Source organism: Streptomyces sp. YS415, assembly GCF_023544665.1.
In the GTDB taxonomy this organism is placed as follows: Bacteria; Actinomycetota; Actinomycetes; order Streptomycetales; family Streptomycetaceae; genus Streptomyces.
The window spans coordinates 1-57,671 of record NZ_JAMJFL010000012.1; the positions used below are offsets into that span (position 1 = coordinate 1).

40 protein-coding genes (1 of these 40 running past the window's edge) are annotated in these 57,671 nt (G+C 73.3%); 20 read left to right on the forward strand and 20 right to left on the reverse strand.

The features are described from left to right. The 8 genes from M8H82_RS17115 to M8H82_RS17150 all read right to left on the reverse strand — a co-directional run. Window positions 1-652: DUF4360 domain-containing protein (locus M8H82_RS17115; protein ID WP_250074840.1), on the reverse strand; the 652-nt coding region annotated here is incomplete at its 3' end. A gap of 136 nt (window positions 653-788) precedes the next feature. After that, a complete protein-coding gene (locus tag M8H82_RS17120; protein WP_250074842.1) occupies window positions 789-2,033 on the reverse strand; it encodes an exo-alpha-sialidase in 1,245 nt (414 codons plus the stop codon). 99 nt (window positions 2,034-2,132) lie between these two features. Continuing rightward, window positions 2,133-2,591: an Rrf2 family transcriptional regulator gene (locus M8H82_RS17125; RefSeq protein ID WP_250074844.1), complete on the reverse strand. Its 459-nt coding sequence runs from the start codon at window positions 2,589-2,591 to the stop codon at window positions 2,133-2,135. A gap of 35 nt (window positions 2,592-2,626) precedes the next feature. Further along, on the reverse strand, window positions 2,627-4,132 hold the full coding sequence (locus tag M8H82_RS17130) for an alpha-N-arabinofuranosidase (RefSeq protein ID WP_250074846.1): 1,506 nt from the start codon (window positions 4,130-4,132) through the stop codon (window positions 2,627-2,629). A gap of 25 nt (window positions 4,133-4,157) precedes the next feature. Further along, window positions 4,158-5,084 (reverse strand): arabinan endo-1,5-alpha-L-arabinosidase, encoded by a 927-nt coding sequence (locus M8H82_RS17135; protein ID WP_250075257.1) that lies wholly within the window; start codon window positions 5,082-5,084, stop codon window positions 4,158-4,160. A 41-nt stretch (window positions 5,085-5,125) separates the two neighbouring features. Beyond that, window positions 5,126-5,983 (reverse strand): carbohydrate ABC transporter permease, encoded by an 858-nt coding sequence (locus tag M8H82_RS17140; protein WP_250074848.1) that lies wholly within the window; start codon window positions 5,981-5,983, stop codon window positions 5,126-5,128. Continuing rightward, window positions 5,980-6,918 (reverse strand): carbohydrate ABC transporter permease, encoded by a 939-nt coding sequence (locus tag M8H82_RS17145; RefSeq protein WP_250074851.1) that lies wholly within the window; start codon window positions 6,916-6,918, stop codon window positions 5,980-5,982. The genes M8H82_RS17140 and M8H82_RS17145 overlap by 4 nt, the downstream gene beginning before the upstream one ends. Next, complete coding sequence (locus M8H82_RS17150) at window positions 6,918-8,267, reverse strand: extracellular solute-binding protein (RefSeq protein WP_250074853.1); 1,350 nt, start codon at window positions 8,265-8,267, stop codon at window positions 6,918-6,920. The genes M8H82_RS17145 and M8H82_RS17150 overlap by 1 nt, the downstream gene beginning before the upstream one ends. 247 nt (window positions 8,268-8,514) lie before the next feature. Here M8H82_RS17150 and M8H82_RS17155 point away from each other — a divergent pair, with 247 nt between their 5' ends. The 3 genes from M8H82_RS17155 to M8H82_RS17165 all read left to right on the forward strand — a co-directional run bounded on the left by M8H82_RS17155 (window position 8,515) and on the right by M8H82_RS17165 (window position 11,905). Then, complete coding sequence (locus M8H82_RS17155) at window positions 8,515-9,126, forward strand: toxin-antitoxin system, toxin component family protein (RefSeq protein WP_250074855.1); 612 nt, start codon at window positions 8,515-8,517, stop codon at window positions 9,124-9,126. Then, a complete protein-coding gene (locus tag M8H82_RS17160; RefSeq protein ID WP_250074858.1) occupies window positions 9,123-10,352 on the forward strand; it encodes an MAB_1171c family putative transporter in 1,230 nt (409 codons plus the stop codon). Before M8H82_RS17155 ends, M8H82_RS17160 begins: the two co-directional genes overlap by 4 nt. 161 nt (window positions 10,353-10,513) lie before the next feature. Beyond that, entirely contained in the window at window positions 10,514-11,905 is a 1,392-nt protein-coding gene (locus tag M8H82_RS17165; protein ID WP_250074859.1) for an NAD(P)/FAD-dependent oxidoreductase, read from the forward strand. On the opposite strand, the gene M8H82_RS17170 is transcribed toward M8H82_RS17165, so the two are convergent. The 3 genes from M8H82_RS17170 to M8H82_RS17180 form a co-directional block, all read right to left on the reverse strand. Next, window positions 11,906-12,751, reverse strand: coding sequence for an SMP-30/gluconolactonase/LRE family protein (locus tag M8H82_RS17170; RefSeq protein ID WP_250074861.1), 846 nt, complete (start codon window positions 12,749-12,751; stop codon window positions 11,906-11,908). Further along, the gene (locus M8H82_RS17175) at window positions 12,748-13,521 is read right to left on the reverse strand and encodes an IclR family transcriptional regulator (protein WP_250074863.1); all 774 of its coding nucleotides are present in this window, start codon (window positions 13,519-13,521) and stop codon (window positions 12,748-12,750) included. The genes M8H82_RS17170 and M8H82_RS17175 overlap by 4 nt, the downstream gene beginning before the upstream one ends. Before the next feature lie 125 nt (window positions 13,522-13,646). Beyond that, window positions 13,647-14,267, reverse strand: coding sequence for a TetR family transcriptional regulator (locus tag M8H82_RS17180; RefSeq protein ID WP_250074865.1), 621 nt, complete (start codon window positions 14,265-14,267; stop codon window positions 13,647-13,649). Between the two features lie 169 nt (window positions 14,268-14,436). On the opposite strand from M8H82_RS17180, the gene M8H82_RS17185 reads away from it, so the two are divergent. Next, window positions 14,437-17,133, forward strand: a complete 2,697-nt coding sequence (locus M8H82_RS17185) for an MMPL family transporter (RefSeq protein ID WP_250074867.1) — start codon at window positions 14,437-14,439, stop codon at window positions 17,131-17,133. Window positions 17,134-17,173: 40 nt separating this feature from the next. On the opposite strand, the gene M8H82_RS17190 is transcribed toward M8H82_RS17185, so the two are convergent. Next, a complete protein-coding gene (locus M8H82_RS17190; RefSeq protein WP_250074869.1) occupies window positions 17,174-18,427 on the reverse strand; it encodes a helix-turn-helix domain-containing protein in 1,254 nt (417 codons plus the stop codon). 3 nt (window positions 18,428-18,430) lie between these two features. Continuing rightward, window positions 18,431-18,583, reverse strand: coding sequence for a hypothetical protein (locus M8H82_RS17195; RefSeq protein ID WP_250074871.1), 153 nt, complete (start codon window positions 18,581-18,583; stop codon window positions 18,431-18,433). 198 nt (window positions 18,584-18,781) lie between these two features. On the opposite strand from M8H82_RS17195, the gene M8H82_RS17200 reads away from it, so the two are divergent. The 11 genes from M8H82_RS17200 to M8H82_RS17250 all read left to right on the forward strand — a co-directional run bounded on the left by M8H82_RS17200 (window position 18,782) and on the right by M8H82_RS17250 (window position 31,847). After that, window positions 18,782-19,756: a DUF3068 domain-containing protein gene (locus M8H82_RS17200; RefSeq protein ID WP_250074873.1), complete on the forward strand. Its 975-nt coding sequence runs from the start codon at window positions 18,782-18,784 to the stop codon at window positions 19,754-19,756. A gap of 225 nt (window positions 19,757-19,981) precedes the next feature. Beyond that, on the forward strand, window positions 19,982-21,133 hold the full coding sequence (locus tag M8H82_RS17205) for a glycosyltransferase family 4 protein (protein ID WP_250074875.1): 1,152 nt from the start codon (window positions 19,982-19,984) through the stop codon (window positions 21,131-21,133). A 98-nt stretch (window positions 21,134-21,231) separates the two neighbouring features. Next, a complete protein-coding gene (locus M8H82_RS17210) occupies window positions 21,232-21,930 on the forward strand; it encodes a bifunctional 2-polyprenyl-6-hydroxyphenol methylase/3-demethylubiquinol 3-O-methyltransferase UbiG (RefSeq protein WP_250075259.1) in 699 nt (232 codons plus the stop codon). Then, window positions 21,927-26,234 (forward strand): alpha-(1->3)-arabinofuranosyltransferase family protein, encoded by a 4,308-nt coding sequence (locus tag M8H82_RS17215; protein ID WP_250074877.1) that lies wholly within the window; start codon window positions 21,927-21,929, stop codon window positions 26,232-26,234. The genes M8H82_RS17210 and M8H82_RS17215 overlap by 4 nt, the downstream gene beginning before the upstream one ends. Continuing rightward, on the forward strand, window positions 26,231-27,604 hold the full coding sequence (locus M8H82_RS17220; protein WP_250074879.1) for a condensation protein: 1,374 nt from the start codon (window positions 26,231-26,233) through the stop codon (window positions 27,602-27,604). The genes M8H82_RS17215 and M8H82_RS17220 overlap by 4 nt, the downstream gene beginning before the upstream one ends. Beyond that, entirely contained in the window at window positions 27,601-28,344 is a 744-nt protein-coding gene (locus M8H82_RS17225) for a class I SAM-dependent methyltransferase (RefSeq protein ID WP_250074881.1), read from the forward strand. The genes M8H82_RS17220 and M8H82_RS17225 overlap by 4 nt, the downstream gene beginning before the upstream one ends. A 28-nt stretch (window positions 28,345-28,372) precedes the next feature. Beyond that, window positions 28,373-29,284 (forward strand): hypothetical protein, encoded by a 912-nt coding sequence (locus M8H82_RS17230; protein WP_250075260.1) that lies wholly within the window; start codon window positions 28,373-28,375, stop codon window positions 29,282-29,284. Then, window positions 29,281-29,508 carry a Trm112 family protein gene (locus M8H82_RS17235; RefSeq protein ID WP_250074883.1) on the forward strand — a complete coding sequence of 76 codons (228 nt, stop codon included), beginning with the start codon at window positions 29,281-29,283 and terminating at the stop codon, window positions 29,506-29,508. The genes M8H82_RS17230 and M8H82_RS17235 overlap by 4 nt, the downstream gene beginning before the upstream one ends. Next, complete coding sequence (locus M8H82_RS17240) at window positions 29,505-30,311, forward strand: FkbM family methyltransferase (RefSeq protein ID WP_250074885.1); 807 nt, start codon at window positions 29,505-29,507, stop codon at window positions 30,309-30,311. The genes M8H82_RS17235 and M8H82_RS17240 overlap by 4 nt, the downstream gene beginning before the upstream one ends. Then, on the forward strand, window positions 30,298-30,930 hold the full coding sequence (locus M8H82_RS17245; protein WP_250074887.1) for a hypothetical protein: 633 nt from the start codon (window positions 30,298-30,300) through the stop codon (window positions 30,928-30,930). The genes M8H82_RS17240 and M8H82_RS17245 overlap by 14 nt, the downstream gene beginning before the upstream one ends. Window positions 30,931-31,016: 86 nt before the next feature. Further along, window positions 31,017-31,847 carry an MEDS domain-containing protein gene (locus tag M8H82_RS17250; RefSeq protein ID WP_250074889.1) on the forward strand — a complete coding sequence of 277 codons (831 nt, stop codon included), beginning with the start codon at window positions 31,017-31,019 and terminating at the stop codon, window positions 31,845-31,847. A 3-nt stretch (window positions 31,848-31,850) separates the two neighbouring features. On the opposite strand, the gene M8H82_RS17255 is transcribed toward M8H82_RS17250, so the two are convergent. Further along, entirely contained in the window at window positions 31,851-32,897 is a 1,047-nt protein-coding gene (locus M8H82_RS17255; RefSeq protein WP_250074891.1) for a MerR family transcriptional regulator, read from the reverse strand. A 106-nt stretch (window positions 32,898-33,003) separates the two neighbouring features. Between M8H82_RS17255 and M8H82_RS17260 the strand changes: the two genes are divergently transcribed. From M8H82_RS17260 to M8H82_RS17280, 5 genes are all read left to right on the forward strand, one after another. Beyond that, on the forward strand, window positions 33,004-33,885 hold the full coding sequence (locus M8H82_RS17260; protein WP_250074893.1) for a hypothetical protein: 882 nt from the start codon (window positions 33,004-33,006) through the stop codon (window positions 33,883-33,885). A gap of 100 nt (window positions 33,886-33,985) precedes the next feature. Beyond that, window positions 33,986-36,247 carry a LuxR C-terminal-related transcriptional regulator gene (locus M8H82_RS17265; RefSeq protein ID WP_250074896.1) on the forward strand — a complete coding sequence of 754 codons (2,262 nt, stop codon included), beginning with the start codon at window positions 33,986-33,988 and terminating at the stop codon, window positions 36,245-36,247. A 170-nt stretch (window positions 36,248-36,417) separates the two neighbouring features. Then, complete coding sequence (locus tag M8H82_RS17270; protein ID WP_250074898.1) at window positions 36,418-37,863, forward strand: acyl-CoA synthetase; 1,446 nt, start codon at window positions 36,418-36,420, stop codon at window positions 37,861-37,863. Beyond that, window positions 37,856-39,190, forward strand: a complete 1,335-nt coding sequence (locus tag M8H82_RS17275) for a carboxyl transferase domain-containing protein (RefSeq protein ID WP_250074900.1) — start codon at window positions 37,856-37,858, stop codon at window positions 39,188-39,190. The genes M8H82_RS17270 and M8H82_RS17275 overlap by 8 nt, the downstream gene beginning before the upstream one ends. Window positions 39,191-39,371: 181 nt before the next feature. Further along, window positions 39,372-40,409 (forward strand): rod shape-determining protein, encoded by a 1,038-nt coding sequence (locus tag M8H82_RS17280; protein ID WP_250074901.1) that lies wholly within the window; start codon window positions 39,372-39,374, stop codon window positions 40,407-40,409. 29 nt (window positions 40,410-40,438) lie between these two features. On the opposite strand, the gene M8H82_RS17285 is transcribed toward M8H82_RS17280, so the two are convergent. From M8H82_RS17285 to M8H82_RS17310, 6 genes are all read right to left on the reverse strand, one after another. Then, window positions 40,439-50,821, reverse strand: a complete 10,383-nt coding sequence (locus M8H82_RS17285; protein WP_250074903.1) for a non-ribosomal peptide synthetase/type I polyketide synthase — start codon at window positions 50,819-50,821, stop codon at window positions 40,439-40,441. After that, window positions 50,781-52,079: an MFS transporter gene (locus M8H82_RS17290; RefSeq protein WP_250074905.1), complete on the reverse strand. Its 1,299-nt coding sequence runs from the start codon at window positions 52,077-52,079 to the stop codon at window positions 50,781-50,783. The genes M8H82_RS17285 and M8H82_RS17290 overlap by 41 nt, the downstream gene beginning before the upstream one ends. Before the next feature lie 80 nt (window positions 52,080-52,159). Beyond that, a complete protein-coding gene (locus tag M8H82_RS17295) occupies window positions 52,160-53,740 on the reverse strand; it encodes a long-chain fatty acid--CoA ligase (RefSeq protein WP_250074907.1) in 1,581 nt (526 codons plus the stop codon). Window positions 53,741-53,777: 37 nt separating this feature from the next. Continuing rightward, window positions 53,778-55,484: an aldehyde dehydrogenase family protein gene (locus M8H82_RS17300; protein WP_250074909.1), complete on the reverse strand. Its 1,707-nt coding sequence runs from the start codon at window positions 55,482-55,484 to the stop codon at window positions 53,778-53,780. A 55-nt stretch (window positions 55,485-55,539) separates the two neighbouring features. Then, complete coding sequence (locus tag M8H82_RS17305; protein WP_250074911.1) at window positions 55,540-56,856, reverse strand: MFS transporter; 1,317 nt, start codon at window positions 56,854-56,856, stop codon at window positions 55,540-55,542. Window positions 56,857-56,903: 47 nt separating this feature from the next. Next, window positions 56,904-57,671, reverse strand: the 3' portion of a protein-coding gene (locus M8H82_RS17310) for a TauD/TfdA family dioxygenase (RefSeq protein WP_250074913.1). 156 nt of this gene lie beyond the right edge of the window; 768 of the gene's 924 nt are visible here — the last part of the coding sequence; its start codon lies beyond the right edge, outside the window — the gene reads right to left on this strand; it ends in the stop codon at window positions 56,904-56,906.

A 57,671-nucleotide genomic window follows, 5' to 3' on the forward strand; every position in this document is an offset into this window, starting at 1 on the left:
AGGGCTTCTGCGGGCACTCCTTCCACGCCATGTGGTAGACGGTGCTGATGTCACCGTCCGTCGAGTCCATCGTCATGAAGCTCACCTTGTCCGGCGAGGAGGAGCCGGCGCTGACCCGGAGCTCGGTGTTGATGTTGAAGTTGCGCTGGACACCGCAGGGTGCCCAGACGAGTTGCGCCCAGTCGGTGCTGTCGGTGGCCTGCCAGTTGTCGTTGAGCGGGCCGCTGAAGGGGTGGTTGCGGTACGCCGTCTGCGACGAGCCCTGGAAGTAGTACGAGGCTCTCTGCACGGCGCTCGCGCCGGACTGGAGCGAGGCGAACCCCCGGTAGTCGGCGCTGGCGATGGCGTAGGTGAAGCCCTGCGGGACATGCACGACCAGGTTGAGCTGGCAGTTCTTGCGGAAGGCGGTCGGGTCGGAGCCGCCGCCGACCTGGGCGAGGTAGTCGCTGTAGGTCACGGTGAAGGCGGTGTTGTCCTCCGAGACGGCGACGGCGGCCGTGCCCTGGGGGCAGCCGGAGCCGTTCACGGTGGCGACCTTGATGACGATCTTGTCGGGCGGCGGGTCGTCGAAGGCGGAGTCCGCCTCCGCGGGCAGTGCGGCGGCGACGAGAGCGGCAAGAGCGGCGCCGCTCAGCAGAAGTCCACGCGCCATGGCTTCTCCTCGGTTGGGGGGTGGCTGCGCCTCCGACCGTCGACTCACTTTTGGTTCACCTTTGAAGAAAAGGTGAAATTTCCGTGAAGGCCGGAGGCGTAGGCATCGTAGGAAGCCTTGCTTGGCATGGACAGGCCTAACTCAGGCCATTCGCCGGGACTTTCACCCGCCGGAACTCGATCGTCTCGTACGCCGTCCGGACGCCCGTCTCGTACAGGATTCCCACACTCCCGGCACCGGTCTGCACGAGATCCGAGTACCCGGCCTTGCGTGCGGACAGGGTCAGTGCCTTGCCGAAGGACCGCCCCCCGTCCCCGCTCCTCCACAGCGCCATCGCCGCACGGTCGGTGGGCACGGAGGGCGCCGAGAACAGCAGGTCCCCTCCCGCACCGGCCAGTTGCAGCACGCTGCCCTCGACCAGGGGCACGTCGTCCAGCGAACCCTGCCGCGCGTAACCGCCGTCCAGGCTGGCTCCCCCATCGGCGGAGTAGGCGTCCAGGCGGTTCCCCGGGCTCGTGCCCTTCTGGTTGCGGGCGTTGAAGTACAGTCGCCCGTCGGGCAGTTGGGCCGCCGTCGATTCGTTGGCGTTGCGCACACCCTCGTAGGAGTCCTCGACGAAACCGAGGTGCCAGGATGCTCCCCCGTCGTCGCTGTAGATCGCATGTGCCCCGTAGTACTTGGGCTCCTGACCAGTGTCCGGCGACCCCGGTGGCGGCGCGGCGGAGTGGTTGGCCGGGACGACCAGCCGCCCGGCGTGGTCACCCCGGGTCAGCGCGACGGCGTGGCCCGGACCGGTGGCGTACCAGCGCCAGTGCGGCTTCTTCACCGCCGAGGTGATCTCCCGCGGGGTGGAGAAGGAGCGTCCGTCGTCCGTGCTCGTCTGCACGAAGACCCGCCTGCCCCGCTCTCCCCCGGCCTCACCGCGCAGGATCTGCGCTTCGCTCACGTCACCGCTGTGGTACGAGGTGACGAGCACGACGTTCCCCGTCCGGGGATCGACGACCGGCGCCGGATTGCCCCGGGTGCTGCCCTCGCCCGCGGCGACGACCTGCAGCCGCCCCCAGGTGCATCCGCCGTCCCGTGACCTCCTGAGCACGACGTCGATGTCGCCGTGGTCCGCCCTGCCGCCGACCCGGCCTTCGGCGAAGGCGAGCAGGGTCCCGGTACGGGTCCGGACGATCGCGGGGATGCGGTAACTGGCATAGCCTCCCGTGCCCGCGGCGTACGGCACCGAGGAGCGGCACCTCCGTTCCGGTACACCGTCCGTCCTGTCGGCCCGGTCCCCCCAGGGCCGGACGAAGCCCATCAGCACGGCGACACCGGCCACGGCAGCGCCGAGCACAGCCACCCGGCGGCGGCGGCTCGGTAAGGGACGGCTCATTTCTCTCCAGGTCGGCAGGACGGGCCAGCTGAACCCAAAGGGATGGAGGTGACGGAGCAACGCCCTTGAGATGAAAGGGAGATGAAGCGGGGACCGCTACTAAGGGTTTTCCCAGGCGGCCGGTTCCGCGGCCAGCAGCTGGACGTCCTCGGGCAGCGCACCGGTGGCGATGTCCGCGATGGTGACGCCCTCCAGGATCCGGCGGACGTTGGCCCGCAGCGCGATCCACAGCGGCAGCAGCGGCTCGGCCGAACCGGCGTAGGTCAGCCCGGTCGGGCGGACCCCGCGCACGGAGACGATCGGGCCGTCGACGGCCCGGATCACATCGGCGACGGTGATCGCCGACGCGTCCCGGGCCAGCCGGTACCCGCCGTTGCCGCCGCGCCGGCTGTCGACCAGACCGGCGCGGCGGAGGTCGCCGAGGATCCCCTCCAGGAACTTGTGCGGGATGTCCTGCACGGTGGCGATGGCCTCCGCCTTCATCGGGCCGTCGTCCTGGCGCACGGCGAGCTCCAATACCGCTCGTACCGCGTAGTCCGCCCGTGCCGAGATCCTCATACGACCATTGTCACCGCTGTCACAGCTGTCCGGTGTCAGGCCAGCCGGATCACGTTCCAGGACAGCGGTTCCAGTACGGCGGTCAGGACGCCGTCCGTCAGCGCCGTGCCCTCGGCCGGGTGCGGGGCGACCCGCTCCGGCTCGTCGAGCGTGTTGCGGGCGTCCGGGTCGGCGTCGGCGAGCGCGCTGTGCTCGACGACCCGGGTCAGGTCCAGGCCGTTCAGGGCGACCTCGAGCGGCAGCGGCTCGGTGCGGCTGCGGTTCACCGCGAACACGGTGACCGTCCCGTCCTCGGCGCGCACGGCGGTGGCGTGCAGCAGATCGGCCTCGCCGTACTTCTTCGTCTCGTACGTGGGCGAGTCGACCCGCACGTCCAGGACCTGGCCGCGGCCGTACTTCGACGCCTGGGCGAACGGGAAGAACGTCGTCTGCCGCCATGCCGGGCCGCCGGGCTCGGTCATGATCGGGGCGATGACGTTCACGAGCTGCGCGAGGCAGGCGACCGTGACGCGGTCGGCGTGCCGGAGCAGGGCGATGAGCAGCGAGCCGAAGACGACGGCGTCGGTGACGCTGTAGTTGTCCTCCAGCAGCCGGGGCGCCTCCGGCCAGTCCAGGGCGCTGACCTGGGCCTCGGTGCGGGACAGGTACCAGACGTTCCACTCGTCGAAGGAGAGGTCGATCTTCTTCTTCGACTTCAGCCGGGCGCCGATGTGGTCGCAGGTGGCCACCACGTTGTCGATGAAGGACTCCATGTCGACGGCCGAGGCCAGGAAGGAGTCGACGTCGCCGTCGAGCGGCTCGTAGTAGGCGTGCAGGGAGATGTAGTCGACGAGGTCGTACGTCTCCTTCAGGACCGTCGCCTCCCACTCGGCGAAGGTCTCCATGGCCTGGCCGGAGCTGCCGCAGGCGACGAGTTCGACGGACGGGTCGATCTGGCGCATGGCGCGGGCCGTCTCGGCGGCGATCCGGCCGTACTCCTCGGCCGTCTTGTGGCCGGTCTGCCAGGGGCCGTCCATCTCGTTGCCCAGGCACCAGAGCCTGATGCCGAAGGGGTCCTTGTCGCCGTGGCTGCGGCGCAGGTCGGAGAGTGCGGTGCCGGAGGGGTGGTTGGCGTACTCCTGGAGCTCGATGGCCTCGGCGACGCCCCGGGTGCCGAGGTTGACGGCCATCATCGGCTCGGCCTGCGGGCCGATCTTCTTCAGGAAGGCGATGTACTCGGAGAGGCCGAAGCGGTTGGACTCCGTGGTGCGCCAGGCGAGGTCGAGGCGGCGGGGGCGATCCTCGACCGGGCCGACCGAGTCCTCCCACTTGTAGCCGGAGACGAAGTTGCCGCCGGGGTAGCGGATGGCGGTGACGCCGAGTTCCCTGACGAGGTCCAGGACGTCCTGGCGGAGGCCGGCGTCGTCGGCCGTGGGGTGGTCGGGTTCGAAGATGCCGGTGTAGACGCAGCGGCCGAGGTGTTCCACGAAGCTGCCGAAGAGTCGGGGGTTGACCTCACCGACGGTGAACGCGGGGTCGAGGGTGAAGCGGGCGGTGTGCATGGTCGCCTTTCGGGATGGGTGGTTCTCAGCGGACGTTCGGCCAGCCGTTCTTTTGCCAGCTGAGCTTGTTCAGGCCCAGCTTCGGCGTGCCCTCGTCCTCGGCGTCGTAGTAGTGGTATGCCAGCCAGTCCTCGCCTCGGTCCTTGAAGACCGACTGGCCGCCCGTGCCGATGAAGCGGCCGTGGCCCTCCAGGACCAGGTCGCCGCCGCCCTCCAGCATCGGCGTGCCCGTGCTGTCGACGTACGGGCCCTTGATGTCCGTCGAGCGGCCCACCTTGATCTTGTAGGTGGAGTTCACTCCCGAGCAGCAGGCGTCGTAGGAGGCGAAGAGGTAGTAGTGGCGGCCGTGCTTGACGATGTACGGGCCCTCGACGGCGTACGGGACGTCGGGGCGGGTCGCCAGGTGGTGGACCGTGGCTCCGGGGACCGCCTTGCCGGTGCGTTCGTCGAGTTCGACCATGCGGATGCCGGTCCAGTACGAGCCGAAGGACATCCACAGCCTGCCGTCCGCCTTGGTCAGGGCGGGGTCGATGGCGTTCCAGTGGTCGGTCGTCTCGGAGGAGAAGACCTTGCCGTGGTCGGTCCAGGTGCCGGGCAGGCCCGAGGGGGAGGTGGCGACGCCGATCGCGGAGTGGTTGGTGCCCCAGGAGGACACGGCGTAGTACAGCCAGTACCTGCCCGCCCGGTAGGAGATGTCCGGCGCCCAGGGATCACCGGTGTCGTTGTACTCGTACCACCAGCTCGGCGGCTCGGTGAAGGCGTTGCCGGCGTCGTCCCAGTGCCTGCCGTCCTGCGACAGGCGGGCGCCGATGACGCCGCCGGTGGAATAGGCGGCGTAGCCGCCGGACTTGAGGCGGATCACGGTCGGGTCGTGGATGATCTCCTGGCCGGTGACGGGGCGGGGGTCCGGGTAGGTCTCGGCCGCCTGCGCCGCGTTGGGGAGCAGGGCCATGAGGGCCGCCGTGGCCACGGCGGTCAGGGTTATGCGCAGGGTCACTGTCCCGCCAATCCCGTGTGGGCGACGCCCGCCACGATCTGCCGCTGGAAGAAGACGAAGACGACGATCAACGGCAGGCCCGCCATCAGGCCGCCGGCCATGAGCTGCGCCCACTGGATGCCGTAGGAGTTCATGACGGTCGCGATGCCGTTGGGCATGGTCATCAGGTCGGGGTTGTTGGTCACCATGTACGGCCACAGGAAGTTGTTCCAGGAGGCGATGAAGGTGAAGATGCCGACCGCCGCGAGGGAGGGGCGGGCGAGCGGGACGACGATGGTGAAGAAGACCCGCCAGCGGCCCGCCCCGTCGATGAAGGCCGCCTCCTCCAGCTCGCGCGGGATGCCCTGGAAGAACTTGTAGAGGATGTAGACCATCGCGGCGGGCGCGCACTGGGGCAGGATCATGCCCCAGTAGGTGTCGACCATCCCCATCTGCTGGACCGTCGTGAACAGGGGCACGCCGAGCACCGCCGGGGAGACCATCAGGCCCGTCATCACCAGGCCCAGCAGGGCGTTCTTGCCGCGGAACTCGGTGCGGGCGAAACCGTACCCGGCGAGCGCGCTGACGACCAGCACGACGGCCGTGACGCAGACCGAGACGACCAGGGAGTTCAAGAACCAGTTGGTGACGTTGCCGGTCTCCCACAGCGACGACCACGCCTGGCCCGTCCAGACCCCCGGCAGCCAGTGCGGCGGGATCTCGGCCGCCTCGGCCTCGGACTTCAGCGAGGTGAGCAGGGCCGCGACGATCGGCGCCATGAAGACGGCGGAGACGGCGACCCCGGTCAGGGTGAGCACGATCTGGCTGGGTGTCCACGAACTGCGGGGCTTGAGCCGTACCGGCGTGCCGCTCATCGGGTGCCCTCCTCACGGGTGCGCAGCAGCCACATCCGCGTCAGGGCGACGGCTGCGATGAGCACGAAGAAGATGATGGACATCGCGGAGGCGTAGCCCACGCGGTAACTGGTGAAGCCCTGTTCGAGGGTGTACTGGACGAAGGAGCGGGTGGAGAGCTCCGGTCCGGGGCCGAAGTCCATCATCACGACGGCCTGGTCGAAGAGCTGGAGCGAGGCCAGGATCTGCAGCGCGATCACCAGGCCGGTGATGTTGCGCAGCAGCGGCAGCGTGATGTGGACCATGCGGTGCCAGGCGTTGGCGCCGTCCAGCTTGGCGGCCTCGTAGAGGTGGCCGGGGATGCCCTGGAGGGCGGCCAGGTAGAGCAGGAAGGAGAAGCCGACGGTCCACCACAGGGTGGTGATGACGATGGCGAGCATCGCGTACGACTTGTCGGTCAGCCAGGGCGTCTGCAGGCCGAAGGTCTCGTTGACCAGGCCGATGCCCTGGGTGAACAGCCACTGCCACATGTTGGCCGCGACCGTGGAGGGCAGGAGGAAGGGCGCGAAGAAGCACAGCCGCCACAGCCATGTGGCGTGCTCGATGTGGTGGGCGAGCATCGCCAGCAGGAAGGCGAGGACGGTGATGCAGGGCACGACGAGCAGCGTGAAGTAGGCGCTGTGGCCGAGCGCGTCCCACATTGCGGCGTCGTTCAGGGCTTCGCGGTAGTTGTCGAGGCCGACGAAGCTCGCGCCCTCGCCGGAGATGTTGGCGTCGGTGAAGCTCAGGTAGACGCCCCGCAGCAGGGGCCAGATCACGAACAGGGCGAACAGGGCCAGGAAGGGGGCGACGAACCAGCCCCCGTGCTGGAAGCCCTGCTTGCGGCGGACGGTGGCACTCGCGGCGGCGGTCCTGGCCCGCGCGTGTGCGACGACGGTCTGAGCGCTGGTCGCCATCACGCGGCCGCACCTCCCTCGGCGGCGGTCGTGCCGTCCATCGGGTTCTTCGAGGCGAGCAGTCGGGTCAGCCGGTCCTTCATCCGCCGGGCGACGGCGTCGGGCTTGGCGGAGCCCATCGTGGAGGAGACGACGACCGGGCCGAGGTCCTGGGCGAGTACGCCGGTGGAGCCCGCGAACCACACCTTCGGCTCGGTGGCCTGGTGGTCCATGGCGCTCACGTACTCGTTCTGCGGGGTGAGCTTCTGGTACGCGTCGGTGGTGAGCGTCGGTGTGTACGCGGGGATGTGGCCGCCGGCCGCCCACTGCTGGGCGTGCTGGACGACGTACGCCGCCAGTCGGTGCGCGGCCTCGTTCGGGGCGCCGCCGCGGCCCGCCTGGTGGGGCAGGACGAAGGCGTGGGACTCGGCGTGGGTGGCCTGCTTGCCGAAGACGGGCGGCAGCGGGGTGGCGCCGTAGTCGAGTTCGGCACCGGAGAAGACCGGCACCGACCAGTTGCCCTCCCAGGTGAAGGGGGCGCCGTTGACGAACTGCTCGCCGGTGGGGGCGCCGGGGATGACATAGCCGTCGGTGACGTGCTGCCGCAGGAACTCCAGGACCCGGGTGGCCTTGTCGGTGTCGAAGAGGACCTCGGTGCGGGTGTCGTCGAACCACTCGCCGCCGAGCTGGGTGTAGAAGGCGACGAAGAACCACCACTGGAAGTTCTGGTCGTTGGTCCACAGGCCGATGGTCTGCAGGCCCTTCTTCTGGACCGCCTTGGCCCGCTTAAGGACGTCGAACCACTCGTCGGTGGAGCCGACCGGGATCATCCGGCCGTCGTCGCCGAGCAGATCCGCCTTCCTCAGCACGTCCTTGCGGTAGAAGCAGAGCTGGACGTGGATGTCGAGCGGCAGGGCGTAGAGCTTGCCGTCGATGACGCCGCGGCTCCACAGCGCGGGGTTGAAGTCCTGTTCCCGCACGCCGTACTCGGCGAGCAGGCCGATGTCCCACGGGTCCAGGAGGCGGCCCGGGGAGAAGCCGGCGACCCGGCCCACGTGCATGACGCCGAGTTCGGGGGCGCGGTCGCCCGCGGCGGCCATGGCCATCTTGGTGTAGAAGGGGTTGCCCCACTGGAGCGTGGAGTCCTTGACCGCGATGTCCGGGTACTGCGCTCGGAAGGCGTCCAGCATCGCGATCATGTTGGCGCCGTCGCCGCCGCTGAAGAGGTTCCAGTAGCGCACCCGGGTGTCGGCGCCGGAGGCGAGTGCGTCGGCCCCGGTCCCGAGCGCCGCGAAGCCGAAGCTTCCGGCGACCGTCAACCCGCCCATTCCGGCCAGAAGTTGCCTGCGACTCAGGCCAGGTCGTCCCATGCCCTGCCCTAACTGTTCGAGATTTCGAATGTTGCCCGTAACTTCGAACGGGACCGTAGGGTGCAAGCGCTTGCACGTCAATGGTTTGCGCAGGAATCACAAGGTCCTCGGCGGGCCGCGGGCCTCGCCTCGGTGGTTCCGGTTTGAACGACGGCCACCGGACCGCATGACGCGGACCGGGCCGTCCGCGTACTCTCGAACGGCCTGCCGTACGGCACCGGGACGGCGGCGAGACGAAGGGGGACGGATGGACATCGCGGGCGCGCGCGAAAGGGCGGCCCGGGTCGCGGCAGCGCTGCGGCGACGCCCACGCGGCGGCCCCGCGATGCGTGCGCTGGCGGCCGAACTGGCCACCGCCGCACGGGCGAACGGCCGCCGTCCGGCCGATGTGCGCGAGCTGTGCGCGGACCTGTGCGCGGCGATGAGCGTCCGCCGCGGCGGACGTCCCGTGGAGCTGCGCTTCGAGCGGTTCCCCGACGAGATCGAAGTCACCGGGCTGTGGGTGGAGTTCCAGGACTTCGACCTGGTCATCGTCGAGGAGCGGGCCGAGGCCATGCAGCAACTGGTCATCCTGGGACACGAGTTGTGGCACCTGCACGCAGGCCACCGGCACCACCACATCGCCGGCGCCGCGGCCGTGGACGCCCTGGCCGAGCGGCCCGGCTGGCAGGACGTCGCGCTCGGCATCGCCGCCCGCAACGGCTCCCGGGAGCGGGACGAGGCCGACGCCGACGCCTTCGGCCACCGGCTCGCGGCGGCCTTCCGGCCGTACCTGACCAACCCGCCCGGCTCCCGGCCGCCGCTCGACCCCCTGCAACGGTCCCTCGGCTACCGCGGACGAGGGGGCCCGACGGGATGACGACGACGGTGGCCGCGGATCCCTCCGCCCTGCTCAGCGACTTCTACATCTCCTTCTGGATCCCCGCCGCGGTGCTCGCCGCCGCCCTGGCGATCAAGCTGCCCAGCATCATCCGGCTCTGGCGCGACCCGCTGCTGCGCGCGGTCGGCGGACTGCTGCTGCTCGCCTGCGCGGTGTTCGTCTTCTGCTCGCCCTCGACCATCGCCCGGGTGAACCGGCTGGCCGGCGTGCCCAACATCTCGGCGCCCTGGTGCTATTCGCTCCTGACGGCGTTCTGCGGCTCCTGCCTGCTGCTGATCATCGCCTGGCGCAACGGCCTGTCCGACCGCAACGCCGCCACCCGCCGCGCCATGCGCTGGCTCGTCTCCGTCTACTCGGGCGTGATCGTCGCCCTGTGGGTGCTGTTCGCCCTCGCGGACGCCCCCGTGGAGCGGCTGCGGGACCTGGACACCTACTACGCCACCACCCCGTTCATGCGCGAGGAGATCGTCCTCTACCTCCTGGCGCACACCGTGGCCGTACTGATCACGTCCCGGCTGATCTGGAACTGGGTGCGCACCGACGGCCTCGACGCCTGGCTGCGCTGGGGACTGAAGCTGCTGGGCGCCGGCTATGTGGTGAACCTCGTCTTCGACGGTGCCAAGATCACCGCGGTGGTGGCCCGGTGGACCGGCAACGACCTGGACTGGCTCAGCACCGACCTGGCGCCGCCGGTGGCCGCGGTGTCGGCCATCCTGATCGCGGTCGGCTTCATCCTCCCGCACGCCGGCCAGTACCTGCACGACCGCTGGCGGGTCCGGCTCGCCCACCGTGAACTGCGGCCGCTGTACCTCCTGATGCGCACGGTCAGCGGCAACCGCCTCCCCTACGTGCTGCGCGCCACCCCCGAACTGCGCCTGGTCCGCCGGGAGACGTTCATCCGGGACGCCCTGCTCCCCCTCGCCCGCCACCTCGACGAGGACCAGCGGCAGCGCGCCTACGACCGCGGACTCGCCCTCGGCTTCAGCCCGGAACGCTCCCGGGCGCTGGCCGCCGCGGTGGCGATCCAGGACGCGGTCGAGGCCAGGCGGCGGGCCCCGGACGCCGAGGGAACCGGTGATCCCGACACCACCGAACTGCTCCGGGAGATCCGGGCGGTGTCCCGGGCGCTGCGCCGCCCCGACCTGCTGCAGACGGTGCGGGACGGGACGGCGGAGTCGCCCTCCATGGCGCCCTCGCCCCGCTAGCCGCCGGCGCCGCCCCGGCGCCGACGTCACCGATGCCGCCGAAGTCCTCGACGCCGATGGCTGTCCCATGCCGTGTTCTCGTGCTGTAGTTCGAGCTGTATTCGCGCCGAAGTGGCGAAGAACCAGTCATCCATGACTGACCGATCAGGAGCAAGCCGTCCATGAGTGATCACAGTGCCACCGCCGTCGTGCTCGGCGGCTCCGTCGCCGGGATGCTCACCGCCCGCTCGCTGGCCTCCGTCGGCGTCCGGGTCACGGTCGTCGAGCGCGACGCCCTCCCGGCGGGCCCCGAACCGCGCAAGGGTCTCCCCCAGGCCCGCCATGTCCACCAGCTGTGGTCCGGCGGCGCCCACGCCATGGAGGAACTCCTGCCGGGCGTGACGGAGCGGCTCACCAAGGCGGGCGCACGGCGGCTTCCGGTCACCACGGACATGGTCGGCCTCTCGCCCCGCGGCTGGTACCGGCGCTGGGCGGAGTCCCACTCCATGCTGCTGTGCAGCCGCGACCTGCTGGACGCGACCGTGCGCGCCGAGGTCCTCGCCGACGAGCGGATCGAGCTGGTCGAACGGACGGAGGTGCTGGGCCTGGAGGGCACGGCCGCCGCCGTGACCGGCGTACATCTGCGGGCCCACGACGCCACCCGGAGCACCCTGCGGGCCGATCTGGTGGTCGACGCGACGGGGCGCGGATCCCGTACCCCGAAATGGCTGACGGCGCTCGGACTGCCGCGGCCGCAGGTGCGGGAGGTGGACTCGGGGGTGGCGTACGCGAGCCGGCTGTTCCGGGCGCCGGAGGCGGCCCGGGACGGCTTCCCGGTGATCAACGTGCAGCCGAAGCCGCGGGCGGGCGGCCCCGGCCGGGGCGGCGTGCTGCTGCCGATCGAGGACGGGCGCTGGCTGGTCACCCTGTTCGGCACCCGGGGCGGTGAACCCTCCTCCTGCACGGCCGACTTCGACGCCTACGCCCGCACGGAGCAGCGGCATCCGATCCTGGCCGACCTGATCGCGCGGGCCGAGCCCCTCTCGGAGGTCGCCTTCACCCGGACGACGGCCAACCGCCGCCACTTCTACGAGCGGATGGCGAGGTGGCCGGAGAACTTCGTGGTCGTCGGCGACGCGCTCGCCGCGTTCAACCCCGTCTACGGGCACGGCATGTCGGTGGCCGCACAGGCGGCGCTGGCCCTGCGCGCCGCGGTGCAGGACCACGGCTGGGGCACGCCCGGGCTGTCCCGGCGCCTGCAGAAGGCGGCGGCCCGGCCGGCGCGGGCGGCCTGGGACCTGGCCATCGGGCAGGACGTGTTCTATCCCGGGGCCGGGGCCGGGCCCACGCGCGCGGAACGGCTGGTGGCCGCGTACGTGGACCGTCTGACGTACACCGCCACGGGCAGCGGCCGGGTGGCGCGGGCGCTGACGGACGTGATGGCGCTGGAGAAGGGGGCGGGCGTGCTGCTCACGCCGCGGATCCTGGTGGCGGCCGCGGTCGGTCCGCTCAGGCCGGCGCTGAGCGGACCGCCGCTGACGGACGACGAGCTGAAGCGGGCCGGGCTGCAGTAGTCAGCCCGCGAAGGCCGGTTGCGGCAGGCCCTGCCCCGCCCCCGGCACCACCAGCAGCGAGCCCGCCACCGGATGCGGAGCGGCCAGGCCCACCCGGGCCGTGGTGATGTACAGGTCGGTCAGGTCCGCACCGCCGAAGGCGCAGGCCGTGATCCGGGGGGTGGGCAGGACGATCTCCCGGTCCAGCTCGCCCGCGGGCGTGTAGCGCCGTACCGCCCCGCCGTCCCACAGGGCCACCCACACACAACCGTCCGCGTCCACGGTGAGACCGTCGGGGAAGCCGGCGCCGGCCTCGATCCCGGCCAGGGGGCGCCGGTGCGAGACGGTCCCGTCCTCGTGGTGATCGAGGACGTCGACGCGGCGGGTGGGCGAGTCGATGTAGTACAGGAGCCGGCCGTCGGGGCTCCAGCCGGTGCCGTTGCTGACGGTGACGTCGTCCAGGACCGGGACGACCTCCCCCGCCCCGGTGATCCGGGTCAGCGTGCCGCCGCCCGGCGCCTCGTCGTAGCGCATGGTGCCCGCCCACAGGGAGCCGTCGGGGGCTACGGCGGCGTCGTTGCCGCGGCGGTCCGGGACGGGTTCGTGATGCAGCCACCGGAAGGAGTCGTCCGGGTCGAGGAGGCCGACGCCGTCCCGGAGGTTCAGCACGAGTCCGCCCTGCGCGCGCGGCTTCACGGCTCCGACGTGCTGGTGGGTGGTCCGGCTGGTGCGGCGGCCCGAGGACGGGTCGTAGGAGTGGATGCGCGACCCGAGGATGTCGATCCACAGCAGCCGGCCGGTGGCCGGGTCCCAGGTGGGCCCTTCGCCGAGGGTCGCCTCGGCACGTACCGCGACCTCGTAGCTCATGCCGCGCTCCGGTGGCCGAGCCGCTCGGACAGGTCGGCGGCGCCCTTGGCGGCGAGCTGCTCCAGCTCCGCCTTGCGCTCCTCGCTCCAGCGGATCATCGGTACGGAGATGGACAGCGCGGCGACGACCCGGCCGGTGCGGTCCCGGACCGGCGCGGCGACGCAGGAGACGTCCGGGTTGGACTCACGGCTCTCCACGGCGATCCCGCGCGTCTGGATCTCGGCGAGGGCCTCGCGCAGAACGGCCGGGTCGGTGATGCTGTTGGGGGTCATCGCGACCAGCTCGGCGTCGTCCGGGATGCGCGAGGTGAGTTCCGGCTCCGGCAGGGACGCCAGCAGCATCTTGCCGACGGAGGTGCAGTGAGCGGGCAGGCGACGGCCGGCCGCCGACACCATGCGCACGGCGTGCGTGGAGTCGACCTTGGCGATGTAGATGACGTCGGTGCCTTCGAGGATCGCCACGTGTACGGTCTCGTCGCAGGTCTCGGCGACCGTCCGGGCCACGTTCTGGCCCTCGGCCGCGAGGTCGAGCTGCTCGGCGTACCGGCTGCCGAGCTGGTACGGCCGCACGCCCAGCCGGTAGCGGCCCGGCTGCCCCGGTACCGGGACGATGTAGGAGCGGGCGGCGAGCGTGGTGACGAGTTCGTGCACGGTGGTGCGCGGGAGCTGGAGCTTGCGCACGATGTCGGGGGCGGAGAGTGTGCCGTCCCCGTCGAGGAAGAGCTCGAGGATGTCGAGAGCCCGGGTCACGGCAGGTACGAGGCGTCCCATGTGCGGCCCCCTCCCTAATGTTCGAAATTTCAACGGTCGGTCGGAATGACGAACACAGGCTACTCATGGTGGGTTTGCCTGGGCAATGGGCCTGCGGCGACCCGATGCGCGGATGCCGCGCGCGCTCATGACTCCCGGAGGTAGGCGAACGCGGAGGCCAGCAGGTCGTGCGCCACGGCGGGCGTGCGCTCCTCCTCCGGCAGAGCGGCGTACGCGAACAGCGCGGAGCGCATCGCGCCGACGGCGGCCCGGGCCAGGACGGCCGCGCGCAGCGGCGTGGCCGTGCCGGGACCGTGCTCGGCGAGCCGCCGGTGCAGGGCCTCGGCGAGACCCTCCTCGAACTGGCTGAGGACCGGCAGGAACTGGCGCACCGGCCGGCCCGGAAAGCTCTGCGGCGGCCCGCTGAACATCAGGCCGGGCATGCCGTCGGCGATGAGGTCGAGACAGGCGCCCAGGACGGCGGCGTAGGGGTCCTCGTCGGCGGGGCGGGCGACGACATGGGCCCCCATCACCGGGATGAGGTCGAGGACCTCGTCGAGGACCAGGTCCTCCTTGGAGGGGAAGTAGCGGAAGAAGGTCCGCTCGGTGACTCCGGCCGCCGCCGCGATGTCCCGCACCGTGGTTTGCGCGTACCCCCGCTCCTCGAACATGCGGGCGGCGGCCTCCTGGAGGGCCTTGCGGGTCGCCGCCTTGTGCGCCTCGCGACGCCCGCGTGGCTCCGCGGAGGAGGTGTCGAGGGTTGCCATGACCGGAGTATCGCAGGCGGAAAACCGACGGTACGAAATCTGTCAGCCATGACACTTTGGCTATGGTGTCAGTCATGACACTTTTTTGACCCTGCGGGTCTGCCCCCCCGCTCCCCTGACCGCGTGTGCCACTCACCGCACTTGTCACTACTGCACGAGGAGCATCTCCGTGGCGACTTGGCTCTACCGGCTCGGTCTCGGCGCCTACCGCCGTCGGCGGCTCGTCCTGGCGGCCTGGCTCGCCGTGCTGACCGGTGCCGTCTGCGCGCTGCTCGTCGTGGGCGGCAAGCTCGACAACGCGTTCACGATTCCCGGCTCGGAATCCCAGCGGGCGCAGGACACGATGGCCAAGGACTTCCCGGCCGCCGCGGGCACCAGCGCCCAGATCGTGTTCACCGCGCCCGAGGGCACCAAGGTCACCGATCCGGCGGCCTCCCGGGGCATCCAGCGGACCCTCGCCGCCGCGCAGGACGCCCCGCAGGTCGCCGCGGTGATCCCGCCCGACAGGGCAGGGACGGTGACCCCCGACCAGCGCACGGCACTCGCCCAGGTCACCTACGACGCCGACCGCGCCGACCTGGACGACGGCACGCTCGACACACTGGAGGCGACCACCGCTGCCGCCGAGGAGGCGGGTCTGGAGGTCTCCGTCGGCGGTCAGGCGTACGGCAGCGGCGTCCTCACCCCCAGCGTCCTCGAACTGCTCGGCGTCCTGGTCGCGTTGGCGGTGCTCGCCGTCACCTTCGGTTCGCTGCTCGCCGCCGGGATGCCGCTGCTGACCGCCTTCGTCGGCATCGGCACCGGGCTCGCCGGGCTGCTGACCCTGTCCTCCGGGGTGACGGTGTCGTCGACCGCGCTGAGCCTCGCGCTCATGCTCGGTCTCGCGGTGGGCATCGACTACGCGCTCTTCGTGCTGTCCCGGCACCGGACCCAGCTCGCCCAGGGCATGACACCGCGCGAGTCGGCGGGACGGGCGGTCGGGACGGCGGGCAGCGCGGTCGTCTTCGCCGGGACGACGGTCGTCATCGCGCTGGTCGGGCTGCTCGTGGTGCGCATCCCGTTCCTGACGGTCATGGGTCTGAGCGCGGCGGCCACGGTGCTCATCGCCGTGCTGGTCGCGGTGACGCTGCTGCCCGCCCTCTTCGGCCTCGCGGGGTCACGGCTCGCGCCCCGCCCGGGCTCCCGGGCCGCGCGCCGGGCGGCCGTCGTCTCCGGGGAGGTTCCTGAGGGGGGCGCGGAAAGGTCCAAGGGGAAGGCCGCGCAGGGGGCCGTTCCTGCGGGGGGCACGGAGGAGGCCAGGGAGAAGGCCGCGCAAGGGGCCATAGCGGAGGGCACGCACCGCGCCACGGGAAGGGCCGCGGGAGGGGCTATAGGGGAGGCCTCCGGAAAGGCCGCGAAGGAGACCACGGGAAGGGCCGCGGGAGGGGCTGCACAGGAGGCCACGGGAAAGGCCACGGCAGGCGCCGCGAAGGAGGCCGCGGGAGGGGTTTCACAGGAGGCCACCGGAAGGGCCGCGGAGGAGGCCACGGCAAAGGCCGCGAGCAAGACCGTAGGAGAGGCCGGGGGCAAAATCACAGGGAAGACCGCAGGACAGGTCGGAGGCAAAACCGCAGGGAAGACCGCAGGACAGGCCGGAGGCAAAACCGCAGGGAAGACCGCAGAAGAGGCCGCAGGCAAGACCGCACACGACGCCCCGGCAAAGGCGTCCGTCATGGGCCGGCGCTGGGCCCGGCTCGTCACCCGGCGTCCGCTGCTCGTCGTCGTCGGCAGCGTCGCCGCCCTGGTGACCCTGGCGCTGCCCGCCGCCGACCTGCGGCTCGCGCTGCCCGACAACGGCACGGCGGCGCACGGCACCTCGCAGCGCGAGACGTACGACAGGGTCGGCGCGGCGTTCGGGCCCGGCTTCAACGGGCCGCTGCTCGTGCTCGCCGAGGCGGACACCCCCGGGGATACCGGGCAGCAGCAGGCGGCCGCGGTGGCCGGACGGCTGCGGGAACTGCCGGGCGTGGTCAAGGTCGGCCGGCCGCAGTACGCGCCGGAGTCCGGGCGGGCGGTGATCCAGGTGGTACCGGAGGGCGGACCGCAGGACGAGTCGACGCAGGACCTGGTCGACGCCATCCGCGGCGACGCGGCCGTCATCGAGCGGGAGACCGGCACCGCCGTGTCGGTCACCGGCACCACGGCGATCGGGATCGACGTCTCCGACCGGCTGACCGCGTCCCTGCTGCCGTTCGCGGCGGTGGTCGTCGGACTCTGCCTGATCCTGCTGCTGCTGGTGTTCCGCTCGCTGGTCGTGCCCGTCAAGGCGACCATCGGCTTCCTGCTGTCGGTCGGGGCGTCCTTCGGCGCGGTCGTGGCCGTGTTCCAGTGGGGCTGGCTCGCCGACGCGCTGGACGTGGCCAGGACCGGGCCCGTCGTCAGCTTCCTGCCGATCGTGCTGATGGCGGTGCTCTTCGGACTCGCCATGGACTACGAGGTCTTCCTGGTGGCCGGCATGCGCGAGGAGTGGGTGCGCACCGGCCGGGCCGGGGACGCGGTGATCGACGGGGCCGGACAGGCCTCACGTGTGGTGACGGCGGCGGCGCTGATCATGTTCTTCGTCTTCGCCAGCTTCGTGACGTCGGAGGACGCCATCGTCAAACCCATCGCGTTCTCCCTGGCGTTCGGCGTGCTGGTGGACGCCTTCGTCGTACGGATGACCCTGGTGCCGGCGGTGCTGGCGATGGTGGGGCGCGGCGCCTGGTGGCTGCCGCGCGGCCTGGACCGGCTGCTGCCCGATCTGGACATCGAGGGCGCCCGGCTGCACCGGCCGCCCCGCACCGGACCCGCTCAGTCACCGACCGACATCACTGTCGGCGCTGACTGACCGCACGCACGATGTCCTTTCTGACGCCGCCCGAGAGTCGTTACGGCTGCTGACTGCGCCGGAATTCGCCGAGGCGGCCCCGCAACCGCTGCGCCCGCAGCACCAGTTCCAGCTCGAAGCGGCGGTCGGGGTCGTCTATCTCGTCGCCCCACAGTTCGCGGATCTGGCGCAGGCGGTAGCGGACCGTCTGCGGGTGGACGCCGAGCCGTGCCGCCACCTCGGGGGCGCCGCCCCTCGTCTCCAGCCAGGCCAGCAGGGTCTCGGCGAGGCGGCGGCCGTGGGTGGGGCCGCAGTGGGCCAGAGGGGCAAGGCAGCGCAGGGCCAGGTCGTCCAGCAGTTCCTCCGGCTGGAGCAGCACCAGCGCCTCGGTGTGCTCCGTGCAGTACAGCACCTCGCCCGCGGGCAGCAGGCCGCGTTCCATCAGCGCCACCGCCGCCTCCGCCCAGCGCAGCGACTTCGCCGCGTCCGCCAGCGGGACCGGTGGGCCGATCGCGCCCGACCAGCCGGTCAGCGCCCGGTGCAGCAGCTCCGAGCGGCCCGCGGCGTCCGGTTCGGGGACGACCATCCGGGGCTGTTCGTACTCCATGTCCAGCAGGACGCCCTGTCCCACCGCCGGCGCCACCGCCTCGCGTGCCGGCCGCAGCAGGACGCCCACCGCGACCTTCCGGGGCAGCGGCCAGCCGATCCGCGCGGCCCGTTCGGTGAGGGCCTCGGCCGGGTCGCCCCGGTGGTGCTCGGTCAGCAGCAGTTCCATCAGGCGGCGTTGCAGACGCAGCCGTTCCCCGGCCTGGCGCGCCGCGGCTTCGGCGTAGCCGCGCACCGACTGGTCCACCAGGCCGTCGAGGTACTCGTAGCCCGCGTCGACCAGTTCGTACATGGCCGGTGGCGGGATCTCCACGCGCTGGCCGATGTCGGCGAAGCGGCGCCAGGCCAGCCGTACCCCCATGCGGTAGATCGCCTGGAGGGAGTCCAGGCTGCGGCCGTTGAGGCCCTCGCCCCGGCCGAACTCCTGGAAGACGCCGGGCGGGACCCGGGGGCGGCCCTCCGCGGTCTCCAGGTGCTGGACGAAGACCTCGATCGCCCGGCGGATGCCGATCAGGGCCATCGGCTCGCCCGACTCGTCGAGGACGACCGGGAGATGGGGATACTCGCGGCGGATCTCGTGCATGATCTGCTCGGCCAGCTCCGGCGCCTCCGCCATGGCGATGGCCGCGAAGCGGCGCACCTGGAGGCGGGGGACGTCGTGCCAGGCCGAGCGGGTCGAGACGGCGTCGGTGCGGGCGGCGGGCGGCACGGGTCAACTCCCCTGGCCGGCTTGCTCGTAGGTGATCAACGGGTTGTTCGGCCGGTCGGGGGTGGCCTCCAGCAGGGCGACCACGCCGAGCGCGGCTCCCACCGCCAGGGCGGCGGCGAGCGCTACGGTCAGCGCGGCGGCGAGCAGTCTGGACATCTCGGGGTCAGCCTCTCTGTACGGCCGCATCGGTCAGCGGCTCGTCGCGGCCGCTGTCGGTCGCCCCACCCGGGCTTCCCGTCCCTGACTGTCCGCCCCAGTGTCGACACGACATTGACACTCCGTCAAGGGGCGCCTACGGTTCCCGGCCCATAGAGCGGCCCGAACTCCGCCACCACACCTCCCTGGAGTGCCCGGATGCGCCGAACCGCCTCACCCCTGTCCCTGATCCTGCTGGGTCTCGGCACGTTTCTGCTGGTCCTGGCACCCATGCTCGCCTGGTACGTCGAGCCACGGGCCGCCGTGAATCCCATCGACATCGACACCACCGCCGTCTACAAGGGCACCGGCAGCGTCTTCGACACCGAGAAGATCGAGACCGTGCCGGACCGGACCATCACCGTCACCCAGCGGGTGCGGGGAAATGTTGCGGAGAGTGAGGAGAGCGGGAACGCCGTCTGGGACGTGATCACGACGGTGGACACCGACAAGTCACTGCCCGCGGCGGACCCGTACGACGCGCTGGACTACGTACCGCACCGCTGGGTGATGGACCGGAAGACCACCAGGCCGGTGCACTGCTGCGAGGAGAAGCCGTACATCGAGGGCGAGGCCTATCTGAAGTTCCCCTTCGACGTGCAGAAGCGGGACTACCGGTGGTGGGACAACACCCTCGGCGGGACGATCACGATGAGTTACCGGGGTACCAAGAAGATCCAGGGGTACACCGGTTACCGGTTCACCGGGTCGGTGCCGGCCACTCGGACCGGCACACGGCTGGTGCCCGGTCGGCTCGTCGACGTGGACGCCTCCCAGGTACTGGCCGAGGAGTGGTACGCCAACCACGGCGTCGAGCTGGTGGTCGACCAGGCCACGGGCCGGGTGCTGTATGCCCAGACCGGTCCCCGGCGCACCCTGCGCGCGCCGGGCGGCGAGAAGGACGAGGCGGTCCTGCTGGACAGCGAGAAGATCGCGTTCACCACCGAGACGCAGAAGGAGGCGGTCTCGCAGGCCGAGGACGACAGCGGCCGACTCCGCCTGGTGGGGCAGACGTTGCCCATCGGGGCGGGTGTGGTGGGATTCGTCCTCGCCGCGGTGGGGGGCGCTTTGGTGGTACGCGGGAGGCGTGATCCCGGTTCACCCGAGTTGTCCCAGCCGCCCCTCACGATGTGACATTACGTCAGCTCTAATAAAGCCCGAAATTGTCACTTGGGTGAGTAGCCGTGACGAACGGCGAAGCGAAAACTGTCCAACCCACCCGAGCACAACCCGTCCACAGCCGTCTCCCAGAAAGCTCCCGGTTCCCCCACAGCACCATCCAGCTCGCCCCAGCCGTATTCATTCGGCGCACTCTTCCCCCACGCTGAGTTCCGCACCCCGAGACATGTTGGAGCACCCATGCCCCAGCACGTGCCGTCCCCGCTGCGTGCCTCGTTCCCCACGGTGCCGCAGCACCCTCCGGCGCTCCCCCCACAGCCGCGCCGAATCGTTTTCCTCGCCCACCGAGACCTCGGCAACCGGTCCGCCGGAGGCTCCGAACTGCTCGTGGACCGCCTCGCCGACGGTCTGACCCGCCTCGGCCACGAGGTCACCCTGCTCTGCGGCGGCCCCGCCGCCTACCGCGACTACCGGGTCGTCTCCGCGGGCGGTGCCTACGGCCACTACCTGCGCGCCCGCTCCGCCTTCACCCGCCAGGTCGGCGAGACCGACCTGCTGGTCGAGGTCTGCAACGGAGTGCCCTACCTGGCTCCCCTGTGGCACCGCGGCCCCACGCTCTGCCTGGTCAACCATGTGCACACCGACCTGTGGCGGATGCGGTTCGGCGGGCCCCTGGCCCCGGCCGCCCGCATCGGGCGACGACTGGAGCACTGGGCACTGACCGGTGCCCAGCAGCGCAGTCTGCTGGTCGCGGTCTCCCCGTCCACGGCCCACGCGCTGCGCGCGATAGGAGTCGAGCGGGACCGGATACGGCTCGTCCACAACGGTGTGGAGGAACCGGGCCCACTCGCCGACCGCTCCTCCGAGCCGCTGTTCGTGGCGGTGGGGCGGCTCGTCGAGTACAAGCGGATCGATCTGCTCCTGCGGTTGTGGGAGCGGGTGCGGCCGGTCACCGGCGGCCGGCTCGTCATCGTCGGGGACGGCCCCGAGCGGCGGCGGCTGGAACAGCTCGCCGGCCCAGGCGTCAAGTTCACCGGCCATGTGACCGAGGCCGAGAAGCACCGGCTGCTGTGCGCGGCCTGGCTGCTGCTGCATCCCTCCGCCGTGGAGGGGTGGGGTCTCGTGGTGACCGAGGCGGCCGCCCGGGAGACCCCGACCATCGCCTTCGACGTACCCGGACTGCGGGACTCCGTGGTCGACGGGGAGACCGGGCTGCTCGCCTCCGGCGAGTCCTCGTTCGCCGCCGCGTGGTGCACCCTGGCACTGTCCGGACACCGGCGGGAGCTGATGGGCAAGGCGGCGCGGGACCATGCCGCCGGCTACCGGTGGGACCGGACCGTGCGGCAGTTCCGGGCGGTCGCCGCGGAGGCGGTGCGGGGTTGGGCCTCGTGAGACAGCCGCAGTCCGGCGAGGCGCGCCCGGGCGGCGGTGGCCGCACCTCGGACACAGCCCCGCGCCCCTACGCCAAGGACCCCTCGTTCCGCAGGTCGCTGACGCTCTTCCGGGCCTTCCTCCGGGAACAGCAGGACCCCGAGTCCTGCTACTCCCTGCTGGCCCGGGACGCCGTCGACCAGGTCGAGGCGTACGACGGATCCGTCGCGGGGCGGACCGTCGTCGATGTCGGCGGCGGCAGCGGGTACTTCACCGAGGAGTTCCGGCGGCGCGGCGCGCACGCCTACCTCTTCGAACCGGACCTGAACGAGCTCGGCGGCAAGCCGCCCGACGGCAGCGTCGTCGCCGACGGCTATCTGCTCCCCCTGTACGACCGGGTCGCCGACGTCACCTTCTCCTCCAACGTGCTGGAGCACGTGGCCGATCCGGCGACCTTCCTCAGCGAGCTGATCCGGGTGACCCGGCCCGGCGGGCTGATCTACGTGTCGTTCACCAACTGGCTGTCGCCGTGGGGCGGGCACGAATGGGCCCCCTGGCACTACCTGGGTGCCGAGCGGGCCCGCGCCCGCTACCGGCGCCGTACCGGCAGGCCCGCCAAGCACACCCTCGGCGAGAACCTCTTCGCCGTGCACATCGGACCCACCCTGCGGCAGGTCCGCGCCCGCGACGACGTCACGGTCGTCTCGGCGCGTTCCCGCTACTGGCCCTTTCTCGCGGAGACCGTCGTCAAGGCGCCCGGCCTGCGCGAGATAGCCACCTGGAACCTCCTCCTCATCCTCCGGCGGTGTCACCCATGACGAGCACGGTCCAGGCTCCTCCCCCGGCAGCCGTATCCACCACCGCGATCATGGCGGGCCCCCCGGAGGGGCCGCGGTCGCGGCGCTGGCTGCTGGGGTTCTGGGCCGTCGTGTTCGTGCTCCTCCTCGCGGTGCAGCCGGGCCGGCAGACCTTCGACACCAAGCTCGGAGTGACCGTCGACCCCGGCCGGTTCCTCTCCGACCTGGGGCAGCTCTGGCAGGACCAGGGCAGCTTCGGCGGCATCTCCAACCAGTACAGCGGCTACCTCTGGCCGATGCTGCCGTTCTACTGGCTGGCCGATCTCGTCCAGCTGCCGGTGTGGCTGGCGGAACGGCTGTGGCTGTCGCTGATCGTGTCCGTCGCCTTCTGGGGCGCCCTGCGCCTGGCCGAGCGGCTGCGGATCGGCAGCGGCGGCTCCCGGCTGCTCGCCGCCCTGGCCTACGCGCTGTGGCCGGTGTTCACCGTCGTCGTCGGCTCCACCTCGGCGGCCGCGCTGCCCGGCGCGTTCCTGCCCTGGGTGCTGCTGCCGCTGGTCGACGAGCGGTACAGCGCCCGTGTCGCCGCCCTCCGCTCGGCACTGCTCATCCCGTTCATGGGCGGCGTCAACGCGGCCTCGACCCTCGCCTCGCTGCTGCCGGTCGGCCTGTATCTGCTGACCCGCCCGCCCGGACCGCGGCAGCGCAAGCTGATCGCCTGGTGGGTGCCCGGGGTGCTCCTGGCCACCGCCTGGTGGTGGATCCCACTGCTGCTGCTCGGCGTCTACGGCGAGAACTTCCTGCCCTACGTGGAGAGTTCGCAGACCACGACCGAGACCATGGCGGCCACCGAGGCGCTGCGCGGGGCCGGGAACTGGGTGGCGTATCTGCACTTCGGGGACGCCTGGCTGCCGGCCGGCTGGGCGGTCGCCTCCTCGGTGGTGGTGATCGTCTGCTCGGCGCTGGCGGCCGGTCTGGGCCTCGCGGGCCTGGCCAGACGGGACCTGCCCGAGCGGCGCTGGCTGGTGCTGACCGTGCTGACGACGGCGCTGATCCTGCTCGCCGGATACGGCGGCGCGTTCGGCGCCCCCTTCCACGGAGTGGTGCAGGACTGGCTGGACGGCGGCCTCGTCCCCTTCCGCAACATCTACAAGTTCCAGACCGGCCTCGCCCTCGCGCTCGTCCTGGGCCTGGCGCATCTGGTCGGCCTGGCGGCCGAGGCGCCCGGCGCCCGCCCGGCGCCGGGCCGGCGGTTCGCCCCGCTGATCGCGGCCGTGCTCGTGCTGCCGGGCCTGATGTGGCCGTACCTCAACGGCTCGATCCTGCAGCCGGGTTCGTTCAAGGAGATCCCCGACTACTGGTCGGCCACGGCCGACTGGATGGAGGAGTACTCCCCGGACGCCCGGGTCCTGGTCGTCCCCGCCACCGCGCACGGCATCTACACCTGGGGCTCCCCCATCGACCAGCCGCTCGACGTGGTCGCCGAGTCCCGCTGGGCGCAGCGCGACTACGTGCCCTTCGGCACCCCCGGCAACCGGCGCGCCATGGACGCCGTCCAGCAGGCACTGGCCAGCGGCGCGGAAGTGCCGGGCCTCGCCGACTACTTGAGCCGGGCGGGCATCCACTACGTCATCGTCCGCAACGACCTCGATCCCGACCAGGTCGGCAACGTCCCGACGACGATCGTCAAGCGCACCCTCGAACAGTCCGGCTACAAGCGGGTGAAGGGGTACGGGCCCGTCATGACCGGCGGAGTGATCGCACCCGACACCCCGCTCCAGGTGGAGGGCCTGTACCCGAGGCAGCGGGCGGTGGAGATCTACCAGCCGCCCCAGGACGTGCCGCGGCCCCGGCAGGCGGCGCTGAGTCCGGTCGCGGACACCGCCGTCGTCTCCGGCGGCCCGGAGTCGCTGCTGCCGGTCGCCGGTGAGCTGCGCGGCCGGGCGAGCGTGCTGACCGGCGACCACCACCCCGGGCTCGGCACCCCGCCGGTGCAGGTGATCGGCGACGGACTGCGGCGCGCGGACACCCGGTTCGGCCTGGTCAGCGGCAACACGTCGTACACGTACACCCGGGACGAACGCAACGCGCCGGACGCGGCCCAGGACGCGGGCGAGCGACCGCACCAGATCCTGCCCACCGAGGGCCTGGACCACCAGACGGTCGCCGAACTGCGCGGCGCCCGCTCGGTGTCGGCCTCCTCCTACGGCAGCTGGCTGTTCCACCTGCCGCAGTACGACCCGGTGAATGCCTTCGACGGCAACCCGGACACCGCGTGGGCCGACGGGTCCCATGCCTCGCCGGACGGGCAGTGGCTGCGGATCGGGTTCACCGAGGAGTACGAGATGCCGGCCGCGTTCAAGGTGACACCGCTGCCGCAGGAGGGCGTGCGGTCGGCGCCCACCCGGGTGCGGGTGGAGACCGAGAAGGGCACCAGGACCAGCTATCTGGAGCCCAGCGGCAGGCGGCAGAGCATCAAGGCGCCGGCCGGGGCCACGGACTGGATGAAGCTGACGATCGTCGACTCCGTGGAGCGCCGCACCGGCCTGAGCGGCGCGGGCTTCTCCGAGATCACCCTGCCGGACGTCCAGGTGACCCGGCTGCTCCGGCTGCCCACGGACGCCGAGGACTCCTCCGCCGGCGCCGAAATCATCTCCCTGTCCCGCCCGGCCGACCCCACGGGGCTCTCCGCGACGGGCACCGAGGCGGGGCTGCACCGGCGCTTCACCACGGGGACCTCGGGAACGTACGAGATCGGCGCGAGCGCGGTGGCGGTGCCGGGTGAGGCGCTGGACCGGCTGCTGTACGAGGTGGCGCCGGAGCAGCAGGACCGGATCGTGGCGACGGCGGACTCGACGGCCCGGCTGGGCGCGGGGCTGTCGGCCCGCAACCTGACGGACGGCGACCTGACCACGGCGTGGATCGCGGGCGACCGGCCCACCATCCACCTGACCTGGGAGGGCAAGCAGCCGGTGGGGGAGATCGTGCTGCCCCCGGCCGGCGGGCTGTCCAGCCGCCCCGCCGAGGTGCACATCAGCTCCCCGGACGGCGCGGTCGTCGCGGGCGTCGACGAGAACGGCAACGTCCGCTTCCCGCCGATCACCACGGACCGGCTCGACATCACCATCACGGAGACGGCCCCGCTGACCCTGTACAACCCGTTCGCCGACGAGGACGTGCAGCTCCCGGTGGGCCTCACCGAGGCCTACGTCCCGGCGCTCGACCGCTACCGCACCCCGAAGCCGGAAGGCGACCGGAGCTTCTCCCTGCCCTGCGGCGAGGGCCCGGTGCTGGCGGTGGACGGCGAGCTGTACGAGACGAGCGTGCGCGGGACCGTGCGGGACCTGACGGAACGCCGTCCCGTGGCTGTGACCCCGTGCCCGGAGTCGGGGCTCGAGCTCTCCTCCGGATCGCACCGGGTCGAGGCCGGTGACGCGGGCCCGCTCACCGTGACCGCGGTGACGCTGACCCGCGGCACCGTCCCGGACTCCCCCGCCGCGGGACGGGAGCTGGGCGTACGGGACTGGCTCGGCGACCGCCGCGAGGTGACCGTCGGCTCCGGTGCGGCGGCCTACCTGACGACGTACGAGAACTTCAACGACGGCTGGCGCGCCGAGCTGGACGGCGAGGAGCTGACGCCGGTCCGCCTCGACGGCTGGCAGCAGGGCTGGCGGATCCCGGCCGGGCAGGGCGGCACGGTCAAGCTGTCGTACGAACCGGCGGTGACGTACGAGGCCGGTCTGATCGGCGCCGGGGCGGGTCTCGCGGTCCTGGCGGGTCTCGCGCTGTGGCGCCGCCGCGAACCGAACCCCGAGGACCCGCAGCCGCTGCCGCCGGCTCCGGGGCTGTGGCTCGGCGTGGTGGCGCTGACGCTGGTCGCGGCCGTGATCGCGGGCTGGTGGGCGCTGCTGGTACCGGCGCTGGCGCTGCTGGCGCGCCGGCGCCAGGAACTCCTCGTGCCGATCGCCCTGCTGGCGCTGGCGGCGGCCGGGGTCGTGGCGGCGTTCGGTGCCGGGGAGCCGGTGCGGGAAGGGTCGGGCGCCTTCGGGCACACGGCCCAACTCCTCACCCTGATCGGGCTGTTCGCGGCGCTGGTGAGCGTGGGTGAGCGGGCGGAGCCGACGGAGGAGGCGCATGCCGCGACGGTGGCACCGGGCGAGCCCGGTCCGACGGCGGTACCGCGCGAGCCCGGTCCGACGGCCGTGCTGCCTCCCACCCAGTCGCCGCCGTATGCCACCGGACCGGAGGAGGACCCGCCGACCCGGCGGATCCCGTTCCGCAAGACGCAGGAGCCCACCGACTCCACGGGGAGGGGGGAGCCGACATGACGGCGGTGGACCACCGGGCCGGTCGGACACCCGAGCGCGTCCCGTTCCCGGTGGTGGACGAGGTGGCCCGGCACTGTCTCCAGGAGGAGGAACCGGAGACGGTGCACATCGAGGTGCATCTGCCCGGGCCTCTGGACCCGGACCGCCTGCGCACGGCGTTCGCCGAGGCGCTGCGGCGCCATCCGCGGATCCTGATGCGGGAGGCTCCGGGGCGGTGGTACCGGCGGCGCTACGAGTGGGAGCTGACCGGGGAACCGGACGTGGAGGTGGTGACCTTCCTCCCGCCGGGCCCGGACACACTCCGGGACGCCCGGACCCGGGCCCTGACGTCGGCCCCGCCCCTGTCCGTCTCCCCGCCGATCCGCGTGGAGGTGGTGCAGGGGGCGGGCCGGGCGGAGGGCAGCGAGGCGGCAGCCGCACTCACCGTCGCTCCCACCCCGCATGCCACCCCCGCGGCCACCCCCGCCACCCATCCCCCGCACACCGTCCTCTTCCTCACCATCAATCACACCGCCCTGGACGGCCCCGCCTGTCTCCGGGTCCTGGCCACCGCAGCCGAGTTGTACGGCGGGCGGGACAACTCCGCCGCCGCGCCGCCCGTGCGGCCTCCCGAGCCGCCCCAGGCCCTCACCGACACCCCCTCCAACTGGGCCCGCCCGGCCCGGGTCGCGGCGGGCACCCCCGAGCGCTCCCCCGGCAACGGCGTGCTCGTCGCCGAGCTTCCGCTGCCCCACCGGCCCAAGGGCTCCCCGTACACGGTCAACGACCAGCTGATGGTCACCACCGCGCTGACCCTCGCCCACTGGAACCGGGAGCACGGCGCCCCGCCCCGCCCCCTGCGCATCACCATGCCGGTGGACGACCGGCCCCGGGACACCACCATGCCCATCGGCAACGGCACCCGGCTCGTCGAAGTGCCGTTCGGCCCGGACGAGTTGCGCCCCACCGACATGCGGGACCTGCTGAGCCGTACCGCGACGCGGACCCGCGCCCTGAAGTCCCTGTCCCGCCCCCAGCTGGGCCGGGGCGCGGCGCTGCTCACCGCTCCGGTCACCCCCGTGGCATGGCGGGCCGCCCTCACGAGGGGCCTGCGCAGGGCCGCCGCCCCGTGGACGTCGACCACCCTGCTCAGCAACATCGGCCGTATCCCGTACCCGCTCGACTTCGGCGAGGACGCCGGCCGCGCCGACGCGGTCTGGTTCTCGGCGCCCGCCCGGATGCCCCGCGGCCTCACCTTCACCACCGCGTCCACCGCGGGCCGCCTGCACCTGGCCCTGCGCTGGTCCCGCGCCCTGCTCGGCCACGGCGACGGCGCCCACCTGCGGGACCTGTTCGAGCACTACCTGCACACCACGGAGGTGACCGAGTGACCACCACCGCGCCCCCCAAGGACCTGCGGGACTTCTACGAGAACCCCGCCGTCCCCGTCTCCTCCGGCACCCCCCGCAGCCTGCGCCAGGCCCGCATGCTCGCCGCGGCCCTCGGCACCTCGACCCCCGCCACCGTCCTGGACATCGGCTGCGGCGACGGCACCGCGGCCGCCGTGGCCGCCCCCCTCCTGCCCGGCCACCGCATCATCGGCGTCGACTGGTCCCAGGACGCCCTGCGGCGGGCCCGCACCCGCCTGGCCTGCGAACCGGTCCGCGGCGAACTCACCGGCGGCGGACTGCCGTTCAGGTCCGAGTCCGCCGACGCGGTCCTGTTCAGCGAGGTGATCGAGCACCTGGTGGACCCGGACGCCGCGCTCGACGAGATCCGCCGCGTCCTGCGCCCCGGCGGCCATCTGATGCTGTCCACCCCGAACCTGGCCGCCTGGTACAACCGCGCCCTCGTCCTCGCGGGCGTCCAGCCCGTGTTCTCCGAGGTCAGCCTGCGCGCCATCCACGGCCGCCCGGGCAAGGAGGTGGTGGGCCATCTGCGCCTGTACACCGCCCGCGCCCTCAAGGAGTTCGTCGCCGCCTCCGGCTTCGACGTCGTACGCCTGGCCGGCGCCCCCTTCCACGGCGTACCGCGCCCCCTGCGCTCCCTCGACCGGCTGGCCTGCTCCAGACCCCCACTGGCCTCGATCCTCCTGCTGCACGCCCAGAAGACACCCGCGCGCAAGACCTAGGAAGGGGACCGGGACCATGTGGTGGGGAGTGGCCGCGGCCCTGTTGGCGAACGTCCTGTACAGCACCGGATTCGTCCTGGAGAAGCGGGCACTTGCCGCCCTCCCCGAGGTGACGATCCGGCAACCCGCCCGGCTGCTGCGGCTGGTGCTGGGCAGCCCGCTGTGGATCGGCGGCTCCCTCGCGCTGGCCGCCGGATTCGCCGCCCAGCTGGCCGTCTACCGGACGCTGCCGATCGCCGCCGCCCAGGGCCTGTTCGTCTCCGGTCTGGTCCTGCTCGTCCTGCTCTCCGCCCGGCTGCTCGGCGAGGAGACCAGCGGCCGGGAGCGGTACGCCCTCGCCGCGATCCTCGCCGCCCTGCTGATGGTCGTGCTGTCGCTGCGCGAAGGCTCCGAGACGGTCAGCCAGGACGCGCCGTACCCGCTGATCCTGCTGGTGTGCGTGCCCTCGCTGGCCGCCGGCGTGTGGCTGTACAGCTCCGCCGAGCGGCGCGCCCGGCACCGGCACCGGCTGCCGACCACCGGCGTGGAGTACGGCGTGGCGGTGGGCCTGCTGTACGGGGTCAGCTCGCTGGCCATCAAGGGGGTGTCGAGCCGTCTGACGGACGACGGGCTCGGCGGCGCGCTGGTCGGCCTGCTGCGCTCGCCGTACCCGTATCTGCTGCTGTTCACCGGCGCGTTCGGCCTGGTGATGTCGCAGGCCGCGCTCCAGCGCTGCCGGGCCTCGCTGATCGTGCCGGTGTGCACGACCGTGACCTGCCTCTACACGGCGGTGCTCGGCACGCTCTCGTTCGGCGAGGCGCTGCCCGAGGACCCGCTGCGGCTCGCCCTGCGGCTCGCGGGCATCGCGCTCGCCGTCGCCGTACTGCTGTCCATGCCCCGGCACGACCAGCCGGCGCGCACCGAACCCCCCATGAGCGCCAAGGAGTTGACCCCACCATGAAACCCGACGACCCGTTGCTGCAGATCCTGGCCTGTCCGCTCGACAAGGGCCCGCTGCACCTGCTCCCGCCGGACGGTCCCGCCGCTCCGGGCGAGGCGCTGTACAACCCCCGGCTGCGCCGCCGCTACCCGGTGATCGACGGCATCCCGCAACTGCTGCCGTCCTCCGGGGAGCAGGTCGGCGACGACGAGCACGAGGCGCTTCTCCAACGGATGAGCCCATGACCACGACCCTCGCGGCCCGCCTGGCCCCCTTCCTGCCGGTCCGGTTCGTCGCCGCGGCCGCCCGTGCGGTGTACCCCCGCTTCGAGCCCGAGCTGGCCCGGCTCGCCGACATGTGCCCGCCGTCCTGCGGCACGGCGGTGGACGTCGGTGGCTGGTACGGCCCCTGGACGCGGCGGCTGTCGCGGCGGGCCCGCCAGGTGGTGACCGTCGAGCCGGTCCCCCGGCTGGCCCGGCTCCTCACCGCCGGCGCCCCGCCGAACGTGCGGGTGATCCAGGCCGCCGCCTCCGACCGCCCCGGCACCGCCCGGCTCTGGCTGCCGTCCGGCGACGCGGGCGACCGGGGGGTGTCCTCCCTGGTCCGCCGGGACATCCACGGCCGCGCCCTGGACGTCGGCTGTGTCACCCTCGACGAACTCGGGCTGCGGGACGTCGGCTTCATCAAGATCGACGTGGACGGCAGCGAACTGGCGGTGCTGCGCGGCGCGACCGGCATCCTGTCCCGCGACCGCCCGGCCCTGTTCGTGGAACTGGAGTGCCGGATTCAGCCGATCGCCCCGGTGGTCACCTACCTCTCCATGCTGCGCTACACCGGCTGGGTGCTGCCCGGCGACAGCTGGGTCCCGCTGGCCGGCTTCCCGCTCCAGGCCCACCAGGAGCAGGCCGAGCACGTCGTCGCCCGGGGACTGCTGCGCCGGGTGCTGCCCGGGGGCGGTCCGCGGTACGTCAACTCGGTGCTGTTCCTGCCGGACGGCCGCCGCCCCGGCGGATCCGTGCGCGACCATGGGTCGCATGCCGTCCACTAGTCCGGGGCCGGGCTTCTTCGGCCCCCTGCAGTTCCAGCTCGTCCTGTTGCGCCGGATGGCCGACCACAACCCGGGCCTGGTGGAGGACGCCCGCCGGCAACTGGGCGTCTCCATCGCCGAGATGCGGGAGGCGAACAAGAAGTGGCAGGCGATGATCCGCTCGCCCCGCTCCCGCGCCGCCGCCTCCCGGTACCGCTCGGTCCTGGGTCCACCGGAGTCGGTGGTGACGCGCACGGTGGGCGACCTGGAGTGCGAGGCCCGGCTGTGGCCGCTCCCGCTCTGGCCCACCCTGCGCTTCGAGGTGCTGCTGGCCCCGACCGGCGCCGTCTGGAACGAATGGCTGGTCCGGGCCCCGGGCGCCGAACCCCCGCCGCTGCGCACCCTGGAGGATCTGACCCCCTGGTCCTGCACGGTCGACGAGGCGGCCCGGGCGTTCGCCCCGGCCCGCCCGCTGGAGGGCTCGGCGCCCACCCGCTGGGGCCTGGCCTTCACCGCCCCGGACGGCGGCGGCGCCCGGCACGCGTGCGTGGCCGAGTTCACGTGGGGGCTGCTGCAACGCCTGGCGGTGGATCCGGCGGTCGATCGCGGTACGGATACGGACCCAGCCGATCGGACCTGACGTCTCTCCTTCCGGAATCAGCCGCCGAACCGGTCATCCGTGATCATCCGGGGGGCCGTGATCGCCCGCTGCCTAAGGTCGCGGTCATGGAGCTTCCCGAGCGGACCGTCCCCGTCGAGCGGCTGCGGCTCGGCGACCACGCCTGCCTGGAGTCCCGGGACGGCGAGTCGGCGTGGGCGGTGTTCACCGCCTACACCCGCACCAGCCTCGCCCGCCGGGAGAAGGTCCTGCTGGTGCTCGATCCCGACGGCCCCCATGACGACGAGGTGGTCGCCCTGCTGGACCAGGACGGCAGCGGGGCCGCCGACGCCCGGTCCTGCGGCCAGCTGTCCCTGAAGCGCACCCCGCAGATGTACCTCCCGGACGGAGACTTCCACCAGGAGCGCACGATCGAGGCGTACCGGGCCGAGGTCGACCGTGCCTACGCGGAGGGGTGGTCCGGGCTGCGGGTGGCCGTGGACATGGGCTGGGCCGCGAAGGCGGGCATCGACAGCGAGCGTCTGCTGGACTACGAGGCCTCGGTGGCCCCGCTCTTCGCGGACCCGCTGTTCACGGCGGTCTGCTGGTACGACCGCCGGCGCTTCGGCAGCACCCTGCTGGACGGCATGGCCCGCACCCACCCCCTCCGCGTGACGGAGCACCCCGGCACCCGCACGGACTACGTGGAGATCCTGCGCGAGGCCGTCTCCCGCAGGCACCCCGCCGGGCCCGCCCGCGTCGCCCTCGACCTGCGCGACGTGTGCTTCATGGAGGCGCACTGCGCCTGGCAGCTCATCGACCTCGCCGGGTCCCTGCCGCCCGGCAGCGAGGTCACCGTGCGCTGCGGGGAGCTGCTCGCGCTCGTGCTGCGGCAACTCGGCGCGGACCGGGCCCCGCAACTGGTGCTGGACGTGGCGCTGGAGGGGGCGGCCCGGTGAGGCTCAGGCCGCCGTCTCCACCACGTCCGCGACCACGCAGCTGACGTTGTCCGGGCCGCCCGCCTCGTTCGCCGCGGCGATCAGCGACCGGACCGCCGTGTCCGGGTCGAGGGCGGCGGTGAGGACGTCACGGATCCGGGCGTCGGGGACCACCGCGGACAGGCCGTCCGAGCAGAGCAGGTAGCGGTCGCCGGCCGCGGCGTCCTGGAGGCGGAGGTCCGCGGGCCCTGTGGCCGTCGCGGACAGGGCCTTCAGCAGCAGGGCGCGCTGCGGATGGGCCGTCGCCTCCTCCGGGGTCAGCCGGCCCTCGTCGATCAGGGACTGGACCACCGTGTGGTCGTGGGTGATGCGGAACAGGCCGCCGTCGCGCAGCAGATAGGCACGCGAGTCGCCGATGTGGACCAGCGCCAGCCGCGAGCCCGTCCACAGAAGGGCCGTCAGTGTCGTCCCGGCGTCCTGCGTCATCCCGTGCGCGGCCTGCCGCAGTGCCTCCTCCAGGAGGTTCAGCACGTTCCCGGCGGGCAGGTCCGTCGTCTCCAGGCGGCGCAGCGCGGCCACCGCGGCGCTGCTCGCCGGTCCTCCCTCGGGGCCGTAGCCGTCGGCCACCGCGAGCAGGCGGGTGCCCGCGTAGGCGGTGTCCTGGTTGGCCGGGCGGACCAGGCCGCGGTCCGAGTGGGCCGAGTGACGCAGGTGCAGCATGGTGGTGTCCTCTCGTGACGTCGTCGTCAGCTGGTCGATCAGGAACGCGGCCAGGTCCCGCCGTACGGTCGTCTCCGCCTCCACGCCCGCCCAGTACGCCCGGATCTGCGCCGCCGCCTCCCGTCGGTCCAGTGCGCAGACCTCCCGGATGCGGGCCAGCGGCATGCCGATGCGGCGCAGCCAGGCCACCAGACGGGCGTGTTCGAGCTGGGCGGGGGCGTAGCGGCGGTAACCGGTCTCCGGGTCCACGTGCGCGGGGCGCAGCAGGTCGAGCTCGTCGTACAGGCGCAGCGCCTTGGGCGACAGCCGGCACGCTCGCGCGAAGGCCCCGATCGTCAGCATCTCCTCCATGCGTCGATGCTGGGCCTTGACCGAGGGGGAAGGTCAATGCGGTTGTCCCGGCCGTGGAAGGTGTGGTTAGCCTCGGGAGTCCTGCCGTACGAGCCTGGAGCCCGCTGTGCCCCGAATAGCCCTGGTCACCTACGACCCCCGGCCCGAGCCGAGCCACGACCGGGACCTGCCCGTGCTGCGCGAGGCGCTGGCCGCCGCCGGGGCCGCGGCGGACATCGCGTACTGGGACGACGAGGGCGTCGACTGGGCGGCGTACGACCTCGTGCTGATCCGGTCGACCTGGGACTACAGCTGGCGCACCGCCGAGTTCCTGGCCTGGGTCGAGCGGTGCGGCAAGGTGACGCGGCTCGCGAATCCGCCGGCCGTCGTGCGGTGGAACGTCGACAAGCGGTATCTCGGGGACCTCGCCGCGGCGGGCGTGCCCGTGGTGCCCACGCGGTATCTCCCGCCGGGCGCCGCGCCGGACCTCCCCGACGACCACGAGTACGTGGTCAAGCCGACCTCCGGCGCCGGCGCCCGTTACGCCGCCCGCTACACGCCCGCCCAGCACGCCACGGCCGTACGGCAGCTCGCGCGGATGCACGAGGAGGGGTTCACCGCGATGGTGCAGCCCTATGTGCGCAGTATCGACAGCCGGGGTGAGCGGGCACTGCAGTTCTTCGGCGGGCAATTGCTGCACGCCAGCCGCAAGCAGGCCGTGCTGGCGCCCGGTACGGCCTTCGACGCGAAGAAGGTGGCGCACCCGGGGCTGGAGCCGTGGACGCCGAGCGCGGCCGAACTCGCCGTCGCCGAGGGCGCCCTGGCCGCCGTACCGGACGCGCAGGGGCTGCTGTACGCGCGTGTGGACCTCGTCGACGGGGACGACGGGCAGCCGCGGGTGATGGAGCTGGAGCTGGTCGAGCCGAATCTGTTCCTGTTCCTGCATCCCGGGTCGACCGGGCGGGTGGTTGAGGCGGTGCTGGCGGCGGCACGGGCCGGTCACCCGTAGCGGCGGGAAATCCCCGAACCCGCCGTGCCGTGCGGATCTTCTGCTTACGCTGCGGGCAAGAGCACGCGTGCGTGACCACAGCAGAGGGCGTGACCGGATCGTGGGCGGATCCCTTTCACGGCGCACCTCCGGCTTCCCCGCGGAGCTGACCAGCTTCGTGGGGCGACGGGACGAGTCGGCGGACGTCAGACGGCTGCTGGCCGAGGCGCGGCTGGTGACGCTGACCGGGCCGGGCGGGGTCGGCAAGACCCGGCTGGCCTCGCACGTCGCGCAGCAGACCGCGCGCACCTTCCCCGACGGGGTGTGGCTGGTGCCGTTGGCCGCGCTGGCCGACGAGGCGTTCGTGCCGCATGCCGTGGCCGACGCCCTGGGGGTGCGCAACGAGACCGGGCGGCCGCCGCTGGACGTCCTGGTGGACCATCTGCGGGGCCGCACTCTGCTGCTCGTACTCGACAACTGCGAGCACCTGCCGGGCAGTTGCGCACGCGTCGCACGGACCCTGCTGGCCGCCGGCGACGGCGTGCGCATCCTGGCGACCAGCCGGCACCGGCTCGGGCTCGCCGGGGAGCGGCTCTACGAGGTGCCGCCGCTGCCCACGCCCGAGCCGGCGGAGCTCGGCGCCTCGGCCGCCGAGCACTTCCCCGCACTGCGGCTGTTCGCGGACCGGGCGGCGGCCGTGCTGCCCGGCTTCACCGTCGACGAGGGCAACCAGCACGCGGTGGCCCGGCTGTGCCGTCGGCTCGACGGGCTGCCGCTCGCCATCGAGCTGGCGGCGGTCCGGGTGCGCGCGCTCGGCGTGGACCGGCTCGTCGAACGGCTCGACGACCGCTACCAGTTGCTGACCGGCGGCGACCCGGCCTCGGCGCCCCGGCACCGCACCCTGCGCGCGGCCGTCGACTGGAGCCATGACCTGTGCACGCCGCAGGAGCAGGTGGTGTGGGCGCGGCTGTCGGTGTTCGTCGGCGGCTTCGACCTGGCCGCGGCCGAGGCCGTGTGCGCGGGCGAGGGGCTGGACGCGACCGCCGTGCGGGACGCGGTCGACGGACTCGTCGACAAGTCGGTGCTGACCCGCGAGGAGCGCGGCGGGCTGGCCCGGTACCGGCTGCTGGTCTCGCTGCGCCACTACGGCCTGGAGAAGCTGGCGGACATCGGCGAGGCGGCCGTCGCCCGGCGCCGGCACCGCGACCACTTCGCGGGGCTGGCCGCCGCCTGCGAGGAGGCGTGGTTCGGCCCCGACCAAGCCGCCGTCACCGACCGGCTGCGGCTGGACCGGGACGACTTCCGGGCCGCGCTGGACTTCTGCGTCACCACCCCGGGCGAGGCCCAGCAGGGGCTGCGGACGGCCGCGACCCTGTGGTTCCACTGGGTGGCGGGCGGCGCCTGGGGCGAGGGCCGGCACTGGCTGGACCGGGCGCTGCGGGCCGGGGCGCGCCCCGAGGCGGCACTGACCCGCGCCATGTGGGCGGGCGCGCTGATGTCGCTGGTGCACACCCGCTCCGCGGCCGTCCTCGCCGGCGCCGACCCCCCGCACGGCGTCCCGCCCGCCGACGCGGAACTGCCGGTGCCCGCCCCGCCCCCGATGCCGCCCGACGTCTACGGCACCGACCGGCCGGCCACCACCACCGTCGGCTTCGCCGTCCTCACCCGCGTCGAGCTGGCCTGCACCCTGGTCAGCCGGGGCCGGGCCCGCGAGGCGACCGCGCTGTGCACCGAGGCCGCCGCCGTCTGCGAGGCGCACGGCGAGCAGTGGGCTCGCGCCTGGGCGCTGCGCACGCTGGGCCTCGCGCACTGGTCGCTGGGCGAGTACGACCGGGCCGCCGAGCACGCGCGCGCGTGCCTGCGCCTGCCGTACACCGGACACCGGCGCCAGAGCCTCGCCCGCACACTGGACCTGCTGTCCGCGGCGGAGGCACTCGCCGGGCACGCCGAGCGGGCCGCCGTGCTGCGCGGGGCCGTCGACCGGATCTGGCACGACATCGGCGGCGATCCGGCCCGGCCGCAGGGCGCGGCGCGCTCGTGCCCGGCCGAGCGGCATGCGCGGCGGGCGCTCGGGGACCAGGGCTACGAACGGGCCCACCGGCGCGGCGGCGCCCTGTCCCGCGACGACGTCATCGCCTACGCGCTGGGCACGCTGCGGCGCCGGGCGGCCGGCCCGGCAGGCGCCCCGGACACCCGCCCGCTCACCCGCCGGGAGGCCGAGGTGGCGGCGCTGGTCGCGCAGGGACTGACCAACCGGCGGATCGCCGAGACGCTGGTCATCTCGCAGCGCACCGCGGAGGGGCACGTCGAGCGCATCCTGGTGAAGCTGGGCTTCAGCAGACGCAGCCAGCTGGCGGCCTGGTTCACGGCCCGGTCGGGATAGCGGGCGCCGTCGCCGGAGCACCGCGCCCGCGGGCGGGACGTGTCGGCCACGTCCCACCGGTGGCGTGGTCGCACTCACACCGGCAACCGGGCGATGCGGGGCGGTTACCGGGAGCCGGGTCGGCATCATGGCGTAACCGGAGCCCGTACGACGCCCAAGGAGTACGACGCGTGTCCACTCTCTTCCCGGCCCTGGCCGACGGCCCGCCCGACCGGACCGCTCTGCGGTTCGGCGAACGGTCCCTGACGTACGCCGAACTCGCCGCCGCGACCGGCGCCCTGGCGGACCGGATCGCGGGGCGCGGCCGGGTCGCGGTGTGGGCCACCCCGGCGCTGGAGACCGCCGTGGCGGTGGTCGCGGCCCTGGAGGCCGGGGCCGCCGCCGTACCGCTCAACCCGAAGTCGGGCGAGAAGGAGCTCGGGCACATCCTGTCCGACAGCGCCCCCGGCCTCGTACTGGCCGCACCCGGCGACGAACTCCCGGCACCCCTGCGGAACTTGGCGCGCGTCGACGTCGACGTACGGGCCACCGGCGGGCATCACCCCCGGCCCGCCGACGACGAGGACCCCGCCCTCGTCGTCTACACCTCCGGCACCACGGGACCGCCCAAGGGCGCCGTCCTCCCCCGCCGGGCCGTCGCCCACACCCTCGACGCCCTCGCCGACGCCTGGCAGTGGACCGCCGACGACGTCCTCGTGCACGGCCTCCCCCTGTTCCATGTACACGGCCTCGTCCTCGGCGTCCTCGGCCCGCTGCGGCGCGGTGGATCCGTGCGCCACCTCGGCCGGTTCAGCCCGGAGGGCGTCGCGCGCGAGCTGGACGCCGGCGCGACCATGCTGTTCGGCGTGCCGACGATGTACCACCGCATCGCCCAAGCGCTCCCCGACGACCCGGCGCTCGCCCGGGCGCTGGGCACCGCCCGGCTGCTCGTGTCGGGTTCGGCGGCGCTGCCCGTGCACGACCACGAGCGGATCGCGGCGGCGGCCGGGCGGCGGGTCATCGAGCGGTACGGCATGACCGAGACGCTGATGAACACCAGCATCCGCGCCGACGGCGAGGCCCGCCCCGGCACGGTCGGGGTGCCGCTGCCGGGCGTGGAGCTGCGGCTGGTGGAGGAGGACGGGGCACCGATCACCGCGTACGACGGTGAGACGGTGGGCGAGATCCAGGTGCGCGGCCCGAACCTGTTCACCGAGTACCTGAACCGGCCCGACGCCACAGCGGACGCGTTCACCGCCGACGGCTGGTTCCGCACCGGGGACATGGCGGTGCGCGACCCCGACGGGTACGTCCGGATCGTGGGCCGCAAGGCCACCGACCTGATCAAGAGCGGGGGTTACAAGATCGGGGCGGGCGAGATCGAGAACGCGCTGCTGGAGCATCCCGCGGTGCGGGAGGCCGCGGTGACCGGGGAGCCGGACGCCGATCTGGGCGAGCGGATCGTGGCGTGGGTGGTACCGGCCGACCCGCACGCCCCGCCCGGCGTCGAGGAGCTGGCCGAGCACGTGGCCCGGCGGCTCGCCCCGCACAAGCGGCCCCGGGTGGTGCACCACCTGGACGCGCTGCCCCGCAACGACATGGGGAAGATCATGAAGCGGGCGCTGACCCATGGCTGACCGGCTCCGCGCCCGGGAGTTCCTCGCCCTGCTCACCGACGACTTCGCCGAACTCCCGCACCCCGAGCCGGACTCCGCGCCCGACGGCCCGCTCGGCTGGCGCGGCTACGACGGCTCCCGGCTGCGGGCCGCCGAGCGCACCGGCGAGGAGGAGTCCGTGGTCTGCGGCACCGGGCTCGTCGGCGGCACCCGGGCGGTACTGATCGCGTTCGAGTTCGGCTACCTCGGCGGCTCGCTCGGCGAACGCACCGGCGACCGGCTGGAGGCGGCCCATGAGCACGCCCGGCGGTACCGGCTGCCGGTCGTGCCGCTGATCGCCACCGGCGGCAGCCGGATGCAGGAGGGCATGCTCGCGCTGACCCAACTCCAGCGCGTGGCCCGCCAATCGGTGCTGACGCGGCAGGCGGGCCTCGCGCAGGTCGCCGTCCTGCGCGACCCGACGACGGGCGGCGGCTGGGCCACGCTGGGCGCGGGCGCCGACGTGGTGCTGGCGCTGCCCGGTGCCCAGGTCGGCTTCGCGGGATCCCGGGTGCGGCCCCTGGCCGCGGACCCCGCCGCCTACACCGCGGAGGCCCAGGTGGCGGCGGGTGCGGCCGACGCGCTGGTGGCGCCGGAGGAGCTGCGTACGACGCTGGCCCGGTGGCTGCGCCTGCTGACCGCGCCCTCGGGGGAACCCGCGCCGGTGCCGGCGGCCCTCGGCTCCGCGGAACTCCCGGCGACCGGCTGGGACGCGGTACGCCGGGCCCGCGCACCCGAACGTCCGCGCGCGGAGGCCTACCTGGACGCCTACTTCACCGAGCGCGTCGCCATCGGCGGCGACCGCGCAGGCGGCACGGACCCGGACGGCATGCTGTGCGGCTTCGGCGCGCACCGGGGCCGTACGGTCGCCTACGCGGCGCAGACCGGGCGGGCGACAAGGCCCGCCGGGTACCGCACGGCCGCCCGGCTGATCCGGCTCGCGGACCGGCTCGGCATCCCGGCGCTGACGCTGGTGGACACCCCGGGCGCGGCCAATGACGCGGAGGCGGAGCGGCAGGGCGCGGGGGCGGCCATCGCCGATCTGTTCTCCGCGGTGGCCGCGGCGCGCACGCCGGTCACCACGCTGGTGATCGGCGAGGGCGGTTCCGGCGGGGCGCTGGCGCTGGCCGCGCCCGGCAACACCTGGGCCACCCCGGACAGCTACTTCTCGGTGATCGCGCCGGAACTCGCGGCGGCCATCCTGAAGCGCCCGCCGCACGAGGTGCAGACGACCGCGGACCAACTGCGGATCCGCCCGCAGGACCTGGTCGGACTGGGGGTGATCCGCGGTGTCGCACAGAGCAGCTGACGTGGTGTGAGTATGTCCAACACCTTATGGAATATTTACAACGGACATAAGCGACAAAAACCCCCATTCAGCGGCGCCCCGCCCGGCCCACCACAACACGCGCCGTCTCCCGTTCACCCGCACGATGCGAGTGAGGGCCGCCACCCGGCGGCCCACGGTCTGTGCTCTCGGGAGGCCTGCCATGACCGCCAGTCTGGAGCAGCTGCGCCGCTGTCACTTCGCCGTCGACCTCGGCGCGGCGAGGACACGGGTGTACGTGAAGGGGGCCGGGCTCGTCGTCGACCAGCCCTCCGCCGCCGCCGTGAACACCCGTACCGGCGCGCTGATCGCGGTCGGCGAGTTCGCGGAGAAGATGACCGGCCGCACGCCGGACTACATCCGGGTCGTCCGCCCCGTCTCCGGGGGCACGGTCGTGGACATCGAGATGGCGCAGCGCATGCTGCGGCACCTGCTGGGTGACAAGATCCGCCGCAATCTGCGCCGCAAGCCGCGCCTGCGGGCCGCCGCCTGCACCCCGCACGACGCCGATCCGCTGGCCCAGCGCGCGGCCATCGAGACGCTGGTCGGACTCGGCGCGCGCCGGGTGGAACTGGTGGACACGCTGATCGCCGCCGCCGTGGGCTGCGGACTGCCCGTGGAGCGCCCCGAAGCCACCATGATCATGGTGTGCGGCGCGGCGGCGACCCAGGTCGCCGTGCTCTCCCTCGGCTCGATCGTGACGGCCCAGCGGATCGCGGTCGGCGGCGAGGCCGTGGACCACGCGATCGTCCAGCACCTGCGCCACCAGCACGAGCTGGTGCTGCCGAGCCAGTCGGTACGGCCGCTGCAGCTCGCCCTGTCCGGCAACGGCCTCACCCCGCACGGGCCGGCCTCCACGGAGATCCACGGACGGGACGTGGCCACCGGCCTGGCCCGCTCGGTGCAGGTCGACACCGCCGCCGTGCGCAACGCCATCCAGACCCCGCTGACCGCCGTGCTCGACGGCATCGGCAAGGTGCTCCGGGACTGCCCGCCCGACCTGGTCGCCGACCTCGCGGACCGGGGGATCATGATGGTCGGCGGCAGCGCCCTGCTGCCGGGCTTCGACCAGATGCTGCGGCAGGCCACGGGCATGCCGGTGCACATCGCCGAACGCCCGGACGTGTGCGCGGTCCAGGGCCTCGGCACGATGCTGGAGGGCGGCATCGCCCCCCTGGAACTGGACCCGCTCGGATCCTGATCCCACCGCGCCGGTCCCCGGCGTGCCGATTACGGCAGCCGCTCGAGCAGCGCGGTGAAGCTGTCGGCCCACCCTTCCACCGTCGACGCGGTGAACAGGTCCGTCGAGTACTCGAAGGTCACCTTGATCTCCGTCTGCGCCGGTTCCAGTACGACGTAGAGCTCGTTGCGTGCCACCCCCGGCATAGCCAGGCTCTTCACACCGGTCCGCAGCGGCGCCATGTCCAGGGTGGGCGGCGGGGTCGTGACCACGGTGAACAGCACGGTCGGGAACAGGCCGTCCCCGGGCTCCACGAGGTCCACCACCTCCGTCAACGGCAGCTCCTGGTGATCCAGGGCCGCGAACAGGCTCTCGGCCACCTGCGTCACCAGGTCACCGAAGTCGGCGGCCCGGGACAGCCTGGCCCGCACCAGCACCGCGTCCCCGAGGAGCCCGACGGTCCGCGCCCGCTCCCGCCGGGTGCGGTTCGCGCTGGACGCGGCCAGCACCACGTCCGCCGGATCACCGCACAGCCCGCCCACCCACCGCGCGAAGGCCGAGGCCAGCACGGCGTACGGCGTCACCCCGAGGCGGGCGGCGGTCTCCGCGATCCGGGCGGGGGTGTCCCCGCCGACGGTCCAGGTGTGCAGAGCGCCCCGGCCCGACAACCGCTCCGGGCGGGGACGGTCGTACGGCAGCGGCAGCCGCAGTGGCGCTCCGGCCAGTTCCGCCCGCCAGTACCCCTCCAGCTCCGCCCGCCGTGCCGGCGACAGCTCGTGCTCGTCGCGGGCGCAGTCCGTGAACGAGACGGACGCCGGGGGAAGGTGCCGGCCCTGGTACAGCAGCCCCAGCTCCTCCCGGAGCACGCCGAGTGACCAGCCGTCGCAGACCGCGTGGTGGAACACCGTCAGCAGGATCCAGCGGTCCGCCGCGAGCCGGCCCAGCCGGAACCGGAACAGCGGGGCCCGGTCCAGCGCGAAGGGCACCCGGGCGTGCTCCTCGCACCAGCGGCCGGCGTCGTCGACGTCCTCGACCGGCAACTGGACCGGCACCTCCGCCAGCACCTCCAGCACCTGCTCGGTGCACCTGGCGCGCAGCGCGTCGTGCCGCCGCACCAGGTCCACCAGCGCCCCCCTCAGGCGCTCCACGTCCAACTCCCCCCGCACGTCGATGCGATGGGCGACGCTGTAGACGGAAGGGTCGGGGCGTTCGTGGTGCCGCCGCCACAGCCGGCGCAGGGCCGAGGTCAGCGGCACGGTCGCCGCCACCCGCCGCTCGGCGGCCCGGGACGCGATCCCCCTGACCGTCGGCGCCCGGAAGAAGTCCGCCATCGACACCTCGACGCCCAGCTCCTCCGCCATCCGGTGCAGCAGCCGGATCGCGCCGAGCGAATGACCGCCCAGCTCGAAGAAGGGCCGGGTCACCGGCACCCGGGCCACACCCAGCTCCTCGCACCACAGCTCGTGCAGCGCCTTCTCCAGCGGCGTGCCGGGCTCCGCCTCCGCCCGCGCGGGACCTGCGGGCTCCGGCAGCCGGGCCCGGTCCAGCTTCCCCGACGCGTTCACCGGCAGCCGGTCCAGGGCCACCCAGCGCCCCGGCACCAGATGCTCGGGCAGCTCCGCGGCGAGCGCGTCCCGCAGCGGCGCCGGGTCGTCGGCGACGACGTAGGCGACCAGCTCGCTCTCCCCGTGCCGGTCCCGGCGCGCCACGACCGCCGCGTCCCGCACCCCCGGCAGCACGGCCAACGCCGCCTGCACCTCGGCCGGTTCGACCCGGTGACCGCGGATCTTGACCTGGTCGTCGGCGCGTCCGCAGTACTGCAGCGTGCCGTCGCCGCGCCAGCGCGCCAGATCCCCCGTCCGGTACAGCGCCCCGCCGTCGACGAAGGCCGCGTCCGTCTCCTCGGGCCGGCCGAGGTAGCCCAGCGCCACGGGCACTCCCCCCACGCAGAGCTCGCCCACGGCACCCACCGGCACCGCCCGCCCGGCCGGATCCCGCAGCACGATCCGCGCGCCCGGCACCGGCGTGCCGATGGGCGGCAGCGCCTCGCCCCCGGGATCGACCCGGTGCGAGGTGACGACGACCGAGGTCTCCGTGGGGCCGTACTGGTTGTACAGCGCGCACGCCGGGTGTCCGGCGAGGAACCGCCGGAAGGCGTCGGTGAGGTGCAGCGCCTCCCCCGCCGAGAACAGCTCCCGCAGCTCGGGCAGTTGGGGGCCGGTCTCCATCAGGTACCGCAGCGGCGTGCACGGCATGAACATCCGCTGCACCCCGTGCCGCCGCGCCGCCTCCGCGACGGCCGCCGGGTCGTACCGCACCTCGTCGTCGATGAGCACCAGTTCGGCGCCAGCGGCCAGCGTCGTGAAGATCTCCTGCACGCTGACGTCGAAGGACGGCGAGGTCCACTGGAGGGTGCGCAGCGGCGGGTGCGCGGCGAGGTGGGCGCGGACCAGGTTCGCGGGGCCCCGGTGGGGGACGACGACTGCCTTGGGGCGGCCGGTCGAACCCGAGGTGTGGATGCAGTAGGCCGGGTCCTCGGGGCGCACGTCGGCGGCGGGCGGATCCCCGGGCAGGCCGGCGTCCGTGTCCTCCACCAGGTGCACCTCGGCGCCGAGACCGGGATGCCGGGCGAGCAGTCCGCCCGAGGTCAGCAGGAGGGCCGGAGTCGCGTCGGCCAGCAGGGCGGCCAGCCGCGGGGTGGGCGCGGACGGGTCGAGCGGCAGATAGGCGGCACCGCTCTTCAGCACCCCCAGCAGAGCCGTGATCAACTCCGGTCCCCGCGGCAGCAGTACGGCCACCCGCGCGCCGCGTCCGGCGCCCCGGCCGCGCAGGAGGTGGGCGAGCCGGTTGGCGGCGGTGTTCAACTCGCCGTAGGTGACCCGCCGTTCCCCCATGACGAGGGCCACGGCGTCCGGCGCCTGCCGCTCCACCAGGCCGTGCAGGGTGTCCTCGACGTCGGGGGCGGGTTCGTCGAGGCGGCCCAGCCGGGCGAGGAGGGCCGGATCGGGGTCCGTGAGGTCGTCGAGCGGGGCCGCGGGGGTGTCCAGGGCGCGGCGCAGCACCTGTTCCACCTGGTCCACCAGGCGCCGCACGGTCGCCTCGTCGAACAGGGCCGTGTCGTACTCGACCATGCACCGCAGGCCGTCCGCGTGGTGGGTCAGGTAGACGCTGAGGTCGAAGGGGGCGCGCTCGCTGGGCACGTCCAGCAGGGCCGCGGTCACCCGGGGCGGGTCGAAGTCGACGCCGCCTTCGTTCTCGTACTCGACCATCACCTGGAAGAGCGGATTGCGGCTCGGGTCACGGGGCGGGTTGAGGGCGCCGACCAGTTCGTCGAAGGGGATGCCCCGGTGCTCGTACGCCGTCATGCTCCCGTCGCGGACGCGGCGCAGCAGGGCCGGGAAGTCCGGGTCGCCGCCGAGGTCCACGCGCAGCGGGACGGTGTCGAGGAAGAGGCCCACCTGGTCCTCGGCGCCGACGGGGCGGGCGGCGACCGCGGTGCCGAGCACCACGTCCCGCTGCCCGCTGAACCGGCCCAGCACCGCGCCGATCGCGCCGGTCAGCGTCATGAACAGAGTGGCCCGGTGTCCGGCGGCGAAGGTGCGCAGCAGCCCGACGAGCCCGGCGTCCAGGTGGTGCGTCAGGCTCGCCCCCACGCCGGTCCTGACCGGAGGGCGCGGTCGGTCGGTGGGCAGCGTCAGCTCCGGTGCGCCGGCCAGCTCACGGCGCCAGAAGTCCAGGGAGGCGGCGGCTTCGGCGGGGCCGGGGCGGGCGGGCTCGGGCGGCTCGGCGAGCGGCGGCGGCTCTTCGCCCCGGTAGCAGGCGGCGAGATCGCGGGCGAGGACGGCGGTGGAGGAGGAGTCGAAGACGATGTGGTGGGCCAGCAGGAAGAGCAGGTGCCGCTCGTCCGACAGGCGCAGCAGCCGGGCGGTGACGAGCGGTCCCGCGCCCAGATCCATACCGTCGCGCGCGTGGGCGGCGAGGACGGCACGCAGCGCCTCCTCCTCGGTCGCGCCGCTGTGGTCGTCCAGCGGGCAGTCCAGATCCACCTGGGCCCGTATCTCCTGGTAGGGCACTCCGTCGGCCTCCCCGAAGACCGTGCGCAGGGCGGGGTGCCGGTCCGCGACCCGCCGTAACGCGCGGCGCAGGGCGGGCACGTCGAGCGGTCCGTCGAGCCGGATCGCCTTCGGCTCGCAGTACATGGGGGTGCCCGGGTGCAGCCGCTCGAGGAACCAGATGCGGCGCTGGGCGGGAGACAGGGGCGTACGATGCGGTACGGCCACCGCCGGCCCCGGCTCGGGCGCGCGGCGCCGCACCCGGTCCAGTACCGGCAGCCCGGCCAGCACCTTCTCCCTCGCCACGCCGAAGTCCACGAAGCAGGCGATCTCATCGGCGCCCGCCGCCACCAGCCGCGCCACCGACTCGGCCGCCGAACGCTCGTCACCGATGAGCGCGCGGGAGGCGCAGTAGCGCTCGTAGGCCCGTCCGAGCAGGAACTCGACGTCCTCCTCCGGGGTGTTGGCGAGGTCCACGTCGAAGCCCAGGCTGTTGGTGACCTGGTCGAAGAGGGCGAGCGAGGAGCGCAGATACGCCACGAACGGCCGGTACGCCTCCGCGCGGGCGCGCTCCGCGTCCTCGCCGAGGTACGTGTGCACCAGGACCACGACCCGCCCGGCCGCCGGATCGAGGCCGTGCTCGGCACGGGTGCGCCGGTACAGCGCGATGTTCGCCGCGAGCTGCTCGACGGTCTGCGTCATCAGGTTGGTGACGACACCGAGCCCTTCGGCGGCGGCCCGCCGGTAGCTGTCGGGATTGCCCACGACCGCCGCGTACAGCGGCAGTTCGGCCTGGACGGGGCGCGGATGCAGCCGTACGTCGACCTGGGCGCCGTCACCGGCGGTGACCGTGACCGGCTGACCCGACCACAACTGCCGCACTGTGGACAGCCGTTCGTACATCACCTCGCGGTGGCGGCCGTAGTTCTCCGGCGCCAGCGCGAAGTCGGTGGCGTGCCAGCCGCTCGCGACGCACAGGCCCGCCCGGCCGCCGGAGATGTTGTCGACGACCGACCACTCCTCGGCGACCCGCACAGGATGGTGCAGGGGCAGCACCACCGAACCCGCGTTCAGCCGGATCCTGCTGGTCCGGGCGGCGAGGGCGGCGGCCAGGACCGAGGGGTTGGGGAACAGGGCGCCGAAGGAGTTGAAGTGCCGCTCGGGGAACCAGAGCCCGTGGAAGCCCTGGCGGTCGGCGAACTCGGCCGCGTCCATGATCAGGCCGTACTTGTCGTCGGCGGTGTCCTCGGGGTAGTCGCCGAAGAAGTAGAGGCTGAAGTCGGGGCCGGTGGTGGGGGTGAAGGGGGTGGTGGGGACGGTGGGGGTGGCGGCCGGTTCCGCTTCCGGTGCCTCGACCGGCTCGGGGGCCGGTGGGGCGGCGAGAACGTCGAGCTGGCGGTTGATGACTCCGGTTACCTGGTCGGCGAGTTGCTGGGCCAGCTTCAGCTGCTGGGCGACGAGGTCGTGGAGGGCGGGGGGTGTTGCTTCGGGGGCGGCAGGGGTGGGCGTAGGGATGGGGGCCGCGGGCTCGGGTGCGGGTGCGGCTTCCGGTTGGGGCGCCGGTTCCGGATCCGGTGCCGGGTCCGTCGTCGCCTTCCCCGCTCCCAGCCGCTCCGCGAGCTTCGCGGGTGTGTCCGCCGACCCGAACAGCTCCCGCACCGGCACGCGCACGCCGTACCGCTTCTCGAGCTGGGCCGCCATCCCCATCAGGGCGAGGGAGTCCGCGCCGACCTCGAAGAAGGAGCGGTCCGGCGCGATGTCGGCGACCTCGCACCCGAGTGCGGTCGCCGCCAACTCGCGTATGCAGGCCAGCACTTCTCCGGAGGTAGTGGCGCCGGAGACTTCGGTGACCCGACGTGCCCGCAGCGGATGCCCCGGCAGGGACACCCGCCCGCCGGGCCCCGTGATCGCCCGCCAGTCCAGCTCCGCCCCCCGCTCGTACGCCGCCCCCAGCCCGGTCAGCACCCCCCGCACCTGCTCCACGGCCCCGGCTCCCGCACCCTGCCCGCTCAGCCAGCGGCTGCCCGGCGCGCAGTGCCGCCCGAGACCGGTGAGCGTGTCGCCCGCGCCGATCTCGACGAAGTCGCCGGTGCCGCGCGCGAGGGCGGTGGCCATGGCGAGGTCGAACCGGACCGGCTGCCGGGCCTGGCGGATCAGATAGCCGGCGTCGACGGTCCAGCCCTCGGGCCGCAGTTCACCGTCGGCGGCGGTGATCAGCGGAGTGCGCAGCGGACGGTACGACACCTGCTCGGCGTACGACCGGAATTCCCGCAGCGCCTTGTCCACGGCGGCGGAGTGGAAGGCCCGGTCCACGGGCAGCGCCCGCCATCGCAGCCCCGCCTCGTCGAGCAGGCGGGCCGCGACCTCCAGAGCGGCGGGCGATCCCGAGATCACCTGCGAGCGCGGCCCGTTGACGGCGGCCGGTTCGGCCCCGGCCTCCCGCGCGACGCGCTCCACCTCCTCCCGCCCGCCTCGCACCGCGAGCATGCCGCCCGGCGGGCACAGGGTGTGCATCAGTTCTCCGCGCCGGACGGTGAGCCGCAGCCCGTCCGCCACGCTGAACGCCCCGGCGACGCACAGCGCCGCGTACTCCCCCACGCTGTGCCCGAGGAGCAGCGCCGGCCGCACCCCGGCCGCCTGCCACGCCTCGGCGAGCGCGACCTGGTGGACGAAGAGGGCGGCCTGCGCGGTCTCGGTGGGCCAGACCGGGTCGTCCTGGCCCGCATCGAGGAGCGGGGACAACGGGCCGTACCGGTCGAGGATCCGCCGGGCGGCGGGGAACGCGGCGTACAGCCCGCCCGCCATCCCCCGGCGCGCACTGCCCTGCCCCGGGAAGGCGAAGGCCACCGGCCCCAACGCCCCTCGCTCCGGTACCCGTTCAGTCAGCACTCGGGCCAGTTCCCCGGCCGTACGGCCCACCGCCGCGGCCCGGGAGGTGCGATGCGGGCGGCCGAGGGCGAGGGTGGCGGCCACGTCACCGGCGGCGGGGGCGGGCTCCCGGCGCAGCCGTTCCGCGAGGGCGTCGGTGAAGGACGTCAGAGCCTCGTCGTCGGTGGCCGAGACCGGCACCAGAACCGGCAGTTCAGGATCCGGCGCCTCCCGCACCGGCGCCTCCTCCAGCACGACGTGCGCGTTGGTGCCGCCGACCCCGAGGGCGCTGACGCCGGCCCGGCGGGGAGTGCCGTCGGAGACCTGCCAGGGGCGCAGATCGGTCGCCAAGCTCAGCGCGGATGCGCGGAGTTCGGGGTTGGGCCGGGTCAGATGCAGGGTCGGGACCAGCGTGCGGTGCCGCAGCATCAGCACCGTCTTGATGAGCCCGGCCATCCCCGCGCAACTGTCGAGGTGCCCGATGTTCGGCTTGACCGACCCGACGGCGCAGAAGCCGGTACGCCCGGCCGCCTCGCCCAGCACCCGCGCGAGCGCCTCGAATTCCACGGGGTCGCCGAGCCGGGTCCCGGTGCCGTGGGCCTCGACGTACGAAATGGTCTCCGGCGGGACCCCGGCCCGGCGCAGTGCCTGCCGCACCACCTCCATCTGCCCGGTGACCCCCGGGGCCGTGAAGCCGACCTTGCCCGCCCCGTCGTTGTTGACGGCCGAGCCGAGGATCACCGCGTGCACGGTGTCGCCGTCGGCGAGGGCGCGGTCGAGCCGTTTGAGCAGGACGGCGGCGACTCCGTTGCCGCCGACCGTGCCGTCGGCGTCCGCGTCGAAGGCCCGGCAGCGTCCGGTGGGCGACAGGATGGAGCCGGGGTGGGGTCGGTAGCCGCCCTCCTGGGGCAGATGCACGGCCGCGGCACCGGCCAGTGCCAGGTCCGTCTCCCCGCTCAGCAGGGCCTGGACGGCCAGGTGGACGGCGACCAGGGAGGTGGAACAGGCCGTCTGCACACCGATCGCGGGGCCGGTGAGCCCGAGCCGGTAGGCGACGCGGGTGGCGAGGAAGTCGGGCTGCCGCCCGATCGCGCGCTGCATGCCGGTGGCGGGGTCGTCCGGGGCCGCTGCGGCTTCGTCCGGCGCCTGATGGTCGTAGAGGTTCATGCCGGAACCGGCGAACACGCCGATCCTGGTGCCGGGTTTGGTCACCGCGTAGCCGCCGTCCTCCAGCGCCCGGTGGCAGCACTCCAGGAAGAGCCGGTGCGCGGGATGCGTGAGCCCGGTCTCCTTGCGGCTCATGCCGAAGAACTCGGCGTCGAACTCCTCGGCCCGGTCCAGGACTCCGGCGACCGGCACCCGGTCGGCGGTGATCTCGCCGAACACCCCGACACTGTCGACGCCGTCCCGCAGATTGGCCCAGAACCGGTCCACGGTGTCCGCGCCGGGGAAGCGCAGCGCCATCCCGACGACGGCGATACGACGGTCGGCGGCCCCGGAATCCGCCGCCGGCACCGAGGGCACGTCCGCCGGGGCGTCCCCCAGGTGGGCGGCCAGCGCCGCGGCCGTCGGATGCTCGAAGAAGGCAGTCTGCGGAATCTCCACCCCGAGCCGCTCCTCCAGCCGGGCACGCAGCCGGACGACGAGGACGGAGGTCAGCCCGAGTTCGTAGAACGGGGTGTGCGCGTCGGCCGGGCGGCCGAGGAGGACGCCGAGCTCCTCCCCCACGATCCGCACGACGACGTCGGCGGCGGGCGGGGAGGCCACGCCAGGCCGGGAGGCCACGCCAGCCCGGGAGGCCGCACCAGCCCCGGACGCCGCGCCCGCCCCCTCCGCGAGGAACCGTTCCCGCAGGGCGGACCGCCGCACCTTGCCCGCCGGAGTCCGCGGGAAGTCCTCCCCCGGTACGGGCACGACGTGCGCGGCGGTGAGCCGGAGGCGGGAGTACAGGGCCGCCCTCGCCTCCCGCGCGATCCGTCCGTCCTCCTCGGCGCCCCGGCTGACGAAGAACAGGGCCAGTTCCTCGGTCCCGCGCTCCGCGACCGGCACCCCGCAGGCGCCGACCTCCCCCGGCCGGATGCCGGGCACGGCGCTGACGGCCTCCTCCACCTCATGGGCGTGCACGTTGTGCCCGTTGAGGATGATCAGGTCCTTGCGGCGCCCGGTGATGACGACCTGCCCCGCGTCGAGGAAGGCCAGATCACCGGTGTCCAGCCAGTCCCGCCCGGCGGGGAAGGCCGCCGCGTCGGCCTCGGGATCGTCGACGTAGCCGGGGGTCAGCCGGGCCGGCGCGTGGACCTGCAGGCGGCCGATGCGGCCTTCGGCGGCGAGGTCGCCCCGGTCGTCGACGATGCGCAGGGTGACCCCGTGCGCCGGCGCGCCGGCCGCGACGAAGGTGACGGTCTCGTCCTCGGGGGTGGAGGCGTCGGCGCGCACCAGCTCACCGCCCAGGCTGCGCTTGAGGAGGCGGTGCACGGTGCCGGGCCGGTCGAGACGGCCGTAGGTGACCGCCGTGACCGTCTCCGCCATCCCCCAGGCGGGGACGATGTGCCCCGCGCGGACTCCGTACGCGGCGGTCGCGTCGAGGAAGCCGTGCATGACGGGCAGGGTGATCTGCTCGCCGCCGCAGAGGAGGGACTTGAGCCCGCTCAGGTCCCAGGACCTGCCCGGGTCCGCGGCGCCGAGCGCGTCGGCGACGAGCCGGTAGGCGAAGGCCGGCGCCCACGCGTGCCGCGCCCGGTGTTCCTGCATCAAGTCCAGCCAGCGCAGCGGATCGGCGAGGACCCGCTCGGTCGGGGCGTGCACATTGGTGCAGCCGGCGAAGACGGCGAGCAGGTGGTAGAGCAGGAACGCCCCGCTGTGGTCGACCGGGAGCCAGTTGACCATGGTGTCCTCGGGCCGCACGTCCAGGATCCGCCGGGCGGACGCGGCGAAGTCGGCGAGCCCGGCGTGGGTCAGCCGCGCGGCCTTGGGGGCGCCGGTGCTGCCGGAGGACAGCATCAGCAGGGCGACATCCCTCCCGTCGGGGTGGACGTACTCGTGTGCGGGCGCGGCGTCCCGACAGGCGTGCACGTCCGTCACCCGGGCCCCGTCCACTCCGGTCCCGTCGGTGAGGACGAGGGGGTGGCCCAGCAACGCGCAGGCGTGCAGGAGCCGTTCGCGCGCGGGCGAGCCCGGCAGGGGCGGCTCCGCGATGGCGACGGGCTGGATGCCGCCGAGCACACACGCCCAGAAGGCGGGGAAGAAGTCGACGAGCGGCAGCCCGCAGAGCACGACGACGTCCCCGCGCTCCACCCCGCGCTCGCGCAGGCCGCCGAGTAACCGGCTTGCGCGGAGAAGGAGTTCGGGGTGGGTGAGGCGGGTGGCGGATCCGTCGGCGGCGACGGCGACGACCCCCGCGTCCGTCGCCGACTCCGCCGCCCGCAGCAGCGCCTCCACCGCGTCCCGCGGATCCGAGGCGTCCCGTTCCGGCTCAGGACCCCGGCAGACGGCCGTCCCCCGTACGCGTTCCATGCGACCCCTCTCCTTCTTTCGGTGCATCTTCTTTCGGTGCATCGGACGTCGGTCGGTCTCTCGTGCAGGGCGCGCCACTGGTCTTCCGGTCGACGCGTCCCGCGCGGACGGCGAGCAGCAGGGCCAGCGCCCCGCACACGGCGATCCCGTGGAAGAGCACGACGACGGTCAGCGGCGACAGGGACTCCAGAGCGGCCGCGGCGGCGACCGTGCCCAGGGCGAAGCCGCCCTGTTCCGCCGTGGCGGACAGCCCGAACAGCCGTCCGCGTTCGCGGTCACCGGCGGCCTGGAGGCGTGAGGTGTAGACGATCTCGGTCCAGCCGTCGGCGAACCCGGCCGCCGCGGCGGCCACCGTCAGCGCCACGGCGGGCAGCCCGGTGAAGGCCAGGACGAAGGAGCAGGACATCGCACAGGTGCCGAGCGCGAAGGCCCGCTCGCCGCGCGCCGCGCCGCCCCGCTTGAGCACCTGATGGGCGAGGAGGGTGCCGACCGCCCAGGCGACCCAGAACCTGCTCATGTACAGCGCGGGATCCACGGCGTCGGCGAGTCCGGCCGCGACGGGCAGGGCGACGTTGTGCGAGGAGGAGGCCAGCGCGTCCGTCCCGCGCAGCGCGATCAGCCCGAGCAGCAGCGCGGGCAGCCCGGCCCCGGCGCGCCACCAGGACGGGGCGGGCCCGGACTCGGCGACCCGGCTCGGGGTCTCCTCCTCGGTGCGCGGCCGCAGCACCAGCAGCGCCGCCCCGGACACCACGAAACTGGCGGCGTTGACGGCGAAGGCGGTGCCGTAGCCGCCGTGGGCGATGACGGGGGCGGCGGAGGCGAAGCCGAGGACCGTGGCGAGGGAACGGGCGGTGACCAGCAGCCCGTTGGCCCGCACCCGGCCCTCCTGCCCGACCATGACCGGGACGGCGCTGCGCAGGGCGACCCCGAAGAAGGTGTTCCCGGCCCCCAGCACCATGACGGCGCCGCCGAGCACCCATAACGGCGTCCGCGTCCCGCACACCGCGAGCACGGTCATGGCGCCGGCCTGCGCGGTGTCGGCGCCGATCATCACGGCCCGGCGCCCGAACCGCGCGGCGACCGCTCCGGCGGCGGGCCCCGCCGCGACCCCGGCGAGCAGCCGCAGCGCCATCACGGCCCCGATGCCGAAGGCGGTGCCCGTGACCTCGTAGGAGAAAAGGCTCAGCGCGATCAGGTTGAGGTAATTGCCGTAGGCGGACACGGCGTACGAGGTCACGAGCAGCCGGAACCTGAACATCTGAGCGAGCATATCGACCGCTCCGGAGAAGCGGCCGAGTCAGGCCAAGGCGGCCGGAAGAAGCCCGAGTTGGCCGAGAATCACCGGCCGGGCGCACCGGCGGTGGCGGTGTCCGCGTCCCGGAGCTCACGCTTGAGGATCTTGCCGGTGGCGTTGGTGGGCAGGGCGGCGAAGAACTCCACCAGGCGCGGGTACTTGTAGCCTGCCATCTGCTCCTTGCACCAGGTGATCAGCTCCTCCTCGGACAGCGTCGCGCCCGGGGCGCGGACCACGCAGGCCTTGACCTCCTCGCCGTGGCGCTCGTGCGGCACGCCGATGACGGCGGCCATGCTCACGGCGGGGTGGGTGAGGAGGACCTCCTCGATCTCCCGCGGGTACACGTTGAAGCCACCGCGGATGATCATGTCCTTGGCGCGGTCGACGATGTGGAGCCAGCCGTCGGCGTCGCGGCGGGCCAGGTCACCGGTGCGGAACCAGCCGTCGCGCAGCACCTCAGCGGTTGCCTCGGGACGGTTGTAGTAGCCCTTCATGACGTTGTGCCCGCGGATGACGATCTCACCGATCGCGTCGTCGCCGCGGACCGGCGTCCAGTCCTCGCCGACCAGGTCCACCTCCACGCCCCACACCGGGCGTCCGATGGAGCCGGGACGTGCCTTCGCGCCGCGCGGGGTGAAGGTGGCCACCGGGCTGGTCTCCGACAGGCCGTATCCCTCCAGGATGGTGACGCCGAACCGCTCGCCGAAGCGGCGGTGGATCTCGACCGGGAGCGCCGAGCCCCCCGAGCCGGCCATCCGCAGGTTCTCGGCGATCAGCGCCAGGTCCACGCCCGCCGCTTCCTCTTCGAGCAGGGCCCAGTACATGGTGGGGACGCCCGCGAAGAAGGTGACCGCGTGACGCTCCATCAGGGCCAGGGCGGTGCGCGCCTCGAAACGCGGCAGCAGCACCAGCGTGGCGCCGGAGGCGAGGCCGGCGTTCATCTGGACGACCTGGCCGAAGGAGTGGAACAGCGGCAGGCTGATCAGATGCACGTCGTGCTCGACCTCGCCGAACAGCTTGTGGCAGGTCAGCACGTTGAGCAGCAGGTTGGAGTGGGTGAGCTCGGCACCCTTGGGCCGGCCGGTGGTGCCGGAGGTGTAGAGGATGACCGCCGTGTCACCGGACTCGGTGGCCACCGTCTCGAACTCCGCGCTCTGTCCGGCCAGCGCGGCCGTCAGGGTCTCGGCGCCCGCGATCGGGGAGTCCTCGCCGGGGCTGGCGGGCATCAGGAAGAACTGCTCGCAGCCGGGCGTCTCACCGAAGCCGGCCCAGCCCTCCTCGCCCAGGGGGAGTTCGGCGCTGCCCTCGAAGCAGAAGTAGGCCTTCGCCTCGGAGTCGGCCAGGTGGTAGGCGATCTCCCGGCTCTTGAGCAGGACGTTGAGGGGGACGACGACCGCGCCGGCCTTGAGGATGCCGTAGTAGACGACCGGGAACCAGGGCACGTTCGGGCAGGACAGTGCCACCTTGTCGCCGGGCTCGATACCGCGGGAGCGCAGCAGGCCGGCCACGCGGCGGGCGGCCGCGTCGAGTTCCGAGTAGGTCAGCTGCTGGGCTCCGAGGACGACCGCCGTGCGGTCGGGCACGGTCCGGGCGCTGGTCTCCAGCAGGGTGGCGAGGTTGAGCATGGGGTCTCCGTAGGGGTGGGGCGGTGGCAGCGGCGGGTCAGCCGCGCAGCGCAGAGGCGAAGAGGGCGGGCAGCTTCAGCACGCTCGGCGCGGCCGTGAAGCGGGTGACGCGCTGCACGGTGGTCAGCGCGGTGCGGTGGGTGGCGAAGTAGGGCGGGCGGGGCGACAGCGACGGATCGCCCGTGACCAGGCCGCGCGGGGCGGGCGTGAACGGGGCGCGGACCACCGTCTTCTCGATGTCCTCGAGCAGGAAGGCGTTGTGCACGAAGCCGATGCCGCTGCCGATGTCCTGGCGGGTGTGCCCGGGGTAGGCGCCCCACGGGGTGAAGCCGAGCAGGAAGCCGACCGCCGACCAGCAGTTGACGCCCAGGGTGCCGTAGCGCAGGTCGGTGATCGCGCCGCGGACGGCGTCGGGGTGGTCCTTCTCGGTCCTCGGGTGGACGATCAGCGTGGCGCCGAGGGTCCCGGGGAGGGTGTCGTTGGCGAAGCCGACGGCGTGCCGCAGGAAGTCGGCGGGCGTCGCTCCGGGCAGCCGCACCACGCCCAGCGCGCTGCCGAAGACCTCCTCGGTGACGAGCACGTCGTCGTGGTCGGTGATGTCGGCGAGGAGCAGTCGGCAGCCGTCGCCGAGGGTCTCCGCCGCGGGGTGGGCCTCCCGTACGGCGGTGAGGCGCTGCTCGGCGCCGGGGTAGTAGTCGGTGCGCGTGGGCAGCTCGCGCACTACTCGCCGGATCTCCGCCAGCAGCCGCTCGGTGCCGTCCCATGCGCGGGGCAGCACCAGGATCTGGCTGGCGATGCAGTTGTGCCCGGAGTTGTTCAGCTTGCTGGTGACGATGTGCTCGGCCTGGAAGCGGAAGTCGGCGTCGCGCCACGGGCCCGGCACCACGATGCACGGGCTGACCCCGCCCAGTTCGCTGCTGAAGGGCTTGTCGAGCAGGGGCCGGTCGTCGCGGCGGCGCTGCTCCGCGTCCGCGCCGGTGCCCCAGACGAGGGCGTCATGGGTGCGGTCGCTGCCGGTGACGTGGATGGCGTCCACGTCCTGGTGCCGGGCGAGGAAGCCGCCTTCGGCCGCGCCGCCGTCGACGAACCGCACCCAGCCGTGCTCGACGAACTCGGCGAAGACGTACTCGAAGTGGGGACGCAGATAGGCGTTGACCGGGTTCATCTTGGCGATGACGACCTGGCCCTCGGCGTAGAGCTTGTGCAGGATGTCCAGCGCGGTGATGGCGGCCACGTTCCCGGCGCCGAGGACCAGGGCGAGCGCGGGCTTGCCGGGCCGGCCCCGGTACTCGCCCGCGGCGCGGCCGCGTGCGTGCTCCGGGGTGACGCCGGGCCGCAGCCGCACCTGGGCGGTGAACCCGTTGAGCAGCACGCTGTCCCAGCCGGTGGCGGGGAAGACGTCGACCCAGGTGCGTCCGTCCTCCTCGTGGACGGCCTTCGCGGGGACGGGTTCCCGGCCCGCGGCGATCCGCCGCAGCACGTGCAGACAGGCCGCGGTGTTCTGCGCCAGGGCCCAGGGGCCGCCGATCCAGTCCTCGGCGGCCCAGGTCGACTCGGGTGCATAGCCCTTCGCGCGGGCGCCCGCGGCGGCCAGTTCGGCAGCGCGGGAGACCACGCGGGGCAGCAGCCGCTCCAGGAGGGCGATGCGCTCGGTGAGCGAGGTGGCCGACCAGGACTCGGCCCTGCCGCGTACGGCGGCCACGGTGCGGTCGAGGAAGGCGGTGGCCAGAGAGCTGGTGTCCATGTCGTTCCCTGCGAAGAATGCGGAAGAAGGGGAGCCCGGCCGGAGGCGAGCGGTGTCACGCGGACAGCCGGCGCGCGTCGCGCTCCGGATCGATCAGCGTGACGGCGGCGGCTCCGCCCAGCAGGAGCAGGGCACCGGTGATCAGGACGGCGCTGTCGTAGCCCGCGGGACCCCGGGTGTCCACCAGGTGCCCGACGAGCGTGGGGGCGATCAGACCGGCGGTGGTCACCACGGCGTTCATGATTCCCAGCGTGCCGCCGCGGCGATCGGCGGGTGCCATCTCCACCACCGTGGTGACGGCCACGGTGCTCATCGCTCCGGCGAGCCCGAATCCGGCGACCAGCAGGACGACGGTCACGACGCCTGCCGGGGACACCGGCAGCGCCAGACAGGCCGCGGCGCCGACGAGCATGAGGACACCGCCGAGCCCGCCACGGGCCCACCGGCTGGCCGTCCCGCGGCGCAGCAGCCAGCCGGACAGGCCGGCCTGTCCGAGCACCACGACACCACTCAGCCCCCAGACGAGCATCAGCACCCGGGTGGAGCCGGCCGAGGAGTAGCCCAGCCCGTCCTGGAGATAGGAGGGCAGCCAGACCAGGGCGAAGGCGATGATCCAGTACGTGCCGAAGTAGGCGACGGTGGCACCGATCCAGGTCCGCGTCGCGAGGATCCTTCGGTACGGCGTTCCGCGTCGGCCCGCGCCGGTCGTACGGGCGGAGTCCGCCTCCGCCCGCTCGTCCGTCGTCGCCCCGTGCGGTCCCTCGCCGCCGAGGCGGCTCCACAGCAGCGCCCACACCACACCGACCACCGCCATCACGGCGACGGCCGAGCGCCAGCCGTGATGCTGGATCAGCCATGTCAGTACGGGTGCGGCGACCAGGACACCGAGAGTGACCCCGAGCACGATCAGCGCCCCCGGCAGGTTGCGCCGGTGGTTGGGGAACCAGGACAGGGTCGCCTGCTGGGCGACGGGGAAGGCGGGCCCCTCGGCGGCGCCGAGCAGCACGCGTGAGGCGATGAGGACGGCGAGCCCGCCGCCCACGGCCAGCGGGGCCTGGGCGACGGACCACAGCAGGGCCATGCCCAGCAGCAGCCACTTGGGCCGGATGCGGTCGGCGAGCAGCCCCACCGCCGCCCCGGCGACCGAGAACAACAGGAAGAAGGCGCTGCTGGCGAGCCCGAACTCGGACGCGGACAGACCGAGATCCGCGCGGATCTCGTCGGCCGCGAGGCCGAGCACGGACTTGTCCGCGAAGTTGATCATCATGAAGACGACGAGCAGCACCGTGACAGTCCACGCGCGGCGTCTCGAACTGGTCGTCGCCTTCGGCGGGTCGGCGGGCACGGCGGGTGCGACATCGGTGTCGGACACAGGGACTCCGCGGGGGCTGGAGGGGTGAGGGGGAGGGCCTGAGGCCGTCAGGACAGCGGCACGCCCGCGATCGCGATGCGCTCCATCACGCGGCGCTGCGGGAAGTAGTCGTTGATCGCGTAGTGCTGGGTGGCGATGTTGTCCCAGATCGCGACGGAGTCCGGCTGCCAGCGGAAGCGGACCTGGTACTCGGGGATACGGGCCTGCAGGGCCAGCTCGTGCAGCAGCTCCCGGCTCTCGTCGTCCGGCAGCCCGACGATCCGGATGGTGAAGGGCTCGTTGACGTAGAGCAGCTTCCGGCCGGTGCGCGGGTGCCGGACGACCAGCGGGTGCTCCACGGGCGGCAGGCTCGCACGGTGCGCGGCGATCTGCTCCGGCGTCATCGCCACGCCCCAGGTGTGCACCCAGTCGTGCACGGCCGTCAGCCCGTCGATGCGTTCACGCGTCTCGGGCGGGAGGTTGTCGTACGCGGCCGCCATGTCCGCCCACATGGTGTCGCCGCCGGTCGGCGGGATCTCCACCGCGCGCAGGATCGAGCCCAGCGCGGGGTTGGCCATGAAGGAGTGGTCGCTGTGCCAGATGTTCTTGTTACCGGCGGCCTTGGCGTCCTTGGCGAGCCGGGAGACACCGGCGGTCTCGGTCTTGGGGAAGAAGGGGTTCGGCTCCGGCTCCCCCCACACCCCGGTGAGCGCGAGATGGGCCTCGGAGCCGAAGGAGTGCTGGTCCCGGAAGAAGATCACCTTCCACTCCAGCAGGGCCTGCCTGAGCTCCTCGGCCAGCTCCTCGTCGAGGGGGGCGGCGAGGTCGACGCCCTC

What these genes read in the sequence shown, in the direction of transcription:
- M8H82_RS17120 (WP_250074842.1), bottom strand. Translation starts at nt 2,033, where the DNA reads ATGAGCCGTCCCTTACCGAGCCGCCGCCGCCGGGTGGCTGTGCTCGGC.
- M8H82_RS17125 (WP_250074844.1), bottom strand. Translation starts at nt 2,591, where the DNA reads ATGAGGATCTCGGCACGGGCGGACTACGCGGTACGAGCGGTATTGGAG.
- M8H82_RS17130 (WP_250074846.1), bottom strand. Translation starts at nt 4,132, where the DNA reads ATGCACACCGCCCGCTTCACCCTCGACCCCGCGTTCACCGTCGGTGAG.
- M8H82_RS17135 (WP_250075257.1), bottom strand. Translation starts at nt 5,084, where the DNA reads ATGGCCCTGCTCCCCAACGCGGCGCAGGCGGCCGAGACCTACCCGGAC.
- M8H82_RS17140 (WP_250074848.1), bottom strand. Translation starts at nt 5,983, where the DNA reads ATGAGCGGCACGCCGGTACGGCTCAAGCCCCGCAGTTCGTGGACACCC.
- M8H82_RS17145 (WP_250074851.1), bottom strand. Translation starts at nt 6,918, where the DNA reads ATGGCGACCAGCGCTCAGACCGTCGTCGCACACGCGCGGGCCAGGACC.
- M8H82_RS17150 (WP_250074853.1), bottom strand. Translation starts at nt 8,267, where the DNA reads ATGGGACGACCTGGCCTGAGTCGCAGGCAACTTCTGGCCGGAATGGGC.
- M8H82_RS17155 (WP_250074855.1), top strand. Translation starts at nt 8,515, where the DNA reads ATGGACATCGCGGGCGCGCGCGAAAGGGCGGCCCGGGTCGCGGCAGCG.
- M8H82_RS17160 (WP_250074858.1), top strand. Translation starts at nt 9,123, where the DNA reads ATGACGACGACGGTGGCCGCGGATCCCTCCGCCCTGCTCAGCGACTTC.
- M8H82_RS17165 (WP_250074859.1), top strand. Translation starts at nt 10,514, where the DNA reads ATGAGTGATCACAGTGCCACCGCCGTCGTGCTCGGCGGCTCCGTCGCC.
- M8H82_RS17170 (WP_250074861.1), bottom strand. Translation starts at nt 12,751, where the DNA reads ATGAGCTACGAGGTCGCGGTACGTGCCGAGGCGACCCTCGGCGAAGGG.
- M8H82_RS17175 (WP_250074863.1), bottom strand. Translation starts at nt 13,521, where the DNA reads ATGGGACGCCTCGTACCTGCCGTGACCCGGGCTCTCGACATCCTCGAG.
- M8H82_RS17180 (WP_250074865.1), bottom strand. Translation starts at nt 14,267, where the DNA reads ATGGCAACCCTCGACACCTCCTCCGCGGAGCCACGCGGGCGTCGCGAG.
- M8H82_RS17195 (WP_250074871.1), bottom strand. Translation starts at nt 18,583, where the DNA reads ATGTCCAGACTGCTCGCCGCCGCGCTGACCGTAGCGCTCGCCGCCGCC.
- M8H82_RS17200 (WP_250074873.1), top strand. Translation starts at nt 18,782, where the DNA reads ATGCGCCGAACCGCCTCACCCCTGTCCCTGATCCTGCTGGGTCTCGGC.
- M8H82_RS17205 (WP_250074875.1), top strand. Translation starts at nt 19,982, where the DNA reads ATGCCCCAGCACGTGCCGTCCCCGCTGCGTGCCTCGTTCCCCACGGTG.
- M8H82_RS17215 (WP_250074877.1), top strand. Translation starts at nt 21,927, where the DNA reads ATGACGAGCACGGTCCAGGCTCCTCCCCCGGCAGCCGTATCCACCACC.
- M8H82_RS17220 (WP_250074879.1), top strand. Translation starts at nt 26,231, where the DNA reads ATGACGGCGGTGGACCACCGGGCCGGTCGGACACCCGAGCGCGTCCCG.
- M8H82_RS17235 (WP_250074883.1), top strand. Translation starts at nt 29,281, where the DNA reads ATGAAACCCGACGACCCGTTGCTGCAGATCCTGGCCTGTCCGCTCGAC.
- M8H82_RS17240 (WP_250074885.1), top strand. Translation starts at nt 29,505, where the DNA reads ATGACCACGACCCTCGCGGCCCGCCTGGCCCCCTTCCTGCCGGTCCGG.
- M8H82_RS17245 (WP_250074887.1), top strand. Translation starts at nt 30,298, where the DNA reads ATGCCGTCCACTAGTCCGGGGCCGGGCTTCTTCGGCCCCCTGCAGTTC.
- M8H82_RS17250 (WP_250074889.1), top strand. Translation starts at nt 31,017, where the DNA reads ATGGAGCTTCCCGAGCGGACCGTCCCCGTCGAGCGGCTGCGGCTCGGC.
- M8H82_RS17255 (WP_250074891.1), bottom strand. Translation starts at nt 32,897, where the DNA reads ATGGAGGAGATGCTGACGATCGGGGCCTTCGCGCGAGCGTGCCGGCTG.
- M8H82_RS17275 (WP_250074900.1), top strand. Translation starts at nt 37,856, where the DNA reads ATGGCTGACCGGCTCCGCGCCCGGGAGTTCCTCGCCCTGCTCACCGAC.
- M8H82_RS17280 (WP_250074901.1), top strand. Translation starts at nt 39,372, where the DNA reads ATGACCGCCAGTCTGGAGCAGCTGCGCCGCTGTCACTTCGCCGTCGAC.
- M8H82_RS17285 (WP_250074903.1), bottom strand. Translation starts at nt 50,821, where the DNA reads ATGGAACGCGTACGGGGGACGGCCGTCTGCCGGGGTCCTGAGCCGGAA.
- M8H82_RS17290 (WP_250074905.1), bottom strand. Translation starts at nt 52,079, where the DNA reads ATGTTCAGGTTCCGGCTGCTCGTGACCTCGTACGCCGTGTCCGCCTAC.
- M8H82_RS17295 (WP_250074907.1), bottom strand. Translation starts at nt 53,740, where the DNA reads ATGCTCAACCTCGCCACCCTGCTGGAGACCAGCGCCCGGACCGTGCCC.
- M8H82_RS17300 (WP_250074909.1), bottom strand. Translation starts at nt 55,484, where the DNA reads ATGGACACCAGCTCTCTGGCCACCGCCTTCCTCGACCGCACCGTGGCC.